The organism is Pseudoalteromonas sp. (assembly GCF_036960685.1).
Lineage (GTDB): Bacteria > Pseudomonadota > Gammaproteobacteria > Enterobacterales > Alteromonadaceae > Pseudoalteromonas.
On record NZ_JBALXK010000023.1, the window covers coordinates 1 to 57,671 of the forward strand.

Sequence of the window (57,671 nt, forward strand, 5' to 3'; positions counted from 1 at the left end):
CTGCGCATATTACGCTTTCCTATTTTTTTGTCAACACTTAATTTTAAACTTTCTAAAAAATCTAAACTTAAGTTTTATTCGACTTACTAAGTGGTTTGCTTGCAGCTTAAGCGTTGCCTGCTCTGCCGTCTCAGTGGGGTCGCATTATAGGGCGCCGCAGATTTTACGCAAGCGTTTTTTGAAGAAAACCTTAACAAAAGCGCACTTAGTACAAAAAACACACGAAAGCACATAAAACAGGTAGTTTACCGAACAAAAAAAAAACTAACTTTTCTCGAGAGGACCTTTAGTATTGCTTAGATTTAGTATTAAGCAAGGTTCTAGTATAAAAAAGCACCATTACGCTGTAGTGCTTTCAATATCTTCTACAAATTTGCTTAATATAATATGCTGTAGAGCTTTCTTCGATATTTAGCGGCTAAACTATCGCCATCAGGTAAAGACGCTATAACCTCTAGGAAAGTTGGCTTTGCTTGAGCAAAATTTAAATCCTTTTTTAAAATGTTGAAAAGCAACTCTAACGCCTCTTCTTTGCGACCCGCTTGATTTAATGCATCAGCGAGTTCAGCTTGGAGCTCTAAATCATTTGGGTATTTTTCTACTTGGCTTTGAAGCGATTTAATCTGGGGAGACTCTTGTGCTAAAAGTGCTTGTTCGCACTTCGCTTGAATATTGGTGAAATACGCATCACGTTCATTTTCTGCAACAGTTGCCAACAATGCTTGTGCATCATCAAGTTTATGGATTTGAATACAGATATCTGCCAACACCAATTTAATGCGAGCATTAGTGGTGTCTAATTCATAAGCTTGCTTTGCATAGCTAAACGCACTGTTTAGATCTTGTGCTATTAAAGCTTGTTTGGCTTGCTCTAGCAAAAGCTCATGTTGTGCTGGTAAATGTTTTGCTAATACGTCACGTATTTGCTGCTCGGTCTGTGCACCAGGCAGCATGTCAACAGGCGCTGAGTCTTTTAAAAACACCAGTGTTGGTAGTGTTTGCAAACCAATTTGCTGTGCTAGTTGCGCTGCTAATTGCTGTTCAATATCACAATCCAATGTCGCAACAAGTAAGTGTTCACCATATTGGCTGGCAATTTTTTCTAAAATGGCTGCTTGTGATTGACACTCAGGGCTCTGTGCAGAGAAGAAACTAAGTAATACAAGTTTTTGTTGAGAAGTTTCACCTAATACTTGCTGAAGGTTTTGCGGATTAACATTTACCATATTATTCATTACGATTGATTGCCATATCAGACTATTTAGGGTTTTATATGGTGGCAGATACAATAATTACAAGCCCCCGATCACAAGCCATAAATCAAAAAGGTCTTTTATGAAATTTCACAAAATTTACGCCGCCCTGCTTTTTATAAGTCCATTGGTCAATGCCACGACGTTAGATCTCAAGCTAGATAAAACCATGCCCGCGATTGAAAAGCTTTATTTAGATTTACACCAGTCCCCAGAGCTTTCCTATCACGAGCAACAAACAGGACAGAAAATAGCAAAACAACTCAAACAACTTGGTTTTGATGTCACTGATAATGTTGGCGGGTTTGGCGTAGTGGGAATTTATAAAAATGGTAATGGCCCAACAATTATGATCCGCACTGACACCGATGGCTTGCCGATTATTGAACAAACTGGCAAACCCTATGCTTCGAAAGTAACGGTTACTAATGATGAAGGTGCAACAGTTGGTGTTATGCATGGTTGCGGCCATGATATTCATATGAGTTCATTTATTGGCACAGCTCAACAGTTAGTAATGCACAAAGATACATGGCAAGGCACTTTAATGATGGTCGCACAACCAGCAGAAGAAGTAGGCGGTGGTGCAAAAGCAATGCTTAAAGAAGGGTTATTCTCTAAATACCCAACTCCTGATCATGTCATTGCCTTGCATGTCAGTGCCAGTGTGCCCGCTGGCAAAGTAAGTATGAAAAACGAATATACTATGGCAAGTGTTGACTCTGTTGATATTACTGTAAAAGGAAAAGGTGGTCATGGTGCCTACCCACATACAACGATTGACCCTGTGGTCATTGCTTCACGAATTGTATTAGCACTACAAACCATTACGAGCCGTGAGCTCTCCCCATTAGAACCTTCTGTTATTACTGTTGGTTCTATCCATGGTGGATCTAAGCATAATGTAATTTCTGATGAAGTTAAGTTACAACTTACTTTACGCAGCTATAACCCTGAAGTACGTTTGCAACAAATCGCCGCTATTAAACGGATCTCACAGGGGATTGCACTAAGCGCAGGCTTAGATAAGTCGCTCATGCCTGAAGTATATGTACATGAAGATGAATCAATCCCCTCAACTTATAATAATCCTGAGCAAACAAATATTGTCCGTAGTGCAATTAGCGCCGCAATTGGTGCTCGTAATGTACTAGAAACCGAAGCGGTGATGGCAGGTGAGGATTTTGGTTTATATGGCCGAACCGAACAGAACATTCCTATTACTTTATTTTGGCTAGGTGGTGTTGAACAAGCACAATATGCTGCAGCACAAAAATCAGGTGAAACGTTGCCATCTCTGCACTCAAGTAAATTTGCGCCTGATTATAAAGTTGCACTGCCAACAGGGATAAAAGCGATGAGTAATGCCGCTGTAGCTTTATTTAACCAATAACTCGCCTACAAATTTCAGCTAAGCCGATTTAGGTTTAGGCTTTCTTTTAAAACGTCGCTTTTGCGGCGTTTTTGGTAATTGCGCAAAGGCTTGGCTATTACACTGCCCTGCTTGCTCAATAAAAAGTGATAAATCACTTAATAGTGGTGTTAAAAACTGCTGATAACTCAGTCGCTGTTCGGCAATGTCACCTAAGGACGCTTCCCATTTTGCCGTTAAATCAGGGCTCGCTAATCCTTCTGGCAATACACTTATTAATGCTTTGCCTGTTTGTGTTGCCAAAATTGATTTACCTTGGCGTTGTAAAAAGCGCCGCCTAAACAGCAGCTCTAATATACCAGCCCTCGTAGCCTCAGTTCCCAAGCCATCTGTCTCTTTAAGAATTTTTTTGATATCTGGATTTTTAACATAACGACTTATCCCCGTCATTGCACTTAACAATGTGGCATCAGTGAAATGTGCCGGCGGTGTGGTCATTTTATCGATGATTTCGCCATGCTGACAATGAAGTTTTTGCCCTTTAATCAGTGGCGGTAATGTTTGCTGATCTTTAAGCTCTGATCTGCCCATCAGCACTTTAAAGCCTAGTTCAACATCTTGTTTAGCATTAGCCTTAAATAAACCACCCGCGATGGTAACCTCAACTTTCGTTTCATTAAAAACATAATCAGGGTAAAACTGAATGAGATAATGACGACAAATCAAACCATACACTTTCGCTTCATCAGCATTTAAACTTGCGGACTTTAACTGCTTAGCCGTAGGTATGATTGCATGGTGCGCAGCAACTTTTGCATCATTAAAACATTTGCTGCGTCTTGAAGGCTCTGCCGCATTACAATTGGCTTCACTTTGCCCGCTATTAGTCGCGATTGCTTTTATGATACTGGCAGCTTCTTGGTGATGATCTTTTGGTAAATAACGATTATCTGAACGAGGGTATGTTAACACTAATTGACTTTTACTAATATAAAATATGAGAAAACCATATGTAGTCTTGGTTTCCCCATCATTCTCTATAAAACTGAACTTTACAAATTTTGTGAGAATTTTCATTATCAAATTCTCAACTTTTTAAACATTACTCGAATTTAAAGATTATAAAATTGCATAAGCTTCACTTCATAATTTAATAATGATTACTTTAATTCCTGAACATTATTTAGCGCAGCTAATTTTCCTTTTAGTGATAATAACCGCAATTGCTTTTTTTTGAGGAGGCCTACAATTATTTCTCGATTATTCGGATACTTATCATTAAGCCAAATATATTCTTCAATCTCACTAGCTATCATGAGTGATTCTTCTTCATACAAAGTTTTCTTTTGCCCTAGCTCACTCTGAAAATAATCAACATCAGTATCCTCTTTTGATTTTGTAAATTCAAGACTTGACGACTTAACTACTTTAGTAAAAATAGAAGCTTTAAAGAGTGATGTTTTGCTATATTGAGCCTTTTTAGGGCTTGGGTTGTTGTCTCTTATTAATAACCCTTTATTAACCAAGCGTATCACCTGCCTATAAACAAAGCGCCTAACTTCATCTGGATCTTTATAAGCATCACTAATCGCTTGCAAAGTATTACGCAGTGAAGTGATAGTAAAGTGGTTAAAGTTTTTTTCTACCAAAAGATGATAAATATTTTCATTGAGCTTAATTTCTTTAGTCATATAGAGCTACCAACATAAACTTAGGATTGCTAAGTATACTAATATAAGTAAAACTTAGACAATCTAAGTTATTCAGGTGAACAAGATGAAAGCTAAGTGTCTAAACCAAATCCAATCCCAATCAGGCTTAAAGAAGCTCGTAAGCGAGCGAACATGACTCAAAAAGAATTAGGCATTCGTATTGGCATGGATCAAAGCTCAGCAAGTAGCAGGATGAATCACTACGAAAAAGACAGACACACTCCTGATATTCAAACATTACAGCGCATGGCCGATGAGTTAAGCGTACCTTTAAATTACTTATTTTGTGATTCTCAAGAGTCGGCAGAGCTAGCTTGTTTAATTGATAATTTGTCAGTTGAAGAGAAGCGAAGATTAATTAAGAAATTAACTGGATCTTAATCTTTATAAAATGAATTATTAACCTTCTACTATTAGTACTATTAATTAGAAGACTGCACTCATATGAAATTGGAAAACTAAAATTTAACGATTAAAATACTACGCAGGGTTACTAGCAAGCGAGCTACTCCTCATCTTCAGCCTTTTGTTCTGCTTGTGCAATCAAATCCCTAATATTTTCAGAAACAACCCAAACGACGTAAAAGAAAAGGAAGCCTGTAATAACACTTGTCAATAAACATAGAAGCGCAAGCCATACACAATTAAAAATAGTTAAAATCAATTGGAACATAGCGTTTATTAAAGCTATGAGTATTGTCCATCTTAACAGCAATGCTAACCTCTTTAATGCACCATAATATTCTATATTAGCGCCAGATGCTCTCCGTTGATTGATCTTCTTCTTGTAACTATCCGTGTCGTATATTTTATCTTTTACAGTTTGTATGACAAATGATTTCATTGTAAAAAGAAAACTAGCAAGAGTAATGCTTGCTGTGAATAGACCAACACTCCACTTAGATTGATAAGCTAATATTTGTATAGCTAATTCATAAGGTATCATAGGTACATTTCTATCTGTAGCGGTGGCAGTTTATCATCCTTAAAATCCTCATTTGATTTCAAGGAGTCAGTTTTAACTGATTCAAGATCTGGTTTTGGAAGTGAGTCAGATAAAGATTTATATTTATCCCATTTATTAACACTTTTAATTTCTCCAAAAGTTTCACTTCCTCTTAACACAATTGAAATTATATTTGCGAGGGCTGAGCATTCATAATATTCGTCCCAAACCTTCTCTGGAAGATCATCAACATATTGGTCATAATCAAAATGCCCATACTCCTCAATATTATTACCAATCCAATACTGTATTCTTTGCCCACTTAAACTGGCACCAATAAGCCTTAATGCATATTTTTTATCTTTCTTCCCTAAAACATCATGTATAAAATTAGATAGATGTCCTCTTAGATTATCTATAACTTTAAATTTATCTAGAAAAGTAATAGTCTGTGTTGTTTTCTTAGCTATAGAACCTATATGTCGAAATATAGGTTCATCCGGTACACCAAGCTCTGTTATGACTTCAACCTCTGAAAGAGATTTAACATTATCTAAAATTTGGTCTAAATCTTTCTCTTGATATATATATTTAAAACTAAAAGAACCACCTAACTCCCTTTGAACTCTACTCTTTATTTTACTAATATCACCGCGAGAACCACCCCTAGAGTATTCATCAACTTTTTGAGATACCAATCTATTTTTAACATTTTTATGGGCTTGTCCAAAAATAGATGCGTAAACGGAAACGGAGGCAGAACCAGAATAATGCGTAAAAACACCACATTTGGTCGTAGGGTTAAAACAAAACAAGCTCGCTTCAGTACTAGTTTGATCTTCTTTTAACTCAACTCTATTAACTTTCAACTGCCCTGAGTCATCCCTCTCTGTTGCAAGTTTTTTTTTATCATCCCTAAATGTCAAAATTAATCCAACAGCTAAACCATCTACAATCCTAGTAAAAACTCTTGTAATATATTGCCCAACATTAATATCTTGAGTTTTACTAATTGATTCAAGCTCTTGATAGAAGTCATTGACTTCAATACCTTCTGAAAACTGCATTTCAAAACCAGATACTTTTACTTTTGTTCCTGCCATTAATATATCCCTATAGCCGATAATTATTATTGTATTGAGCGTTTATAAAATTGTGTTAAATAGAAAAACTTGCGGCTCACTCATTAAATCAGATACTAACCATGAGATTAGCATTTTAGATAGGTAAATGTACAAACACATAAATACTGTTATTATATACAGCACCGTTAAAAGCTAAAACCAAATAATAGATATAAAATGAGATTATTTATTGCTGAAAAGCCTAGCCTAGCCAGAGCTCTAATAGCTGTATTACCAAAGCCTCATAAAAAAAATGATGGTTACACTGAAACTGGTAACGGTGATATCGTCACTTGGTGCATAGGCCACTTATTAGAACAAGCAGAACCTCAGTTTTACAATCCTGAATTCAAAAAATGGTCAGTTGACCATTTGCCTATTATTCCTGATGAGTGGAAACTTGTTGCTAAGACAAAAACTAAGAAGCAGCTTTCAGTTGTCAAAAAGCTAATTAAACAAGCCGATCAACTGGTCAATGTAGGTGATCCAGATAGAGAGGGCCAAATTTTAGTCGACGAAGTAATTAACTTTTGTGGTGTATCTAAAGCTAAAAATGCTAAAACATTGAGATGCTTAATAAGTGATCTTAATCCTTCGGCTGTAAAAAAGTCAGTAAATTCGCTGCAAAAAAACTCTGATTTTATTCCTCTTGCTACCTCAGCATTGGCCAGAGCCAGAGCCGATTGGCTTTACGGTATTAATATGACTAGGTTATGTACACTTCAAGGACAAAAATCCGGTTACCAGGGCGTACTTTCTATTGGTCGAGTTCAAACCCCTGTTTTAGGCTTAGTCGTTCATCGTGATATGGAAATTGAAAATTTTGTTTCTAAACCTTTCTATGAAGTATTAGCAACCCTTAAAACAAATGATGATGAATGCTATGAAGCAAAATGGAAACCCAGTAAGGCTTGCGAGCCTTATATGGATGAAGATAACCATGTAGTTTCAAAAAAATTAGTAGAGACTGTTGTTGAAAAAATTACAAACAAAGAAGGTGTTGTAGCTGATGTTAAAGAGACGATAAAGAAACAAGCTCCCCCATTACCTTATAGCTTATCTGCATTACAAATTGATGCTTCAAAGCGTTTTGGCATGAGCGCTCAAAATGTACTAGATACATGCCAAGAGCTCTATGAGCGTTTTCAACTTATTACCTACCCGAGGTCGGACAGCCGTCACTTACCTAAAGAGCACTTAAAAGAAGTTAACCTAGTTACTAATGCCATTAAATCAAATCATAATGCCTTAGGTGAAGCTGTAGATAATGCAAATCTAAACCTAAAAAGTAGAGCGTGGGATGACTCAAAAGTGACCGCTCACCACGCAATAATACCAACAAGTAAAACGTTAAATATGAGTAATCTATCTTCTTTCCAAACTAATATTTATGAGCTGATTGCAAGGCAATATTTAATTCAGTTTTATTCAGATTTTGAATATCAAGAAAAACAAATTGATACAAAAATTTCAGGTGGGCTATTCGTTACTAAACAAAAAGAAGTAATATCACAAGGATGGAAAGTACTATTCCCAGCGAAATTAGCAAACAATAAAAACTCAGATAATGATTTTTCAGCTAAAAAACTGCCAAACGTCAAAATAAATGAGCTGGTTCAATGTATTAACGCCCAGCTTATTGAAAAACAAACTTCGCCACCCAAGTACTTTAATGATGCATCGCTTCTATCTGCCATGACAGGTATTGCAAGGTATGTTCAAGACTCATCGATAAAGAAAATAATGCGTGAGACTGATGGGCTTGGAACTGAAGCAACGAGAGCTGGTATTATTGAACTGTTATTTAAACGCCAGTTTTTAAAACGCAATGGTAAAGAAATTCGCGCCACTGATGTAGGTAAAGAATTAATTACAGGACTTCCTGAAAAAATGGTTGTACCTGATATGACCGCGCACTGGGAATCACAGCTTGAATCAATCAACCAACGTGAGATGACATATAACAACTTTATGCAACCATTAACAATACAGTTGAACCAATTAGTGCAGAATGTTCAATCTATTGACTTTCAGGCTCTAAAGGGTAAAGGAAAGTCATCTTTCAAGCCAAGAACAAAACGTAAATCAACGCAATCTCGTCGCCCTATAAAAAAATAATTTTAAATAAGAATCAAAGATTTTGTTCGCCGAATAAAGAAAATAGCTGACAAAACTCAAGACTGCCCTTGTATAACAAGGGCAGTCGTATTTCATTATATATGTTGCTTGATTAACTCGTAGATACGGTCATCATCAAATTGTGTTTTGAAATCTACCTTTAACGTTTTTAGTGTCAATTATAAAGCTCAAAAAGTCACCCTTACTTATTTCAATTCTTTTCTGATGGGATTACCTTCTCTTTATATTTACGAATATCACTCAAAATCGTTCTAACAGTACGATTTCAATTAATTAAAAAAACTACTTGCTTTTCTTTTGTTTGATAGCTAATATCACCCCAACAACCTAATTCGTAGGTTGAAAACGAAAGGAGTTTAATGTGAGAACTATCGAGGTGTTATGTAATGAATTAACCACTGGTGCAACAAACGCGCTATTCGAAAAGAATGAAAGTAACTCTGAAGGTGCTATGCGCTTGTTAACAGGTAGCTCTGTTAATCTAAATGGTGAAATTATTGAGCAACAGCTTAGTGAAATAATAATAAAGGAAGGGAAGGATATTCAGCGTTTCCTATTAAAAGAAGGGGATGTGGTGCTTCTTGCTAAAGGTAACTCAATAAAGGCCGGTTACGTTACTAAAGCTATTGCCGAACTTAATGTAATTGCTTCTGCTAACTTTATTTTACTTAGACCAAATAACAATGAGTTACTTGGGGAGGTGCTTGTAGCTTACTTTAACTCACCTGTTGGTCAAAGCCAGTTAGGTACGATCAGCACAGGTGCAATAATTACAAATATAAGCTTATCAAGTATCAAAAAGTTAGTGATTGAGCTGCCAGAGTTGAATAAACAAAATGAAATTGCAGAACTATTTCATGCTAGCAACCAGGCTTATCAATCAACACTTAATTTGGCAGAGCAACAAAAGAAAGTTTCAACGGCTTATATTACCCAATTAATTAAAGGAGCTAAGTAATGGAGAATTTAACAAAACAGTTAAGGAATCTAATTGATAATAGCCGTAGCTCAATGGAAGTAACACACATATTAGAATTGGTTACTTATGTTGCTTTTATTGCAAAGGAAAACTCTGAGTCATTCGAAGTAATCGTGAATAGCGGTCATGCTAAACAGTTAGATATGCTAATAGAAGCTGGAAAAGCGTTAGAGGGGAATTATCCAACTGAGATATGCTCAGCGCCAGAGCAATATCGAATTGACGTGAAGATAATCAACCTTGTCGTCTCTTTCATCGCAGCCATTTTAAACTTTGACACGCTTGCTAAGGCTTTAAGGGAAATGAATGCACAAGTACCTGGAAGGTTTTCAGCAGATTTAGCCAACCTTAATATGGAAAGGATATTTTCTGCGCTAGTTGGTGATTGTAGTGGCAAATCCTTATATGACGGAGCATGTGGTTTAGCAAGAGTAGCATCTAGCTTAAATTCAGAAACTCTTTGCTTAGAAGAAAAGAATCGCAGTACTTATATCTCTGCTTACCGATTACTCGCGCTTGAAAATAAACATTTCAAGTTGGCAAATACAGACTCACTTTTAGAGTCAAATTTTGGATTAGACAAACAATTTGATTTAGTTGTTATGGAGCCGCCAATGGCTCAGAAATTTAGTGCAGATGAACGGCGCATGTTAGTAGGCGCTCCTTTTATCGAAGTACTTAAAGATAAGCCAATATCGGCAGCTGCTGGTGATAGCTTATGGATACAACAAGCCTTAAGTAAATTAAATGAAACGGGTAAAGGTTACATTTTAATACCCCAAGGTTTTTTATTTCGAGGCGGTTACGATGCAAAAGTAAGAGAGCATTTGCTAGAAAACGAATTACTGGAAGCTGTTATTGGCTTGCCCGCTAATGTTCTAAATGGCACAAGCATCCCCCCTGTTATTTTGGTGCTTAACAAAAACAAACCAGCAGGTTCTTCAGTGGTATTTGTGGATGCCAGTGAAATAGGTAAAAGCAACAAAAACAGAATAACTATTTCAGAAGAAGACGCAGTGTTAATCGCTGATTTAGCTGCAGGAAAGCTAGCTAACGACGAACGCTACAAAGCCGTATTTATGCCCGAAATTAGAGAGCAGAATAACGAGCTCAATATTTCACGGTACATAGTTAAAAACGTTGAAGTCGAAGAGTTAGATGTTGAGCAAGAGCTACAAATACTAAATAACTATCAAGTTGAGTTTGAACAATCTCAAAAAACGTTGAAATCACTACTGGCTAAATATCAATAAGATAGTCGTACTGTTCAGTTTGTATATAAGTAAACTCATATTTGATACATTACCCTACATAAAGGGAATTATAAGAAGGATTATAAAAATGGCAGATTTTAAAAAGATAGAAGAATTAGAAAAACGTTTATGGTCAGCAGCGGACTCATTACGCGCTAATACAGGCTTAACAGCTCAAGAATACTCTCGACCAATACTAGGTTTAATTTTTCTTAAGTATGCTGAGTATCGTTTTACTCTGGCAAAAAGCAAGATAGAAGAACAGTCTAGCTCTCGCCGTCGCGGCAGTGGCGATATAAAGTCTAAAATACAAGCAGAAGGCGCAATGTATGTGCCAGATGAAGCACTCTACTCTAACCTACTAGCACTTCCTGAAGGCTCTAATATCGGTGTTCAGGTGAATGATGCCATGAAAGCGCTAGAAGCTGAAAACGAAGCCATTAAGGATGCCCTACCTAAAACCTATTCTCGCTTTGAAAACGACATGCTCAATAGTTTACTTAAAAACTTTAATGACATCGACTTCACTCTTGGCTCAGACATATTTGGGCGTATTTACGAGTATTTCCTTAATGAGTTTGCCAAAACTGAAGGTCAAGGCGGTGGTGAATTTTTCACTCCCTCAGCATTAGTCAAGTTAATCACAGAAGTGATTGAACCTTACCACGGAAAAGTATACGACCCCGCTTGTGGTAGCGGTGGTATGTTCATCAGCTCTGCCGATTTTGTTGCAAAACATAATAAAGATGCCTCTGATGAGTTGTCAGTATTTGGGCAAGAAAAAACAGGTGATACCGTTCGTCTATCTAAGCTGAACCTCGCGGTTCATGGTTTACAAGGTGATATCCGTGAAGGTAACTCTTATTATGAAGACCCGTTCGATTTAGCTAAAGGTGAAGTAATTGACGGTAAACAGTATGGTTAGTTTGATTATGTAATGGCTAACCCACCGTTTAATGTTAACGAAATCCAAAAAGACCGTTTAGAAGGTGATAAACACCGTTTCCCTTATGGCATGCCACGTAATGACAATGGCAACTACCTGTGGATTCAAATGTTTTACTCAGCACTTAACCAGAAAGGTCGAGCAGGTTTTGTTATGGCAAATTCAGCGAGTGATGCTCGAGGTTCAGAGCAAGAGATCCGTCAAAAGCTAATCGAAGAAGATGGTGTTGATGTCATGGTGGCCGTTTCAAGTAACTTTTTTTACACCGTAACCTTGCCTTGTGCCTTATGGTTTTTAGATAAAAACAAACCAGCGCATAACAAAGACAAAGTATTGTTTATTGATGCTCGCCATATTTTCCGTCAAGTAACTCGCGCCGTGCGTGATTACACTAGCGAGCAACTAAACTTTATTGCCAATATAGTGCGTTTATACCGTGGGCAGGATATTGATAATACTTACCTTGAAACTCACCCCGATGCTGGCAATGACGGTAATTATTCGCTTGAAAGCTTCTTTAAAAAAGAGAGTGGCGAACTAACTTATCAAGATATCGCTGGCTTATGTAAAGTGGCAACGAAGGCTGAGATTATTGAGCAAGGTTATAGCTTAAATCCTGGCCGATATGTCGGTGTTGCAGAAGGTGAACAAGAGAGTGATGAAGACTTTACTGTTAAGTTGACCGCATTACAGGAAGAGTTAGAAATATTAAATGCCGAGGCACATGAATTAGAAGCTTCTATTTCTGAAAATGTAGTAAAAGTATTAGGAGCTGCATAATGGAAGAAAATACTGTTCTAGGAGACTACATTTCAACACAAAAAGGATTTGCCTTTAAAAGTAAGTGGTTCGTTGATAGCGGTCGCAAAATTGTAAAAGTAAGTGACTTTACCGAAGATTCGGTATGTCCAACTAATTTGATGAACATTTCAACTGAGCTAGGTGAACAATACTCTCGCTATAGCTTGGCTGTTGGTGATGTTGTTATACAGACTGTAGGGTCTTGGCCTTCAAATCCAGCCTCAGTTGTAGGTAAAACAGTTAGAGTGCCAAAATCTGTTGACGGTGCCCTACTTAATCAAAATGCTGTAAAAATAGTACCGAAAGAAGATATTTGTATTGGCTTTCTATATTACTTGTTACGCAGTGAGGACTTTAAAGAATATATAATAGGAACGGCTCAGGGAGCAGCTAGCCAAGCAAGTATTACACTGGAAGCCATTAAACGCTTTAAATTCAGACTCCCAGCGTTAGAAGTTCAAGAATCTATTGCTAGTAAACTAGAAAATTACGACAACTTAATCGAAAACAACAACCGCCGTATCGCTATTTTAGAAGACATGGCTCAATCACTGTATCGCGAATGGTTCGTTAACTTTCGTTATCCAAACTACGAAGAAAACCTTGATGCTGACGGCAACCCTAAACTCATCGACTCGCCACTAGGTCAAATTCCTGATGGATGGGAGGTTAAAACGCTTAAAGATGTTCTTGAACTAGCATATGGTAAAGCATTAAAGAAAGCAGATCGTAAAGGCGGTGATGTGGCTGTCTATGGCAGTGGAGGTGTAGGTGGCTATCATGATAAAGCGCTTGTAGATGGCCCATGTATCATTGTTGGAAGAAAAGGCAATGTAGGTAAAACCTTTTGGGTTGACCAAGACTGCTGGCCAATTGATACAGTTTTTTATGTTAAATCTGAATTGTCGAAGCTCTATCTTTATTACAACTTATTACATCAAAGATTCTTTAACTCAGATGCGGCTGTTCCAGGTTTAAATAGAGAAAGTGCATATAGTAATAAAATCATTATCCCTTCCGCAGATTTGGTTGCTGAATTTGATGATTTCATAAGACCTATATTTAAGCAAAAAAATGCTATAGCGAAAGCCAAAAATAACCTTAAACAGCAACGAGATATGCTGTTACCTAAGCTAATTTCAGGACAAATTGAATTATGAGTAATGAATATTTAGGTAGTCGTTGGTATAAGTTTGATTTTCATACGCATACACCAGCATCATCAGATTACAAAAAGCCTGAAGAAACAGAAACTGATTGGCTTAAAGCATTGATGGTAGAAAAAGTTGACTGTGTAGCTATCGCTGATCATGTTTCTGGTGGTTGGATAGACAGATTGAAAGCTACATATGCAGAACTTGATCAATCTGCAGAATGGTATCGACCCATTTCTTTATTTCCTGCTTGCGAAATAACGGTAAGCACAGGGCAAACTCGCGTTCACATACTTGCTGTTTTCGATCCCATTTGTGACTCTGCAAAAATTTCTGCTGTGTTAGGGCAATGTGGCATTACAGAGGGGCACGGCGATGCAGAAGTCACTTGTGCAACTGAATCGATTAATAACGTTATTGATATTGTACACTTAGCTAATGGCGTCGCAATTCCGGCACATATTGATCGTGCCAAAGGTCTACTACATGGTGTTACTAAAACGAACCAAGAAATAGAGCGCTGGATGAGTAAGATTGAAGCAGCTGAGTTTATTGAACTCAATTTTCTGGACACAGTTAATCCAGAACTTGCTAGCGCTTGTTCTCATTTAGCTAAACTTCAAGGCTCAGATGCACATGAGTGTAGTCGTTTAGGTAAAGGCTATTCATGGATAAAAATGAGTCAGCCTTCAATTAATGGACTTAAGCTTGCTTTACATGATCATGATTTTTGTGTGGAAAATGGTGTTGATGATCCTAACTCTACACCTGATATATTTTTAAAAAGTTTGAATATTTCACAGATGCAGCATTGTGGGCGTTTCCCCGGTCAGCTAGCAACCTTTAACTTACACCCTCTTTTTAATGCGGTTATCGGTGGACGTGGCTCAGGTAAGTCTACATTCATAGAGTCTGTGCGATTGGCATTAGGACGTGAGAATGAAGTATCAGATCTTCCACAGATTCATGAAGAAATTTGTTCTTTTAAGGATGGTGTAACCAAAGCTGACACTGCAATTTGTGTTGAGTTACAACGAAGAGATGAATCGTATCAATCTATATGGAAATATAATACAGCGCCATACATCAATAAGTTTCAAGAAGGTACTTGGTCTCTTGATAATGGAAAGCCAGAAGAACGCTTTCACGTTAGTTTGTATAGCCAAAAGCAAATTAATGCATTGGCTAGTAACACAAATAGTTTATTAGAAATTATTGATCGTTCAAACGAGGTTAATCATTCAGCATGGAAATATCTGTTTGATACCGAACTGAATAAGTTTTTAGGTTTTTGTCGAGAAGTACGTCAACTGCAAGAGCGTTTGGATAACAAAGGCGCTCTTGAATCACAGAAAGATGATTTAAATAGTGATATAGAAAGTTTTGAACAAGGTGGTCATAAAGACATATTTAATGCCTATCAAATTTTTACACTTGAAAAGCAGAAAGTTGAAAATTCTGCTGGTGTGGCAGGCCTAATTGATTCAATAGACAATATGTTATCAGAGGAGTTTGCGGAACTGACTTTGGTAGAAGAAGGTGCAGATAAACCTGCTTACGTTACAGAACTAGAAGGAATACAAGCAACATTTAAAGGTGATTTAACCGTTGTCCAAACTGAATTGGCAAAAATAAAAGAGTTGATTACCAAAGCTGAACAAGATCGTGAAAAGGCAATTAGTGAGTCAATTTGGTGTACTAAGGGGGCTGTAACCAAACAACAATATGAACAAGTTGTTCAAGAGTATGCTGACAAAGGGGAAGAGCTAAATCCTGAGCAATACGAAATTTGGCTCACTCAAAGAAATGAGATTAACACTCAATTAGAAGAGTTAGAAACTGTTCAAGTTGATCTAACAACTAAAAAATCTCAGCGTGATAAATCACTTAAGAAGTTATATATATTGAGAAGACGATTACAAAGAAAGCGCCAAAAATTTATTCAAAACGTTATTGGCGGTAATCGATATGTCAAAATGAAGCTATTACCATTTGCAAATAAATCTAATGTTGAAGCACAGTTTAGAAGGTGTATTGGTGTGGAGAATAGTTTTTCTACTTCTATTTACCAAGATGATCAAGCGAATAGTCTGTTGTTTAAATTGCTTTCAAGTGATTTTAATTTGAAAGGTACTGCTAGCGAAACTCACGAGCTAAAGAATGCTATATCTGCTTTGGTTTTAGAGAAAGAAGTAGCGCAATATCGTATTGATAATCGCTTGAAGAGTTCACTTGTACAAAAGTTTTCACAACAGCCTGAAATTTTTGACCGCTTAATGACTTGGTGGCCTGATGACCAACTTGTTGTAGAGTATGCAAAAGATATTGAAAAAGCTAAGTTTGAAAATATTGAAAAAGGCTCTGCGGGGCAAAAAGCTGCTGCTATTTTAGCTTTTTTACTCAGTCATGGTAATAATCCAATTATTGTCGATCAGCCTGAAGATGACTTAGATAACGCGTTAATTTATCAACTTATTGTATCGCAAATTCATGAGAACAAAAAACGTAGACAGATTATTATGGTGACGCATAATCCTAACATTGTTGTTAACGGTGATGCTGAGTTTGTAAATGTTCTTCATTTTCATGCTGGTCAAGTTCAGGTATTGAAAGCTGGGGGCTTGTGTGAGCAAGAAATCAGAGATCATGTCTGCGATATTATGGAAGGTGGCGCGACTGCTTTCGACAAAAGATACAATAGATTAAGAGTGCTATAAATAGAGGGTTTTATGACATACACGGAAGATGCTTTAGTAGAACAACCTGCGATTCAATTATTCTCAGATTTAGGCTGGGAAACCGCAATTTGTTGGGATGAAGTTTTTGGTTCATTAGATAATGAGTCTCTGACTAATAACCCTATGTTTTTTGGCAGGGAGACCCGCAATGATGTTGTGCTATTCGCAAGGTTACAAACTGCGTTACTAAAGCTAAATCCGGATATTAATAAACTTATTATTCAAGAAGCCATTGACGAAATAGCGCGCGATAGAAGCGCGATGACCGCAATAGCAGCCAATGAAGAAGTTTATGAGTTATTAACCAGTGGCTATGTGTATACAACAAATGCTGAAGATGAAGATGATTGCGTTGTTCAATATATAGATTGGTCGGATGCTACTAACAATGACTTTTTCCTTTGTAGCCAGATGAGCATAACGGGTGAAATTGAAACTCGTCGCCCAGATTTGATCGGCTTTATTAATGGCTTACCACTTGTTTTTATTGAACTAAAAGCAAGTCATAAAAACTTACTTAGCGCTTATAAAAGCAATTTAGCTGATTACAAAAATACTATTCCAAAATTATTTACCTATAACCAGGTTATTATTCTTTCTAATGGTGTGCAATCAAAGGTTGGCTCTATATCTAGCCAGTGGGAGCATTTTGCTGAATGGAAGAAAATAGAGAGTGAAAAAGAAGAGCGCCGAGTTAGTTTAGAAGTTGTTATACGTGGGGTGTGTGAGCAAAACCGACTCTTAGATATTATTGAAAACTACACTTTGTATATTAAGACAAAACAAACGATTAAAATCATTGCTAAGTATCATCAATACTTAGGTGTTAATCAGGCATTGTGTGGCCTTAATAACGTGAAAGAGCGTGATGGTCAGCTGGGTGTTTTTTGGCATACCCAAGGTAGCGGTAAAAGCTTTTCAATGGTTTTCTTTTGTAAAAAGGCATTTCGTAAATATACCGGTAATTGGACGTTTGTATTAGTCACCGATAGAACCGATTTAGACGACCAAATATATAAAACTTTTAACTCTGCAGGCATTGTTACCGAAAACTGCCAAGCAGATTCAGGCGTTCAATTAAAAGCGTTGCTTGGTGAGGATCACCGCTTTGTATTTACTTTAATCCAAAAGTTTAAAGGTGACGAAAAAGGAAACTATCCGGTTTTATCTGAACGTGACGATATTATTGTTATCACTGATGAGGCCCACAGAAGCCAATACGACTCTTTAGCAATGAATATGCGTAATGCTATGCCTAATGCCTCGTTTATGGCATTTACAGGCACTCCATTGCTTGCAGGAGAGGCTAAAACACAGGAAGTGTTTGGTGACTACATTAGTATCTATAACTTTGCTGATGCTGTTGATGATGGCGCAACACTCCCTTTATATTACGAAAATCGTGTACCTGAAGTTTCAGTGTCGAGCGATACTATTGGAGATGATATTGCTGACATACTTGATCAAGCAGACCTTACTGAAGAACAAGAAGCGCGTTTAGAGTCTGAATTCTCTAAGGCTTATCACATCATTACGAGAGAAGAACGGCTAGAGACTATTGCTGCTGATTTGGTTGAGCACTATATCAATCGTGACCCTTTCAGTAATGGGATGTTAGGCAAGGCGATGCTGGTATCTATTGATAAAGCCACTACCATTAAGATGTATGACAAAGTTCAACAAGCGTGGAAAACAAAGCTCAGTAGCTTAAAAGCAAAAGCCAAACATACTTCGGGAAGCCGCTTAAACAAACTGCAATTTCAAATTGAGCATATGGAAAGTGCTGATATGGCGGTTGTTGTGTCGGGTGGGCAAAATGATGACGAGCGACTTGCTAAAAAAGGGCTTGATTATAAACCACACAGAGAGCGCTTCTTAAAAGAAAAAATAGACGAAAAGTTTAAAGACCCTGAAGATAACTTAAGAATCGTATTTGTATGCGCGATGTGGTTAACAGGCTTTGATGCCCCGTCTGTTTCAACTCTTTACTTAGATAAGCCGCTTAAAAGCCATACTTTGATGCAAACCATTGCACGTGCTAATCGTGTGTATGAGGGAAAGGCTGCGGGACAGATTGTAGACTACATTAATATATTTAGTGCCCTACAACAGGCATTAGGGCTATATGGGGGTGGCGTTACTGAAGGCGGCGCACCTTATAAAGTTGATAGCCCTGCAAAAGACAAATCTGAACTAGTCGCTGCATTAGGTATAGCTATCAATGAGCTTATTGTCTTTTTAGGTAGTGTTGATATTGACTTAACCCAAATTGTATCGGCCTCTGCTGATGGTTTTGCCAAATTATCATTGTTAGATAACGCCAGCGAAATACTGCTTGAACCGAAAAATAAAGAAGAATTCACGTCTTTTATTAGGCAAATTAACCGTATTTTTAAGGCCATTATGCCTGATGATAGCGCTAATCAATATGTACCTTATCGTATCGCTATTAATATAATTTATTCTCAAATGCGTTTGAAATCTGGTTTATCAATTGATGATGAAGATGTATTGGATGTAGTGCGTAACCAAGTTAATGACTTATTAGATGAATCAATTTCCACTATTAAAATACAAAGCAATCTGCCAGATCCCATAAACATTGCAAATATAGACTTTGATGCTTTAGCGACAATGGCTTCATCGATTGAGAAACCGAAACAATCAGATGCTGAGAAACTTAAAAACCTAATTGAGCGGAAATTGCAGCCAATGGTGCTTAAAAACAAAACGCGCCAAGATTTACAGCAAAAGTTTTTAGATTTAATTGAAGAATATAATTTAGGTGCATATACCGCAGAAGAATTTTTTAATCGCCTGAAAGGGTTTATTAATGAGTTAGAGCATGAAGAAAAGCGTACCGTTCGTGAAGGCTTAGCTGAAGAAGAGCTAGCAGTGTACGACTTGATGATTCAAGACGCACCACTAACAGAGCAAGAACGTAATCAAGTTAAAGAAATAGCTAAAGAATTAACAGGAAAAATGCAGGAAATACTGGTTATTGATTGGCGTAAGAAGCAGCGAACTAAAGCTAGAGTTAAAAATATGATTGAGGAGGTATTAGATAACTTACCTGAATCATACGATGACAATTTATGGCCAAAAACCTGTAGCGAGGTTTATATGCATATTTTTGAAAAATACCCTGGTCAAGGCCAAAGTGTTTATTCTCATTAGAGTTGTGATCAAAGGTAAATAAATGGAATTATTGCAAGTAATATTCAGTTTAAACGAATCTAGGAAGCAAAGGCCTTCACCTGGGCATGTTGTTATATCTCCAGTCGAAACAGCTTGGAACGACTTTGGCTATAAAATTAGATGTGAGTTTAAGGTTTGTGTTATACACACGACTAAGTAAGTACAATAATGATTTAGGTACTTATGACAACAAATAAACCACGTAAAACCCATAAGGCTGAATTTAAATAAGAAGCCGTTCTGTTAGCTGCAAAAATCGGGGGATTAGCAGACTACTTAACAACAATGGTTCACTACTCCATTAAGAACCATCAAAAACGACCGTATATGCGCTTTTGATACCTAAAATTTGAGCTTGGTCGACACTTGACTCGCTTTTTAGCCACAGAGCTTAATGTAGGACGGCAATAAAGATTCTAACCTTGGGGTGATCGCTTCACCCCTTAACCTCTGTTAATGCCTGAAATCAAAGTTATATTAATGCTTTCAAAACCACAATACTGTTAATAAATCACAGAAGAATAAATTTTATTAGATGTAATAATAGTTAGCGGTATCGATGAAGGTAGGACTATAAAAATAGTAAGTTATCGTTTAATTGGTGAAACAACGTATTCATGCACTTGTCGTTCATCCTGTAAGTCAGCAACTCTTTTAACCAGCTCTGAGTAAGCTTGTTCTAGTAAGCTTCTTGCTTGAAGCGCATTATCTCGCTCTTTACGATACTTTTGTTTTAATGCTCGTTCTCTTTGTAACTCTGACTTTAACTTGTCTACTTCAGATAGTGAGGTATTAATTTCAATATCTAACCCGACTACCATCAGTCTTTCTCGGTTATCATTATATTTCTTAATTAAAGGTTTTGCGTGCTCTACAAAATCAGAAAATTTATGGATATAACTATTTCCAAGCTGAGCTTCGGTATTGATTTTATTTAGTGTCAACCGGCCATTTCTCTTAACGTGCCGCTGCTGACCATCTAAGAGTCGCTGTAAGGCTTCATATAAGCGAGCTTCTGTTATTTGTTTATCTCTACTCATGATTTGCCTTGATGGTGTATATGAAGGGCTCAAAATCAATATTGTGTGATTTTAGCGTTTGCTCAAGTTGACGAATTTTTACAGTGTAGCCAATAAGAATACGGCTATACGCATAGTCCCCCATTTCATTTAAACTTTCAAAGGCTACGATTAGCCGTTTACGTTGTGCAGCCATTTGTTTTGCACCTTTATCGGTAATTATTAAGTGTTGGCATGGCTTACTCTCTGTTACAAATGACTCAATTGAGCAAACTCTTTCACATGATGGGTTAGTGCAGTAACCACCTGTTGGCAATAATACAATCGACTTTGTACCATTACGAACTAATGACTCTAATTCATTACGAGATAGAACTATAGTTTCGCCTTTACCGAATAATTTTTCTCTTTCTTCTATAACACGATTGCTTCCCCCTCCTGACAAATATTGAGAGCCATTATAAATATCATCGAATGCTTCAATAGCAAGGGTTTGTGTCGCTTTATCAACTTCACTCATCAAGTCTTTATCTATTAATAAATCCTCAGACCGAATAAGTTCAGCATTATTTGCATACCAATTACTCATATTAATATTTTTATGTTTGAGCTGGTGTTTAATGGTTTGTACGTTCCCTAACTTATTTCTTACCATAAAAACCGCAAAAGAACGCCTTAGATCATGTAAAGACAATTTAGGTAGTGAGCCACCTATTTTTAATTCACCACGCCAATCAGGGTTTAATAAATCGAACTCTTCCACTTCTTCATTGCTTGCCTTTATTTCAAGTTGTTTTAGATTCAAAAAATCTTTGCTACCAATTGATAAACTATAATTAGACAACACTTTCTTGTACCTGTCACTCCCCATACCAACTGTAATAAATGATGAAGCTAACTCTACCAAACCACTATCATATTCATCTTTGCTAATTAAGCCTTCTGTAAAACTTCTTTCTAATGTATTTCTAAAATGTTCTCGTGCATACATAGTCGCGTCATAGGCAAGCTCTAATGCTTTCAAGGCTATAGGATGGGTAACCCATACTTCTTTTTTTGCTACTCCCTTATTACCTTTATAAGTATCACCACACAACATTGATATGCCAGCTAATACCTTATAGCTATTTGGGTTAGTAGTTCGTGATTCTCGATTTCTCATTCCAGTAAACATTACAACAACCATTAAGCAATACTTTACAATTTCAGTAATCCATTTCCCTCTAATATGAAAGCTAAAGTTTGGTATCGTTCTTCCAAGTTTATTACCATATTTAACGACCCTAAGGTTTAAATTCTTTACTCCGTTTTCATCTAGCTTTACCACACATCTCTTTCTTACCTCTTTTGGCAACTCACTTTCATAATATGCAATTGTTTTATTCATTACAGATGAAATTTTGTGTCTGTATGGGTGATACTGATCAACTACTCCCACAGCTTGCTGAAGCATTTTAGAGTATATCGTTGCAGGGAGGGCTAAATGTTGTTTGCTTTTTTTATCATTTGACAAGTCATTAAAAGCGCTACGGTCTATGTATCGATTTAATGCTCCTGCATTACTCAATTGCCCCAAAGTAGTACATATATCTTTAAGTGTGAGTATAGGCATACGCCCTTTCATACCTTCCTTAAGCTTAGACCACTCTATGTCATTTGAGAGAAGTGAAAAGTCTGATTTACCCCATACTTTAGCTATTGCCCATAAGTTTTTTTTTGTTCTTAGGAGTTTTGATACTGAAACATGATTGTCTATAGCTTGCTCCATTTCTGAAAAGAACAATTTAGCAGTAAAGCTTTGTATATTTTTCTTATGTTCGAGGGGAAGTTTGTGAAAAAAAACATAACGAGTTGACTCTCGGCGTGAAACAAAATCCCATTTATCATCAAATATACGAGACTTACCATTTCCATCAGAATCAAATGATATAAAAGGGTTACATCTGAATTCATCATCTAATTGTTCTAAAGTGTTAAACATTAAAAACCTGCAAAGTATCGTTAAACCCTTGTAACCCTTTGAATAAAGGATGATCAGAATATTCCATTTTCAATTCAGCACTAGCATACTCTTTCGGTGCCTTTTGCCTAAATCTATCTAATGTTCTGTTCAGCATTAGCTCTAATTGATATAGCTTTTCTTTGGGAATGGAGTTTTGAGAAGGTATACTCTTTAGTTCAACCACTTGCTCTAAAAATGATAGCATTAGCCAAATATCAGATTCTGATGCGATTAAAACATGGTTTTCGCAGTCAAAGCACGATAAAAAATCCGCGCACTTTTTATCAATTTCCTTCGTTTCTATAGCCAAATTCTTATATTTACGCTCGATAGACCCTTTCTTATCTTTATCTCCAGAACATCGGATGCCATGCGGAGAAATCGTGGCTATTTTTATTTCGTTTCGTTTTAAACGTTGCTTATAATCATAATCAGATAATATATCACTATGGAGCACCTTGGCATTATTCACTGAGTCTTTGATGGTATTACCTTTGCTAATTAAGGCTAAGGATTCAAATGTGGCAGATAAATGTCTTTCATGGTCAGCTTTTACACCTGATGAATAGGAACTAGCAACAACATTTACTGTATTGTTCAACCCCTGTGAAACAAGGTACATATCTTCAGTTACGCGTATTAAAATATCTGATTTAGTTTTGCGAAATCGTGAGGAGTTAATCCTAAAAGGTAATAATTTCCCGATAAGTTTATTGATCCTATCCGAACCTGCACCATGATCAAAAAAGTTCTTAATTTTTAAATTTGAATCAACAAACGGAATAAATGGTTGATCTTCAATATCATTAATACCAGCCAATATAAAATGAGCTTTTGATACTTCAAGCCAATCTGCTATCAAGTTTTTCGCGTATTTAGAAAAACCTAACGAATGATCAATGTTCTTGTAATTAGCTCTTCCTTTAACACCTTCAAAAATATATACATCAGAACCAACACTTTTAAAGGAAATGTCACTGCGCTTCATTTTCTTTAAAACAGAGTCATTCATACCTGTCCACATAAAAAATAAATATAAAGCACAGCGGGAGGCTTGATTAAATAATGCCTGACGTTGCAAAACCCTATCACTAAAATCTTTTTGGCTTTTTATAGCGTTATTTATCAACATGGCGTGTTTGAACGCATTTTTTTTTATATTTACATTCTTCCACCCAAATTTTTCTACCATGTTATTGAATAAATCCTCATCAAAAAAAGGATGTACTTCTGGATGCGTATCATTTTTTATATGTTGAATAAGTTCGAGGTAACCTTTTATAAGGAGGCGCGAAACGGGCTTTAGTTCAGTTTCAATGTCATACGCACATTGTTTGCCGCTAGCTTGATAATTAGATACTAAAGCTAATTTTTCAGCATCATGAGTACGATTGAATCCTTTTAAAATAATAGACAAAGCAGCGCGAACTCGGCTTGCTCTTGAAGTAGTCACACCTTGCAAGGCCAGCTGATTAAAATGTTTGATACATTTATTCATTTCATCTAAGGAAAAAGGCGTAGACTGCGGGCTATATTCGTCAATATACCTTAAGTATGAGACTAAACCGACCTTTATATGGCTATGGAATGTACAAGAAGGACTATCAGGCATGAGCTTATAGACCGCACGGATAAAATCATCACGATTAGCTAAAATCAGCTCAGTAGCTTTAAACTCTCCTTTTCTTTTGCCTGTTGCAATCGTTGTGGGAACACCTCGATAACGTAACCGTTTAAATTCAAATTTTCCTCCTGTTTTGTTAAGACAAGCCATATCATCGATGTTTAAAATATCAATAGATGCTTTTTTAAGCGTTATAGTTGTTTCGAGGTTTACACGTTTACGCGCCATTAATACTCCCATCTAATTGAATATTAATTTGTTCAGTGAAACCATTCAAAACCCCTAAATAAGTCAATACATCTTCATAAATCTCATCTCCAGTAGGTGCATTCTGTGCAATTTTCAAATACTCCATAGTGGTTTGACGGTTTTCATGGCCAAGAAGTGAAGCTACATAATCTAATGAAATATCAGGCTTAACATGGTTGCGCAACAAACGTCTAAATATATCAACAGCAAACGTAGAGCGAAGGTTATGTATTGAGGCTAGTGTTTTATGCTCTAAATCAAGCGTGTTGTTGATGGTATTTCTGACTTCGATCCAACGCCCTGTAAAATCACTTGGTCTAGTAAATAAAGGAACGCCTGTTTGCGTTATAAAAAGATACTCTTTAGTTTTATCAATAGCATCATCACCTTCAAAAATAGATGTATTACCTTTTTCAACTTGAACTCTGCAAAAGTCATTAAATTTATTCAAGCGTTTTAAATATCGTTCTGATTGGGTGTAATTATAAATTTCTTCCATTAACCGTGCTGGAATAATAGTTTTCCTCGGTTTGTTACCTTTGCCTTTAGTTTTAGTCAAAGAGCCATATCCATCGCCCACACTCAGTCTTAAAATATCATTTTCATAAACCTCTTCGCCTTCTTTGATAACTTTTTTAGGCTTGATAATTTGACCTAAATGGAGGCTAGCCATTTCTTCTCTTCGAAGACCTGTATAACGACAAATCATAAAACCTAGTGAAAACTCAATAGGCAACGAAGCCGTTTTATTTTCGTCTTGACCAAAACGAATTACACGTTGTGATTTTGTCAAAATATTTTGAGCTACCATCCATTGCTTATCACTCATTGGCCTTAAGTCACGACGACAGTTTTCAAGAGCCATACCGCTACTAACCTGAGGTTTACTAAAGCTCAGACGGAGATCCGTTGTATGAATTACTTTTTGATGGAATGAGTTCATACTCGTTGAAGAGGATTGCAGATTTAACGTAATAATTTCATGCGAGAAAGGAGGGTTATTAAATTTTAGCCCCTTACGTAGATAATATTTGTAGAACCTGACTACTGAAGAAATATAAGCTTTAGCTGTTGTTCTTGCTAAACTGTTCTCTTTATTCGTAGGGTCGATAACAAGCTTTTTAAGTGTATCCCTATACTTATAAGTAAGCCGTTCGACCTTACGTTTAGGGAAATAGTCCCAACTTGGTCTAGGCTCGTCATATATTGGATCATAGACGTCAGCATCATAATCATCATCCCACTTTTTTTGATGATCAATAATAAACTGAAAGTAATGTGCCATACCTTGAGCCAATTGAGATGACTCTAGCTTGCCATCATCTAAGTGGTGCGAAAGTATAAATTCATTCACAATATCTATTGGCTTAAATGAAACTAATTTATTATTTTTGTCGTAACCAACTTCGTTTAACAAAACTAATTTTTTTATAAGAACACCACGGTCATACTGGCTATGCTTTACTGTTAATTTTCCATATTCATCTGCTTCGACTATAGGGGTTCTATAAGTATAATTTTTAAAGCTTGTTGTCTCTGCCCTGAAGGTTGTCATTAAATAACTCACTCTAATAAAAGTAACTAATTCTCAACTTTAAAAGTCAACAATTACATATTAGTAAGTAAATAGCTTTAGTGGGTAATAAGTTTATGGCGTTCATATAAAACTTGGCAAATATCCAACACCTTTTGCGCTGGCATGGTAAACGCTTTGGCAGCATCTATTTGCAGGGCTGACAAATTATACGGTAAAGGCGCTTGCTGTTTTTTCTGCTTTTGCTCAAGTGCTGTCACTTCACCGGGTTGCTCAGTGATACGTGTTGCAACATTTTTTGCAAGACCTCGATGTAACACCCGCCCCTCTTCATCTTGATAAGGTTCACACGCTTTACTTGGTTGCCATTTAGCAGTAAAACTCTGTTGTTCTTGGGTATTCAAATGGGCAAGTACTTCGTAAAATGGTTTAGCGACAAAATTAGCTATGTCGTTATCGCGATTTACCACCAAACCTAAAATTGGTGTTTGTACTCGGCCAACAGAAAGTACATTACCAAACCCTGCTTTTTGCCCCGCAAGAGTATAAGCACGCGTTAAATTCATGCCAAACAACCAATCAGCACGAGAGCGCGCCAGTGCAGAAACACTTAGAGGAATAAAATCACGATTGCTACGCATATTCGCTAATGCTTTTTTAACCGCACTCACGTTTAGATCACTGATCAATAACCGTTGGATACTGCACTTTTTGGCTTGTGATAACTTGACTTGCTCAATCACTTCATCAACAAGTAATTGGCCTTCACGGTCGGGATCGCCAGCATGAACAAGCAGTTCAGCTTGCTTGATTAACTTCTTAAGGACAGTGAGTTGCTTTCGGGTTTTTGATTTCGCCTTTAATTGCCATTGCTCAGGCACTATAGGTAAATCATCAAAACGCCACTTTTTGTACTGTTCGTTGTAGTCATCTGGTTCTGCTTGTTCGAGCAAATGACCTATACACCATGAAACGCAATCACCGTTGGCTACTTCAATATAGCCATCATGCTTTTTATGTGGTTTTGGTAGGGCATCAGCAATCGCACGACCTAAAGATGGTTTTTCAGCAATGTATAATTTCATAACAAGCCACTACAACTGTTTATATGAACAGTAGTTTAGCATAGCGTTAATCGTAACGAAATATTAAAGTGGCTGTATGGCTGATTTACGTTTACGTATAAATAGATATATCAACGGTAAATAACACACCACAACTGTCGCAGTATTAATGATAGGTAGCAGTGTTTTATACATCATCGTGCTGTAGGAGAGATCCCACAAGTGACGATCAACCAAACGAAATAATTGTAATAAGGGTGCAGCTATAACTACAAGTTGGCCAATGACACTTTGCCAAAGGTAAACCTTATCTTTAATCCCTAAATAAGCAATCAAGGCCATCCAGGCTAAATCGTTAAATGCCCATACAACATAACGCCATATATAAGGCTCATCTAACTCTCTTAGGCTCTCGTGTATCAAAGTTCCATATAAAAAAAATAGTGCTGTCACTAAGGTAAACCGCAAAGCAAGCCAATCTTTGCGAAGATAAAAAACAAAAATAGCTGGGCTTAAAAAAAACACCCAGCTTTTATTAAGTAAAGATATAGTACTTATAAACCAATCAGGCATTAGTTAGTCTGGCTTTTTATCATCATCACCAGAACCATTGCCCGGCATATAACTATATTTATCAATCTTTTTCATACGTCACTCCGTTACACTTGTTAAAAAGTTACTTTAAGCTAAATTAGGTACTTTGCCAAGCATCATTGACGAACATCTATTGGATCAGATTCTTTTGCCTTACCCTGCATGATTGATATTTCTACGCGGCGATTACGACGTCTATCTGCGTCAGTCTCATTAGGAACTAGTGGCCGTGTTTCTGCATGGCCGACGACAACCATACGGGTTTTATCAAAGCCTTGCGCTTTTTGCATTTCGGTTGCTACTGCTACCGCTCGTTTCGATGATAAATCCCAGTTATTGGTATATAACTCGTTGGATACTTGAAAATCATCAGTATGCCCAGAAACAGTAATTTCCCCAGGTACATCTTTTAAAAGCGTGGCTATATCACGAATAATTGGTTTGAATTTAGGTTGTAAAAAAGCACTGCCCGAGGGAAATGAGCCGTTTTCACGAATGCGGATAATAATTTGCTGACCTAACGATTCCAGCTCAATCGCCCCGTCCATGATTTGCTGCTCTAACTGCTGCGCTATTTTTTTCACGAGCTCATTTACTTGCTCTTGGTCGGCTGCTGCGGTTGACTGCTCAGAAGCTTGTTGCTGCGCTGTACTTTGTGATTCACCACCGCGCTTGTTACCACGTTGTTCTTGGCGGCCACCGGCAGAACTTTCATCACCAGCCTGAAACTCCAACATTTGCTGAGTCATTTCCACGGTTTGCTGTTGAATTGTTTCTATTGGTGTCGGCTCTGGTTTACCCGGGGTGAATTCCATCGCAATAACCGATGTGCCCTTAGGAATATCTTTAACTTCAATTTTATTTTGCACACCAAAAGCAAATTTCATCGAGCCCGCGATTTGTTTAAATTTCAGCACATCCATTTCTGAGAACGCGAGCAAAAGTACAAAGAAGCACATCAATAGCGACATCAAATCCGCAAACGTTCCCATCCAAGCAGGAAGCCCTGGTGGTGGGCACTTGCACTCTTGATCAGACATGCTTACTCCTCAGTATCAACTTTTCGTTTTGATTCAGCGAGGTAGTTTTTCAAGATACCTTCGATAACTTTTGGATTCTGACCATCCTGAATACCTAATACAGCATCTAAAATCAAACGCTGGTTCATGGCTTCTTCGTCTTTACGCAGCTCTAACTTAACTTGAATTGGTATTGCAACCACGTTGGCCAAAAATGCTCCGTATAACGTTGTTAAAAGCGCCACCGCCATTGCTGGTCCAATTGCTTTCGGGTCATCCATATTTGATAGCATAGCCACAAGGCCGATGAGTGTACCAATCATCCCCATCGCCGGTGCAATATCGGCAAGCGCTTTAAATAAGCCAGCTCCCGATTCATGACGAGTAGAAGTAAGGGCAATATCTTTTTGCAGCGTCGCTCTAACCACATCCGCGTCATGGCCATCGACAAGCATGTCGACTCCTTTACGCATAAATGCATTTGGTATTTCGGCTTCTTCGAGTGCTAAAAACCCCCCCTTACGTGCTGAATCAGCAAGTTCAACTGCTTTTTCGATAAGTTCTTCTGGGGATTCAATTTTAAACATAAACGCTTTGGCAGCCACTTTACCAATGCCAAAGAACTGGCCCATTGTATAGTTTGATAACACGATAAAAATCGAACCACCAAATACAATCACCACAGACGGAGTATTGTAGAACATCGCTACTTCGCCGCTGCTACTCAAAAACATGGACATGACAATCAAGCCAATAGCGCCGAGAATACCTATAATGGTTGCTAAATCCACTTACCCCTCCAAAGGAACTCATGCTTTACTGCCCGTGGCAGTAAATTTTTATTATTAACTGCTTATCGGCAATGTATTGAATTACTTAAACCATTTACTGAAAAAAATGAAATGAACATATCCAGCTCTAGTGGCATTTTAATCTACCATGCTTAACCTGCAAGGTTTAAGTAAAGGTTCAAACCATTAATAGTGGTGCGAAACTGCTTTATTATCCAAAGTTCAGGTTTATTATTCAAAAAAAATGCATCAGCCTTTGACCTAGTTTAGCATTCCCCCTAAAATTGGCCTCACATTTCTATCATCTAAGTTGGATCCACTATGGCGACTAAAAAACCAGAGAACCTAAGCTTCGAGCAAGCGCTCGAAGAATTATCCTTAATCGTCACAGAAATGGAGCAAGGCGAGCTTTCGCTTGAACAATCGTTAAAACAATTTGAACGCGGCATCGCTTTAGCTGGCGCATCATCTAGTAAGTTGCAACAAGCTGAACAAAAAGTCGCTATTTTGATGGGTAATGACTCTCAGGCAGCGCTTACTAACTTTGATAATGATTTGGAATAACGAGTGTTAATAACAGAGCAAATTAAATGTGCTCAACGTGATGTTGAAGCCACTCTCAATCGGTATTTTGAGCAACCACTGGATACCGAGCAAAGTATCAAACTGGCTACTCATTATAGTGTTTTAAACGGCGGTAAACGACTGCGACCTTTTTTGGTGTACGCTACTGGTAGAATGCTAGGTGCAAAACATCAAGATTTAGATATTTTAGCCGCCGCCATTGAATGTATTCATAGTTATTCGTTAGTCCATGATGACTTACCTGCAATGGACGATGATGATTTACGCCGCGGTAGGCCTACTTGCCATATTGTCTATGGTGAAGCTCATGCAATTTTAGCGGGCGATGCGTTGCAAACACTGGCATTTGATTTAATTGCCAATCATGCATTTAATGTCCCTGCTCAGCAGCAGCTCAAAATGATCGCAACACTTGCCAAAGCATCTGGTATTGAAGGTATGGTGGGTGGCCAAGCATTAGATATAGCCGCAACAAACACCGAGGTGACGCTTGTTGAGCTGGAGCGTATTCATCAGCTAAAAACCGGTGCTTTGCTAAACTGCGCAATTACCTTAGGGGCGTTGTGTGCAACGGATATCGATCAACATACATTATTACAATTAAAGCAGTTTGGTGATGCAATTGGACTGGCTTTTCAGGTACAAGACGATATCCTAGATGTCGAAGGCGATACTCAAGTGCTAGGAAAACCACAAGGTTCCGATGTTGCTGCAAATAAAGCAACCTACCCGGCGTTACTTGGACTCCCTGGTGCAAAACAAAAAGCACAACACTTACTTGAACAAGCATTGCATGCTTTAACTGCAATAAGTGCCGACACCACAGAGCTCGAAAATTTAGCAAAATATATTGTGGAACGCGATTATTAACTGCAGCTTCAGATTGAGCTGATAATGATGTACAAAATAACTAAAAAACCAGAGTAACATTGCGTTATAATAACGTCTGGTTAGCGAAGGATGTATTAAAAATCATGACACTTGATAGTAGCAAGTATCCATTATTAGGTTTGGTTGACGAACCAGCCCAACTGCGTGATTTAGCGCAACAAAAATTACCTGCATTTAGCAATGAGCTGCGTGATTATTTACTTAACTCAGTGTCGCAAAGCAGTGGTCACCTTGCATCAGGCTTAGGCACTGTAGAGCTGACTGTGGCACTGCATTATGTTTACAATACTCCTGAAGACCGTTTAGTGTGGGATGTGGGCCATCAAGCTTACCCGCATAAAATTTTAACGGGTCGTCGCGACCAAATGCATACTATTCGCCAAAAAGATGGTCTGCACCCTTTCCCATTTCGTGAAGAAAGCCAATACGACACTTTTAGTGTAGGCCACTCAAGCACTTCGATTTCTGCGGCTTTAGGCATGTCTATTGCGGCGCAAAAAGAAGGCAAAGGTCGTAAAACAGTTGCGGTTATTGGCGATGGTGCGATCACAGCGGGTATGGCATTTGAAGCAATGAATCACTTAGGTGATGTTAAATCTGACATGTTGATCATATTAAATGATAACGAAATGTCGATTTCAGAAAACGTGGGGGCACTCACTAATCACTTTGCGCGTATCTTATCTGGCAGTTTTTACACTAACATTCGCGAAGGCAGTAAAAAGCTACTTTCAGGTGTTCCTCCTGTAAAAGAATTAGCCAGCCGCATGGAAGAACACTTAAAAGGCATGGTGATCCCTGGTACATTTTTTGAGGAGCTTGGCTTAAATTATATCGGCCCAATCGACGGTCACGATGTAAATATGTTGGTAGATACCTTACGTAATATGCGTAATTTAAAAGGCCCACAGCTACTGCATATCAAAACGCAAAAAGGTAAAGGCTACAAACCAGCTGAAGCCGATCCGATTGGTTATCATGGCGTGCCAAAATTTGATCCGGCGATTTCAAGTTTACCAAAATCAACCCCCGGTGCTGCGACCTTCTCTAAAGTATTTGGTGATTGGCTGTGTGATATGGCAAGCCAAGATGACAAATTGATGGCCATCACCCCAGCCATGCGTGAAGGCTCAGGCATGGTTCGCTTTTCAAAAGAGCACCCTGAGCAATATTTTGATGTTGCTATTGCTGAACAACATGCCGTTACTCTAGCGGCAGGTTTCGCTTGTGAGGGATTAAAACCTGTTGTTGCTATTTATTCTAGCTTTTTACAACGCGCGTATGATCAACTGATACACGATGTTGCACTGCAAAACTTACCGGTATTATTTGCCATTGACCGGGCAGGTATTGTGGGTGCGGATGGTGAAACCCATCAAGGTGCTTACGATTTAAGTTTTATGCGCTGTATTCCAAATATGATCATTATGGCGCCTAGTGATACTAATGAATGCCGCCAAATGCTTTACACAGGTTACCAATGTAATCAACCTGTCGCGGTACGCTATCCTCGTGGTAGCGCAGGTACAACTGAAATAAGCGAGCAAATGACCGAGCTTGAAATTGGCAAAGGCCGAGTAATTAAGCAAGGTGCTAAAATCGCTATTTGCTCTTTTGGTACCTTACTTGAGAATGCTCAACTGGCTGCGAAAGAGCTCAACGCCAGTCTCGTCGATATGCGTTTTGTTAAGCCACTAGATAGCGACTTAATCGACAGTTTATTAGCTGATCATGATGTTATTATCACACTTGAAGATAATGCTATTGTTGGTGGCGCAGGCTCTGCCGTTAATGAGTATTTAGCAGCTATAAAAGCAAATGTAAGCATCCTAAATTTAGGTATTCCGGATGAATTCATCAAACACGGTACACAAGAGCAAATGCACGATGAGATGGGCTTAGGCTCGCAAGGCATACTCGATAGTATTAAAAACTTTATAGCAGACTAAGCTACGCTGTTGCGAGTAAACACTTGAGCAATGTCAGCTGAAATAATAAAAAAGGAGCATACGCTCCTTTTTTATTATTACTTTAAAATCAAATAACTATAAAAAACTTTAATTGTTTTTCATTTTCTTGCATCCAATTATTCCCCTGTCACGTTTATTCACTGAGGTTAACTCGTGAGCAAAGCGTTCACGCTTTTATATAAGCTGTTTTAAGCAAAACTCTTTGTATGTTCACATTTGATGGAATATTTAAGAAGGTACAAATTATGAAAACGTTCAAATCAGGCGCAACAACACAATCTATTCACGCTCAATCAATGACAAGTAAACTTTGCTTATCAGCACTTACTTTAGCAATTTTGTTTAGTTTAACCGGTTGTGGTGGTGACGATGGAAGCGATGGTGCTGCGGGTACACAAGGCGCGGCAGGTGTTGCTGGGACTAACGGAACAAATGGTACTGACGGTGCAAATGGCAGTGATGGAGCTGATGGAGCTGATGGTAGCGCAGGGTTTGCAGCAGCAACCTTTATCTTAGCTAATAACGGCGCCGACAACGCAGGTACGGTAGACCTTATTGACCAAAATGCTGCGAAGTTAAAAACATTTAATAGTGGTGGCAATGAAGGTGTTGCCTTTGATGGCTTGGGTAATTTGATACAAGCCGGCGATTCAGGTAATGGTGCTATTAGCACAGTTTGCCAAGTTTTGAGCCGTGCAGACGGCACAATGTTTGACAGCAACCGTGACCGCACTATTACGGGTAGTACTACCACCTTAGTCAACCCTAAAGGTATTCATGTATCTACTAAACGTGGACTTATTTTTGTCGCTGACTTTAATGCCATGCAGATCACTGTTTTTGGCGCTACAGCAGCGGGTGATGCAGCACCTTTAGCAAGCACAGTAACAGACGCAAAACCGTGGGATGTTACTTATGATGATGTAAACGATCGTTTATATGTGGCGCTAACCAATGGTGATGTTGGTGTATACGATAATTATGTTGATGGCGGTTTTGTCGCCATGCCGACACGTACTATCACTCCCAGCAATGCAGCCGGTGAGAAAATATCTGTAAACATTCATGGTATTGCTTATGATGCTAACAGCAATAAATTAGTGCTTTCTGATGTCGGTAGTGCCAGTGATGCAACCGATGGCGCCTTGTTTGTGATCAATAACGCATCCCTTGCAGATGGTAATACCAGCGTTGCACGAAGCATTGCAGGCCCAGCAAGTATGCTGGGTAACCCTGTTGATATCAGCTTAACAGGCAGCGATTTACGCGTCGCTGAGAAATCAAATGACGCGGTACTGGTTTTTAGTAATATATTTTCCGGTGCCAGTGGTGATATCAGCCCTGATAGCGTGACCGCGACGAGTAAGCCAGAATCAATCACTGAAACAGTCATACACAATGACATGGCGGATGTATCAGATAGTTATCTAGCTAATATGCCATTAATGGGAGTTGCCGTCAGTAGTAACCCTGGTACTGCCGGTCCAACAACCGGACAAATATCACGTCTCAATGCACCGCTTACCAGCGAGTTGGGAAGTTACAATGCCAGCCAAACAATCGAAAGCGTGACCTTTGATAAAGCCGGTAATAGCTATACGACATTTGATGACAGCACAACTTCTACTGGCGGGATTGTCATTTCTAATAAAGTGGCAATACATCGCGATGGTGAGGCATTTTCTCTAAGCCAAGATTCAATCATTAGTGGTGCGAATACAGGTCTCATTTCACCTAAAGGCCTTGATGTAGCATCTGATAGAGGCTTAATTTTTGTTGCTGAAAATAATGCCACCACACCGGGAATTTTAGTTTTCTCGACCTGTACGACAGGTGATGCAAGTCCGCTTATCACACTCACGCCAAGTAACAGCGCACGTCCTTGGGATGTCGATTACGATGTTGCTACAGACCGAGCATTTGTTGCATTAACTAATGGTACGATTGCCGTGTTTGATGAAGTTAGCAGTAAGCTAATGGCTGGTATGAGCACAATTACAGGCGAAGATCGCTTGATCACGCCAGCGACAGCAGGTGCAGCCTTCCCTGCTCCTACCAACATCCATGGTATCGATTATGATCCACTCAGTGATTCGTTAATCGTCTCTGATGTTGGCAGTGCAGCAGACGCCACTGATGGTAAGTTGTTTGTCTTAAATAATGCTGGTATGAGCTCAGGCTTGAGTAATGTCAGTGTCAATATCGCAGGACCTGCGACTATGCTTGGTAACCCAGTCGATATTATGTTTACCGGTAACCACCTTTATGTGGCCGAAAAATCAAATGGCGTAGTAATGCGTTTTGATAATATTTTAAACAGCCCCAGTGGTGATATTGCAGCCAACTTAAGCTACTCGTTCACAGCCCCTGAATCAGTGGCTATCTTACCAACTTGGCTAAACCGTTAACCATCAAGGACAGTTAATTTAACTGCCCTTAGTTGGCCTCCCAATGCCTTAACGCCATGCGTTAGGGCATTTCTTATAGCCGTGTTTTAATTAGCGCATCCAGACTTTTATATCAGCCAAACCATTGGCTTGTAATACACTCAGCTGTTGCTCAACATTATTGGTTTGTTCAAATTCAAAAGCATCTAGTTGTTCATCAAAGGTGATATTGGCGACACCATCACCACCGCGTTTTTTAACTTGATGCAACGCGATATCCGCTAAGTTTACCGATGTCTCCCAACCGATAACTTGACCACCAAGTAAAGGTAATGGATAAAATGAAAAACCAATTGATGCGGTTAAATTAATATTATCGCCACTCGGTAATCTAAAACTATGCTGTGAAATAACTTTGCAAAGCTCAGCAACATAGCTATCGATAGCACTGCGTTTAAAATCACGTAATAGCAGTAAAAACTCATCACCACTCCAACGCGCCACATAATCAGATCCCTGAGTACGTGAGTTGAGTAATGCAGCCATTTGCTGCAAGCAACTATCCCCACCAATCGGGCCATGGGCGTCATTAATACGGCTAAAATTATCAAAATTAATGATCAACAATATTAAGGATTTCCCCTGCGCTTGTAATGATTGCGAGTTACGCTGGAAATGCTCGATATCTTTTGGTAATTGATCAAATAAGAAACGCCGACTGCGAAGCCCTGTGAGCTCATCGGAGTGACTCATTAATTTCAGCTGCGAGTTAACTTGGTTAAGCTTATCATTCGCTTGACGTAGCTCACCGGTCCGTTCGGTGATCAGGCTTTCGAGTACAGTTTGCTTTCGGCGCTCTTGCTTTCTAAATGCCCAGAACACCAAATAAAATAACAAAATAAAGCTACCAGTGATAAGCAATCGAAAGTAGATAGTCTCATCAAAGCGCCTTGGCACCACAAATGAATATTCTGTACGTTGCGCCTTTTGCCAACCTTCACCTTGGCGTTTCGCTTCAAGCTGGAATAAAAACGCACCCGGCGGTAAATTAGTATAAATAGCTTCGCGACGTGTATTAGCATAACGCCAATCACTGTCAAGGCCACTTAAGCGATAACGAAACTCAATACTGGTTGGTGCATAATAGTCGATTGCGGTGTATTTTAGAGTAATATCACGTTCATCAATTTCTAACTCGGGGTTATGCCCTAGCGCCGCTGTGGCAAGCTTTCTCAGGCCTGTATTTAAACTTTCAACTTTAGGTTGTAATGGTTTAATACCAAATAGCTCGATATCTTTAGGGATTTCAACCACACCTTGCAAACTCGGATACCACATTGAATTCCCTGACTCAGCCACAGCATCATGACCAAGCCCTGTACAACACTGACTCGCTTTACCATCAAGCTGACGGTCATATGATGAAATAACTTGCTCTACTTTTAAACTTTCAATATCACCACTAAATTGTTCAACCGGCATACGATACACACCTTTCATGGTGCTCACCCAAATACGCTTTAGTTTCTCATCGTATCGTAAACTAAAAATAGAACCATAAGGCAAGCCATTGGTTGCATCTAACTGGCGCCAATATCCTTGGCCACTGCGATAAAACAAACCATCATTTAATGAGCCGATCAAGATACCGACACCTTCAATATTTAGAATGCTGGTAACATACGCACTTTCAAGGCTGGTTTGATCACCAATTTTTTCAATGCCACGATCGGTAAAATAATAAGCCCCTTTACTGGTACCAATCAGGCCAAAATTTGTTTCATCAACAACGTAGGTAATAAACTTACTACCTAAAAAGGCATTATAAGCAAACGGCGTTAAGCCACCGTAACTCAGCCGGTACATTCCTCGCCCAGTGCCAAGCCAAAATCCACCTTTGCTCGAGCGGCTAATTGCAAACACCGGATTATCTTTTAAGGCACGCCCTGGAACTGCGAACAAGGTATTGTTTTCATAAAAATACACTCCGCGTCCGGTGGCAATGTATAAGCGCGAGCCATCAAACTGTAAATCATGTACAGCAGCACGGCCATATTGATTGCTTGGAATTTGATTAATAAAGTTTTTATCGAGGTCAAAATAGCCTACGCCGCTGCGGTTTGCCACCCACAATCGTCCATCGGGGGCTTGGCTAATAGCCATTACCGCCTCAGTCATTTGTGAGATAGCTGAGTGGCGCTCAATCCGCCCTTCATGGGCAAGCCATAAACCCTCACTAAAGCTGGCGAGCCATATATTATTATCATTATCGCGAAATAAATCGGCAAACCAGATGCTTTGATCAAGCTGGCTGGGTTCAACCCATTGCCAATCACCTGAGTTATCACGAAATAATAAGCGCCCATAGGTCGAAATCCACAATGCTCCGTTGGAGTCACTCATAAATTTATAGACCGCAGAGTTATTGGCATTCGGCAGCGGGAAAGGTCTGAGCTCGTCATCTAAATCTAAAAAGTAAGCACCGAGCTCTGAAGCTAAATATAAATTACCTTCAAGCCAAGCTAAATCATGGATTATGGTTTGTGCTAAACGTTCTGGGAGCGAGACTTTTGCGGTTAGTTCCAAGCGCAATTTAGCAAAATCAGAGGAAGAATTTGTTAATCGTAGCAAGTAGCGTTCGTTTACCAGCCAAATGCCTTCTGGCGATAATGCCAACTGGCTCACAGTACCAACAATTTGCTTTACTGAACTGGCAGTCACAACGGGTGTATATACGCCATTATTTGTACTGAGGTTAATTTGATTTCGTGATACAAAATAGAGGCCATTAGCAGCAACCCAAAGACTACCTTTAGCGTCTTCTATAATATCCCGTACCTGGCCTTTAACAGCGAACTCTTGCGCTGCCATTGTGGTTGGATCTATCACTACGAGACCATCTTTGGTCCCAATCCATAAATAGCCTTCGCTATCGACCAGTAGTTTATTAATGCCATTACTGGGCAAAAAGTTACTATTTAAGGTGTTGTAGTTGGTGAATGTATTACCATCAAAACGGCTGAGGCCAAACTGAGTTCCCAGCCACATATAACCTTGCTCATCCTGCACAACACTTTTCAATGATTGTGATGGTAAGCCATTTTGCATATTCCATTGCTGTACAACATAGTCGGTAATTGACGCCTTACTTGGCATACTGCATAACAGCACAATAATAACCAATAAAAACCGCATCATAACGTCAATACCTCGTTGCAAAACTAAGGTTAAAAGGGCAAGTAACCCATTTTAAACAATGCCTGAACACAAATTAATGAAAAAATACCCGCTAAAACATCATCAGCCATAATACCTAAACCACCGTGTAGGCGTTTATCAAGTATTCTAATTGGCCCAGGCTTAACGATATCAAAAAAGCGAAACAGTACAAAACCAATCAATAAAGATTGCCAACTGATCGCCGCACCAATCATAGTGATGTAAAATCCAGCGACTTCATCCCACACAATAGCAGGATGGTCATGTACGCCAAGATCATCGGCGGTTTTACCACATGCCCAAAGACCAAAAATACTGATCACCACAGCAAATACAATCTGCAGCCAAAGCGGATAATGCATGGTAATAAAAATAAAAGGCAGTGCTGCAAATGTGCCAAATGTACCTGGTGCTTTCGGCGCTAAGCCTAAACCAAAACCCAAACCAAAAAATTGATGAGGGCGTTTTAAATTAAATAATACGGGTTTATTCAAACCGACTCCTTGGCGAAGTGCTCAAAGCCAGTATGTTCATACGCTAGCTTTTCGCCATCAAGCATTAACTCGATTTGCCCTTCACCACTTTTTATTTGACCAATACAGGCAGCATCAACCCCATATTGCTGTAATTTCACTTCCAACATACTTTTATTACTATCAGGCACAGTAAATAGTAGCTCATAGTCATCCCCATAATTGAGAATAAAAGGCAGTTGCTGATTAGTGTCTAAAGTAGCACGCATTGCATCTGAGGTTGGTATTTTATTCACATCAATACACACACTCACTTGAGACATTGCTAGTACATGGCCAAGGTCTGCTATGAGTCCATCGGAGATATCAATAGCCGCCGAGGCTAAGCCACGCAACACTTGCCCTGCAGCAACGCGCGGAGTCGGATAATCAAACCGCTGATTAACATAACTTAAATACTCTGGAGCGACTTTAATCCCTTGTTTACGCGCCTCTATAGCAAGGCCTGCATCACCTAGCGGCCCAGTAACATAAACCCAATCACCTACTTTAGCGCCACTACGACGCAGCGCTTTACCGTGCGGCACAGTGCCTTTGGCACAAATAGTAATCGTTAGTGGCCCTTGTGTGGTATCACCACCAATAATTTGCACGTTAAAGTATTCAGCAATTTCATGCATACCTTCGGTAAACTCTTCAAGCCACTCAACGTCAATATTGGGTAAGGTTAACGCCACAGAAATCCATGTGGGTTCAGCCCCCATTGCAGCCAAGTCACTTAAGTTTACCGCCAATGCACGATGACCTAAGGCGCGCGGTGCAATATCATCAAAAAAGTGCACGCCTGCAACAAGTGTGTCTGTAGTGACAGCTAATTGGCAATTCTCTGGTACAGTAACCAGAGCACAATCATCACCAATCCCTAAATTAACATCACGACGACTAATGCCACGACCTTTAAAGTAGCGATTGATTAATTCAAATTCCTTCATACACAAAAAAGCCGGCCTATGCCGGCTCTCCTTCTTACGGTTACATTACTTACGTAAATGTTTTACCGCTTTATCAAGTACACCATTGACAAATTTATGGCTATCTTCAGCGCCAAAAATTTTAGCAAGCTCAATACCTTCATTGATAGCCACTTTATATGGTACATCTTCACGGAATTTCAGCTCATAGCTGCTTAAACGTAAAATAGCGCGCTCAACTTGGTCTAACTCATCAAATGGACGGGTTAAATGTGGCGATACGGCTTCGTCTAGTTGCTTATGATTTATAGCAACACCACGTGAAAGATCTTTAAAGTATTCAACATCAATTTTAGTCACATCGTTTTCGATCAACATTTGTTGTTCAATATCGGCAATTGCATTGCCGCTTAATTGCCAAGAATAAACGGCCTGAAGTGCTAAGATACGTGCTTTACGTCTTGCTGCTGGTTTCACAAAAATTCCTTAAACTTAAATTTTATCTAACACATTAACCATTTCAAGCGCACCTAAAGCAGCTTCGCCGCCTTTGTTGCCCATTTTAGTGCCCGCGCGTTCAATCGCTTGCTCAATGCTTTCTGTGGTTAATACGCCAAATGCAACTGGGATATCGTACTCAAGCGACACTTGCGCTAAGCCTTTATTAGATTCGCCTGCGACAAGATCAAAGTGTGGTGTTCCACCTCTGATCACAACGCCTAAAGCGATAATTGCATCATACTCTTTTTTTGCTGCAACGCGTTTCGCTGCTAAAGGTAATTCAACCGCACCTGGTACATAAACAACAGTAATATCATCATCTGATACACCACCAGTACGTTTCAATTCATCAACAGCACCTGCTAAAAGGCTGCTACCAATAAAGTCATTAAAGCGAGAAATAACGATAGCGAATTTCTTACCCGGAGCGTATTTATTACCTTCAATAATTTTCATTCGATAACCCTAAAAAATAAGTTCAAGCGGTTGCGATTGCGCAAAAATTGCTGCGCATCATACCATATAAATAAAATAATAGCCTAGTTTAAGCGTCGTGCTTATTGTGGTTCAACGTAGTCAACCACTTCTAGGTGAAAGCCTGATAATGCATGGTACTTTTTAGGAAGACTCATTAAGCGCATTTTTTCGATGCCCAAGTCAGCCAAAATTTGCGAGCCCACACCAACCGTACGCGATGTACCTTGGAACTTACGAAGCGCTACAGTCTCACCAGCATCTTCGGCGGCAAAGGCTTTAACTGTAGCTTCTAGTTCATCGGTGCACTCTTGTTTACCAAGGATCACTAACACCCCTTGGTGTTTTGCGATATAAGCCATCGCATCTGATAAACCCCAGCTTCTATCGGCACTGCGATCAGATAATAAAATATCGTTAAAAGTACTTTGTAAGTGAACGCGCACTAAGGTTGGTTCATTCGCTTTCACTTCGCCATTTAACAATGCGTAATGCAGCTGACCATCGATGGTGTCTTTATAAGTTACTAAATCAAACTCACCGTGCACGGTTGGCAATTTACACTTTGCCACTTGCTCAATAGTCGTTTCATTCATATTGCGGTATTCGATAAGGTCGGCAATCGTACCAATTTTGATATTATGTTGCTCAGCAAACACTTCTAAATCAGGACGACGTGCCATGGTGCCATCGGCATTAAGAATTTCCACAATCACTGATGATGGCTCAAGCCCTGCTAAACGCGCTAAGTCACAACCCGCTTCAGTGTGTCCAGCTCGAGTTAACACGCCGCCTGGCTGCGCCATAATTGGAAAAATATGCCCAGGTTGTACGATATCGCTGGGTACTGCACCTTTGGCAATAGCCGCTTGCACTGTACGAGCACGATCGGCAGCAGAAATACCGGTAGTAACCCCTTTTGAAGCTTCAATTGACATAGTGAAGTTAGTTGAAAAAGCTGCGCCGTTATTTTTCACCATCAGTGGTAAATCTAGTTGCTCACAACGCTCTTGGGTCATTGTTAAGCAGATCAGACCACGGCCGTGAGTTGCCATAAAATTGATTGCTTCAGCACTAATATGTTCCGCGGCAATAATTAAATCGCCTTCATTCTCTCTGTCTTCATCGTCCATCAAAATAACCATTTTACCGGCTTTAATGTCATCAATAATTTCTTGTGCGCTGTGTAAATTCATAATCTGCTCGTGTAAGTTGTGGAGTATTTTTACTTTATAAAGCCAGCTTGAGCTAATAAGCTCATTGAAATATCTGAACTTGCTGGTTGCTCTGCGCCTTTGATCAAGCGCTCTAAATAGCGGGCTATTTGATCGACTTCTAAGTTCACTTGTGTGCCAACTTTAAAATCGGCTATAGTCGTTTGCTCACTGGTGTGCGGCACAATGGTCAGTTTAAAGGTATTAGCGTCTACCGCGTTTACCGTTAAGCTAATGCCATCAATACACACTGAACCTTTATAAGGAATGTATTTCATCAATTGTGCATCGGTGCTGAGCCAATATTCAACGGCGCGGGCATTAGGTGTGATTGCGGTGATTGTTGCAATACCATCAACATGACCAGACACTAAATGTCCACCGAGGCGAGACACCGGTTGCATGGCTTTTTCAAGGTTTACTTTTTGCCCTTGTTTATAATGTGAAAAGCCTGTCAAACCAATCGTTTCATTAGATAAATCAGCGCTAAAGCCATCGCTGTGCTTTGCTACTACGGTTAAACACACACCGTTGGTTGCAATGCTGTCACCTAAATTGACATCCGCCATATCAAGGTCATTACTTTGAATGCGAATAGCTAAGTCGCCTTGTTTTTGCTGTAATTCGCTGATCGTGCCAGTCGCTTCAATGATCCCAGTAAACATAGTCGTTACTCTTTAAATAATTTGGTTAAGGCAATGCAACTAAACGCGGTATTGCAGTAATACGAATATCATCACCAATTAGTACACATTCGTTTATAGTTAAATCAACCGCCTCTTGCATAGAGGTCAGTTCCGCAAAGTTTAGTAAGCTTTTACCATCATTTCCTAACAATTTCGGCGCAAGGTAGACAATATACTCATCGATTAAATTATATTCAGCCATTTTACCCGCCAAGGTTGCCCCTGCTTCTAGCCAAATATGATTAAACTGTTGCTGTTGTGCCAATTGCCGTAATACGTCCTTTAAATCAACTTTATTATCTTTTGCAGGCACTACAATATGAGTTACGTAATGCGGCCATTGCACTGATTTATCAAGTTCAGTGGTGACAATTATTATCTCGCTTGCAATGCTAAATAAGGCTAAATCTGGCGTTAAACGATTTTGTGAATCGATAATGATACGCACAGGCTGGCGAACGGGTAATTGAGTCGGCAATGGTTGTGGCAGTTCATCAACACGCACATTGAGTTTTGCGTTATCAATTAATACGGTGTCTGCACCGGTTAAAATAGCGCAGCTTTGGGCGCGCTGTAATTGTACATCTTGACGGGCGGCAGTACCCGTAATCCATTTACTTTGGCCGTTTTTAAGCGCAGTTTTGCCATCGAGACTTGCCGCCATTTTACAGGTAACAAACGGCATTCCGTGTTCCATACGCTTTAAAAAGCCACGATTTAGCAATCGTGCTTGGGATTCTAATAAACCTGATGCAACCTCAATACCTGCATCGGCTAAAATGGCTAAACCTTTACCTGCTACTTGTGGATTAGGATCTACCATGGCCGCAATCACTTTGATCACCCCAGCAGCTTTTAAACCTTCAGCACAAGGTGGAGTACGGCCAAAATGGCTACATGGCTCTAAGGTTACATAGGCGGTGGCACCTTTTGCTTGTGTACCAGCCATTAATAATGCGTTAACTTCTGCGTGGCCTTGGCCTGCAACTTGATGAAAACCTTCACCAACAATTATATTGTTTTTTACCAACACGCAGCCCACATTGGGGTTAGGTGTCGTGGTAAACCGCCCTTGCTTGGCAAGCTCTATCGCGCGTGCCATATAAATTTGATCGTGTTCAGTAAATTTTGGTGGATGCATATTATTCCCCCAAACGGGCGATTTCCTCACCAAATTCGCGGATATCTTCAAATGAGCGATACACTGAAGCAAAACGGACATACGCTACTTTATCGAGTTTTTTCAGCGCTTCCATAATGCATTCACCAATTAAGTGACTTGATATTTCTCGTTCACCAGTGGCACGTAGTTGCGATTTGATAATGTTAACTACTTCATCAACTTGCTCAGTACTGACGGGGCGTTTTTCTAATGCGCGGTGAAGACCATTGAGTAGTTTGTCTTCATTAAATGGTTCACGGCTGCCATCTTGTTTGATCACTCTTGGCATTACAAGCTCTGCCCCTTCAAAGGTAGTAAAGCGTTCATGACATTCATTACATTCACGACGACGTCTTACTTGGTGACCACCGCCAACAAGGCGCGAGTCAATCACTTTGGTATCTTTTGCGGTGCAAAATGGACAATGCATAGGTATTAGCTTCCGTTAAAAAACAAAAAAGGCCGCTTTTAAGCGGCCTTTATAATAGCAAAAAACAACGCTATTGTGATCTAAATTACTGTCAGCTTAACAATTAAGCGTAAACAGGTAATTTTTTACAGATTGCTTTAACTTTCTCTTTTACTTGTGCTTGTACAGACTCATCATTGATGTTGTCTAGTACATCACAGATCCAGCCAGCAAGCTCTTTTGATTCATCTTCTTTAAAACCACGACGAGTGATTGCAGGAGAACCAATACGTAAGCCTGAGGTAACAAACGGTGAACGCGGATCATTTGGTACCGAGTTTTTGTTTACTGTAATGTTAGCATTACCTAGTGCTGCGTCAGCATCTTTACCAGTGATGTCTTTATCGATTAGATCAAGTAAGAACAAGTGGTTTTCTGTTTTGTCAGAAACAATTTTGTAGCCGCGCTCTTGCATTACTGCAACCATAGCTTGGGCATTTTTAACAACTTGTGTTTGGTAAACTTTAAACTCAGGTTGTAATGCTTCTTTAAACGCCACTGCTTTTGCTGCAATGATGTGACATAAAGGACCACCTTGGCCACCAGGGAATACAGCGCTGTTTAGCTTTTTGTAAATCGCTTCGTCGCCACATGCAGAGATGATTAGACCGCCACGAGGACCCGCCAATGTTTTATGAGTCGTTGTAGTAACAACGTGTGCATGAGGTACTGGGCTTGGGTATACGCCAGCAGCAATAAGACCCGCAACGTGAGCCATATCAACAAACAGGTAAGCACCTACTTTATCAGCGATTTCACGGAATTTAGCCCAATCAACAATACCTGAGTATGCTGAGAAACCACCGATGATCATTTTTGGCTTGTGCTCAAGAGCAAGTGCTTCAACTTGTGCGTAATCAATTTCGCCTGTTGCTTCATCAAGTCCATATTGGATTGCGTTGTAAAGCTTGCCAGAGAAGCTTACATGTGAACCGTGCGTTAAGTGACCACCATGCGCTAAGCTCATGCCAAGTACAGTGTCGCCCGCATCTAAGAGCGCTAAGAAAACAGCTGCATTCGCTTGAGAACCCGCATGCGGTTGTACGTTCGCGTAATCTGAACCAAATAACTCATTGGCACGGTCAATCGCTAATTGTTCAACAACGTCAACGTGCTCACAACCACCGTAGTAACGCTTGCCTGGGTAGCCTTCAGCATATTTATTAGTTAACTGTGATCCCTGCGCTTCAAGTACGCGTGGGCTACAGTAGTTTTCAGATGCAATTAGCTCAATGTGTTCTTCTTGACGAGCAGTCTCTTTGTTGATTGCGTCAAATAACTCTGGATCAAAATCCGAAATATTCATGCTACGTTCTAACATGGGGGCTCCTAGGGCAACGTGTATGGTATTTTTTAAAGGCTGAATTATACGCTGAAAACGTCAATTTGCCTACGGTGTAAAGATGAACATATTTAAACAGGGATTGAATTTAATTCACAGTGTTTTTGTAATGATATTTTTTTATTGAAACATAACTAAAATTAATAAACAGAACCAGTCGCCATTTATATTTTTAATGTTATCAGTCATTGCATTTACAGGCATTTAAACTAGGATTGTATGAAATGTAATCATGGATGATGAACTAATATATTATGCTCGCTAAACCTATCTACGAATCAATTCCTTATTTTTATATCGCTTTTGGTAGCTTCTGTATTGTCGCTTCCAGCGCCTTATTGCCAACGACATTAGGTGTATTATTATTTTTTAATGGTGCCAACATTTGGCGACTTCGCTCTAATGCGCGGCGAAAGGATCATCAAGTAAATCGTATTCGCGCTAATAAAAACTTTTACTATTATGAGTTTAAACCATTACTTTTGCTCATAACTGGAATTTTATTGATCCGCTGGATACCCTATAAATTTATTTACCCCGCAGGCGTGATGCTCTGTTGTTGTGGACTATTAATTTTATTTTTACGTATCTTGAACCGTCGCTCACGCGCATTGATATAAGTAAAATATTTTCATCTAACAACGCTAAAAACATAAAAAAAGCGGTATGACATCTCATCACACCGCTTATTTTATAAACTAACCATAGCGAGTAATCATTAACCTAATTTGGCTAATAAAATATCGCGCAACACGGTGTAGTCATTATTAATATCTTCAGCCAAACATGGTTTAGCTAATGCATCTGCTAATGGTTTTGGCATTTCAAGTTCAATATCAAGTATCTCTTCAACACTCTCTTTAAACTTCGCAGGGTGTGCTGTGGCTAAGAAAATACCAGCAGAATCAGCAGCTAAGTTAGCTTTAAGGCCCTGATAAGCAATCGCTGTATGAGGTTCAGCCACATAGCCTGTTTGTTGAATTTTTTTCATCACTGCTTGCGTGTCATTTTCATTGACGCTAGTTGAATAAAAGTCATCATAACTAAACCAATTGTTATCGAGCATGGTTTGTACGCGAGGCCAATTATTAGGTTTACTCACATCCATAGCATTTGATAGAGACTCAATTGTTGCGTTTGGTGCCCAGTTTTTATCAAGCATAAAGCGTGGCACCGTATCATTTTGATTCGTTGTTGCGCTTAATTTACCCACAGGTAAACCAATTACCGCACCAATCATCGCCGCGCACACATTACCAAAGTTACCACTTGGGACTGAGATATGCGCATTAGCACGTTGCGCTTTTGGCAGTTGTGCGATGGCTTCAAAGTAATAACACACCTGTGCAACTAAGCGACTGATATTAATTGAATTTGCTGAATTTAACCCTAAGCGCGATTTAACTTCATCGTCTAAAAAGGCATTTTTAACCATCGCTTGGCAATCATCAAAGCTGCCTTCAACCGCATAACAGTGAATGTTATTACCCAATGTTGTGAACAGTTTCTGCTGCGCTAATGAGATTTTTCCCTTTGGATACAGGATAACCACATCAATATTGGGCTTATTATAAAAGGCATGCGCAACCGCTGCGCCAGTGTCCCCTGAGGTTGCAGTGAGTATTGTGGTTTTTTCACCTTGGCTAAATTGTGCTAAGCACTCAGCCATAAAGCGCCCACCAAAGTCTTTAAACGCAAGCGTTGGACCATGAAACAACTCTAAACAGTAAATGTTCTTTTCAACTTCAACCAATTTTACGGGAAAGTTAAAGGCATTTTGTACCATCTGTGCAACGGTATCAGCTGGCAGTTCATCACCAATTAAGTGTGATAATATCTTGCTGCTACGAGTAACAAAATCCATATCTAGCAACGCATCGATATCAGCGATAGCGCCAAGTGACTCAGGAAAGAAGACCCCTTGGTTGCGCCCCAGCCCCGTTTTAACCGCTTCAACGAACGACACTTTTTGTGAATCATCTTTTAAATTATGTAATTGCATTATTAATTCCTTAAATTCTTATAACTGACGCGTGCCGGCGTTATCGAGCTTACATATATGGCAAAAGCCTTGCTCATTGATATAATTTTGTTCCAGCCACTGTGCGCATTGCTGCGCCGCTGCAAGTGTTTTACACACGGTAAATAAAGTAGGCCCAGCACCCGATATGCTAACAATTTCTGCGCCAAGCTCTGGTAATGCCGCTTTCGCTTCACGAAAGCCGTTGATCAGTGGTGCACGATGCGGCTCTGCTATTTCATCACTCATAATTGTGAGCGCCTCATCAAAGCGACTGGTTAGCAACAAGGTGCTAAAGGCTGATAAGCGCTGCGCAAATTCAACACTGGCATGCATGCTGAGTTGTTTTGGTAACACAGAACGTGCTTTAGCTGTGTTCAGTGAGAAACCAGGGAAAGCCGCCACATAGTACCAACTTTCATCAACCGGTAAGGCAATTGATTTGTTTGGAATTAAATCACCAGTTAGCTGCAAACCACCTAAGTAACAAGGCGTAATGTTATCGTAATGACGCCCGCCACTGACGATTGCTTCAAAGTCTGCCATTAACTCAATCAGTTGTACTTGGCTAAGTTTAGTGTCAGCAAATTTATCCAATGCAGCAAATGTGGCGACTACAGAGCAGGCACTTGAGCCTAACCCTGAACCAATAGGTAAATTCTTTTTCAGTTCCAATTTAACGCTTGGCATGGTTGGCGCAACATGTTCACGAAAATGCACTAAACATTGATACGCCAAATTTTCACTGGCGTCACTTGGGAGCTTGTGAGCGTATTCGCCTGAGCAAACAAACTCATCAGTCGTCGCGGCAGTTACCGCCACAACGTCACCTAATAATGTGCCGTCAATTGGCGCAAGTGCTGCGCCAAGAGCATCAAAACCTACTGCAAAGTTACCAATAGAAGCCGGAGCATATACTTCAATCATTGCTCTCTCCTAGCGCGAAAGTGTTTTTAAGATATCAGCAAATACACCCGCAGCCGTTACCGCAGAGCCGGCACCATACCCACGAATAACAAAGGGACGTGGTTGGTAGTATTCACTCAATATTGCTAATGCATTTTCACCATCACGAATAACTGACAACGCGTGTGAAGCATCCACAGCTTCGATGCCAACTTTGCAGTGACCAGCTTTAATCGTACCCACATAACGCAACACTTTCCCTTCGCTAGCCGCGCTTTGAATACGATCGTTAAACTGTGCATCTAAGCTTGGTAGTTTCGCCATAAATTCAGCAACGCTATCACCTTCGGCAAAGCCTGCAGGCACTACTGATTCAACTTCAATATCGCTCAGTTCTAATTTCATACCCGCTTCACGGGCAATAATTAATAGCTTACGAGCAACGTCAGTACCGGATAAGTCATCACGCGGATCTGGCTCTGTAAAACCACTTTCTTTAGCTTTGATTGTGGCCTCAGATAATGACAAGCCATCTTGCAGTGCGCCAAACATATATGACAGTGAACCCGATAAGATCCCGCTAAATTCAAGCAATTCATCGCCGGCACCAAATAGTGACTGTAGGTTATCGATAACAGGCAGGCCTGCACCTACGTTCGTTTCATATAAAAACTTACGATTGTTCTTTTGCGTTGCGGCAATTAGTTCTTGGTAATATGCGTATGAGCTCGTGTTGGCTTTTTTATTTGCAGCAACGACATGGAAGCCTGCATTTAAAAAGTCTACGTACTGCGCAGCTAAAGCATCCGCCGAGGTACAGTCAACTAGTACCGGGTTGATCAAATGGTTTTGCTTAACAAATTGCTCAACTAGTTTTAGGTCAAAAGCTTGCTCTGAGGCTGCTAACTTTTGCTGCCAATCATCAAAAGCAATCCCTTCGCTATCTAAGTGTAATTGACGAGAATTAGCCACACCGTACAAGTTTAGTTTGATGTTGCGTTTTTCAAGCCACGCCTGTTGACGCTCTAATTGTTGAATTAGCTCTTGGCCAACTAAACCGCAACCTAATAAAAACACATCAATTGACGGAATATGCGTGAAGAAGTTTTCGTGACACACTTTTACCGCATCGTTGCACAACTCGCCATCAATCACCGCTGAAATTGCACTCTCAGTCGAATCTTGTGCGATTGCCACAATGTTAACTTGTGCTTGCGCAAGAGATGCAAAAAACTTAGCCGCTAAGCCTTTATGAGCGCGCATATTATCACCGACTAGGGTAACGATTGCTAAGTTACGCTGCACATGCACAGGCTCAATTAAACCGGCTTGTGACTCAAGTTCAAAGGCACTTTGCAATGCTTCCAGAGCAAGCGGTAAATCTGATTCATGAACACAGAAGCTAATACTAAATTCACACGACGATTGAGTGATCAATACAATTGATACGTTATCATGGGCAAGGGCATTAAATACCTTCGATGCCATTCCTACTTTACCCTTCATGCCTGGACCTGACACAGTTAGCATGGCAAGGTTTTGTAGGCTAGATAACGCTTTTACCGGCTCTGATGACACATTGTCATTGCTGATCAATGATCCTTGCGCTTCTGGGTTATGGGTATTTTTAATTTCACACGGTACGCCCGCTTTAGCGCACGGTAGGATAGTTTTCGGGTGCAGTACTTTAGCGCCAAAGTAAGATAGCTCCATCGCTTCTTTATACGATAAGAAATCAACCTTTGTCGCTTTTTTAATATAACGCGGGTCGGCACTGTAAACACCGTCAACATCAGTCCAAATTTGGCACACTTGCGCTTCTAAACACGCCGCTGCGATTGCCGCAGAATAATCAGAGCCATTACGACCTAAAGTGGTTAGTTGCCCTTGTTCATTGCTGGCCGTGAAACCAGGCATGATGTAAATAGTGGCAGGGTTTGCTTTTAGTGCGGCTTGAAAACGAATTTTACTTGCTGCTAAATCAGCTTCAGCATCAATATGCCCTCCCGTTGATGCGATGCAATCTGTGGCTTCAAGGTAACGGGCGTTGTGTGAACTTAATAAGCATTGCATCAGAGATACGCTAACACGCTCACCAAAGCTAATCACATACGCGCGCACTTGATCAGGACAACACTGGATTAATTTAACGCCCGCTAATTTATTTTGCAGTTCATTTAGATCAGGCCAGTTCTGCACTTCTCCAAAGTCAGCTGCAACAGCGCTTTTTAAACCTTCACATCGTGTAACGAGTGCATCCCATTGCTCGCTATAATCCAGTCCCTGCTCTGCAGCACTTGCTAATGCAACCAGTGAATCGGTCATGCCACCAGGTGCAGACAACACCAATAACATTTCATCTTTTAGTTGTGCTTTTACTAACTGAGCTACCTGTTGCAAACATGCAAAGTCGGCAAGCGACGACCCGCCAAATTTTAATACGCGCATTTTTTATGTTTCCTCATCCCATAAAACGAAAAAAGGCCTGTGTTCTTAGTGAACACAGGCCTTTAAATTTGTTGCACCGACCTATGCCACTATCCAGTTAGAATGGTGGTTGTAATAATAATGGTCAATACGTGATTAATTGTTTTCATAGCCTTTAGACTGCCCTATATATGGCTATTCTGTCAACCCTAAATAAAAAGATAAATTATGCTTTTTGGTTATAAACAAATCTAATGAATGCCAAATTTATGCAGAATTGCATTTAATCTGGTTTTATCTATGGGCTTATCAATAAAATCAATAGCGCCTAATTTTGCAACTCGTTGTTTCATTGCATGTTGAATATCAGCAGAAATAACCAACACAAAACATTCTATTTTCTGCGCTTTAATTGCCTCAAGCACCTGCACGCCATCAATTTCTGGCATTGTTAAATCAAGACACAGTAAGTCAAAATTATGCGTTTTCATTAATTCTAAGGCTTCGCGGCCATTTTTTGCTTGCATAATATCTGCTGTAATACATTCATTTAAACAGCGCACAACCTGTTTGCGTGCTACTGTAGAATCATCACACACCAATACGGAAAAATTCATAATATTGACAACTAAAATATCGATAATAGATCACTGAGTGAGGCAAATCGTCACTCAAAAATCATAATGTTACAAAGTGATTGTGATTTTATAACACAAAAATTTAACAGCGATAAGCTTAAGTTTTTGCTAAAAAAAGAAAAATAGGCAATATACGGCTAAATAAGATTATTTTATTTATTTTTAAACATTTATTAGCTAACTTTAGTATTGAATGTACTCGTTGCTAGGGTATGAATTAAGCTTTGTGTAAAAAATAAAGGAGCTATGGGACACCCATGCTACAAAAAAGCCTGTCGAAGAAGCTACTTACCAGCGTGTTATCCGTCTACTTTTTATTAACTTTTGTAGTGACGTGCGGGCAAGTTATAGCAGAGTATGTGAACACGAAAGATTATATCCGTGATGAATTAACGACTTTGCAAAAAACATTCAGCCGCAGTTTAACGCGTGCTATTTGGGAGCTAAATACCAAACAAACCATCACTACCGCAGAAGGTTTATTAGCTATTCCCATGATCGAAGGCATTATTGTGCGTGACGACAGCGGTGAGATCATTTCGCAACTCGGCCGCTCTTTAGATATTCGCGAGCTCTACAGCCAACAATTAGTGCAAGAAGAAGCCATCATCGAAGATACCCCATCAGGTTTATTTGGTTATACCTTTCCATTGATCTTTGAATTTTCAGGGCGTGCCACCCAAGTAGGTGATGTAACACTGTTTTCAAGCCGAGAAGTGGTCTTTAGTCGTATTATGATCTCAATTTACTTTTTAATTGGTAATGCGATGATCAAAACCACTTTCTTGATCATTTTGTTTTTAATGGCATTTAGAAAATTGCTCACCGAACCCCTCGCGCAATTGACAGAGCAAATAGAAGACCTTGAGTTAAACGACCTCGAAGGACAACATATCGAGATTGAAACGAGTGAACACAACGAATTAAAAGTGATGGAAGAGTCGTTTAATAAATTAATCGATAAAGTTGTGCAATACCGCAAAGAACTTGAACATACACAAAAAAAATTAATGATCAGTAACGAAAAACTTGATCAACAAAATCTGCAACTAGAGCAGGAAGTGGCGCGTAAAACATCAAACTTGAGTCAAGCAATGATGGATTTACAGCAGCAAAAATACGAATTAGAAAAACAAAAACTAACGCTCACTGAAGAAATTGATTTACGCCGTCATACCGAGCAAGAACTACTCACTAAACAAACCGAAATGCAGCGTTATGTGGATGAGCTTAATATGGCACAAGAGCGCCTAGTTGGCTCAGAAAAAATGGCCGCATTAGGTGGCCTTGTTGCCGGTATTACTCATGATATTAATACCCCGGTAGGCATTGGTGTTACTGCCACTTCATTTTTACAAGAGCGCTTATTACAAATAGAAGCGGCTTACAAAGATAAAACGCTCTCCCCTAAAGCATTGGAAGAGTTTATTAATGATGCCAAACAAAGTACCAGTTTGCTTACTACCAATTTAGATCGCGCTTCTGAATTGGTTGCCAGCTTTAAGCAAATTGCTGTCGACCAAGCCAGTGAGGCGGTTCGTACTATTAATTTTAAAGAGTATTTAGGTGAAGTCATTCGCTCCTTACACCCTAAAATTAAACACACGACTCATCACATTAATTTAGATTGCCCAGACGATTTAACCTTAAATCTTCCTGCGGGGGCGATCAGTCAAATATTTACCAACCTGATCATGAATTCATTGATCCACGGTTTTGATGGTGTCAGTAACGGGATTATTGATATTGCGATTAAAGATGAAGACGACCAAGTAATTATCGACTTTAAAGATAATGGTAATGGGGTCACTGAGCAACAACTAGAGAAACTATTCGACCCGTTCTTTACCACTAAACGCGATCAAGGTGGCAGCGGACTTGGCACCCACATCACCTTTAACTTAGTCAAACAAACTCTCAGCGGTGAAATTGAGGTAACCAGCTCACCAGGAAAAGGCTTGCACTACCATATTAGTTTCCCCAAAGACATGCCAAAACCTTTGTCTATATTTAATAACTAGGTCGCGATACTGATTGTCTAAGACATTGCTTAATTGCTAAACGTTTGGCCAATCAGTCATTTGCGCATCAGCTTTTTATTGCTATGATTGGGCAAATTTACCGAATGGATCAATTTCCCTATGTGGTTTAGTAACCTTATTTGTTACCGCTTTAAACAAGACGTTTCATACACTCAAGAAGACTTTGATAAAGCCTTAGAACAAGATTTATTTCGCCCTTGTGGCAGCCAAGATTTAAGTACCTTTGGCTGGACAAAAGCCTTTGGTAAGCACGGTGATACGCTTTCTCACTTTTCACAAAAAAGCATTTTAGTATGCGCTAAACGTGAAGAAAAAGTACTGCCAGCATCTGTTATCAACGATATGGTTGCCGAAAAAATAGAGCTTATCGAAGCAGAAGAAAATCGCCCTGTTAAGAAAAAAGAAAAAGATGAACTAAAAGAAAACATTCTCCATAGCTTACTACCACAAGCATTTAAAAAATCGAGCTTACAGTTTGCTTTTATCGACCAAGAAAACGGCTGGGTAGTGGTCAATAGCGGCAGTTTCAACAAAGCAGAAGAGTTATTAGCTTTGCTTCGTAAATCACTAGGCACGTTACCGGTAGTACCTGCCTTTGCTAACTATGATTTAGACGTATTCTTAACTGACTGGTTAACTAACTTTAGCACGCCTGAAGGTTTTGCGATTGGCTCAGATGCAGAACTTGAAGAAGCCGATGACAGTGGCGCACAAGTTAAACTTAAAGGCCATGACCTTGCCTGTGATGAAGTAAAATCACACCTTGAAAGTGGTAAACGCGTTACTAAACTTGCCCTTGATTGGCAAGAGCGGCTTAAGTTTATGCTGCAAAACGACGGTTCAATTAAACGCCTTAGTTACTCAGAAACATTAAAAGAAGAGAATGCAGATATCCCTAAAGAAGACATGCTAGTTAAACTTGATGCTGACTTTATTCTTGCTTCAGAAGAAATAAAACAGCTACTTGAAGAATTAACTGCTGGCTTAGGTGACGTTGAAGACTTAGCCTAATTTAGGTTCAGGCTGTATTAAACACAAAAAGCGCCAATTGGCGCTTTTTTATTTGAAAATATAATAATTAATTAAATACCGACTTCACATCATCAAGCATGTCATTGTATTCATCACTTGAGAAAATATCTAACGATGGGATCACCCCTTTATCGATATAAGTTTGCAGTGCTGCCGACTTATCAGATACTTGTAAAATACCTTCCATAATTGCACCAATACGAATGAAGTCAACATAGCTAATATGCTCTGGACGATAGTTTGGATTTGCCCAACTTTCTGCTACTTCAACAAACTCATCAGTAAAATCCCACGCCCGCATAATAGCTCCACCAACTTTACCGCTGAGCTTTTGAATCGCATGCGCTAAAAAACTCGGATTGGCAAACACTTCTGGATGGCGTTCGGCTTCAGTTAAAATAGGTAATACGCCAATATTATACACAAGCGATGCTAAGGTTATGGTGTCGCGATTGAGTGATGTTTTTTTGTTTTCTGTTAAGAAAAACTCCATCAGTGTAATTGAATGGCAAGCTACTTTTAGCGTTTTTTGCCATGCTTTATCCATATAGCCTTTGATCAATTCATTATTTGAAACAAACAACTGCTCCATTGCCATCGCCGTCGCAATATTTTTAATTTGCCTTAAACCAATGCGAGTAACCGCCTGATTAAGGTTTGAAACTTTAACCGAGCGCCCCATAAACGCACTATTCGCAACTTTTATCATCCGAGCTGCTAAAGCTGGATCATGGGAAATAACATCAGCCATTTGCGCTAAATTTACATCTGGATTATCGGCTGCTTGGCGTACACGCACCGCAACCTCAGGTAAAGTTGGTAAAACTAACGTGTCATTATTAATACGATCAACCAAAATGGTCAGTAGTGCGTTTTCTGTTGACATAGATGTGCCATCCTTTTGTATTGATTTGTTTAAATACCAAATCATGGATTCTTATAGCTACAGTATTGTCTAAGTTACCGCTAAAGTTAAGGAAATTATAGAAATTAGTTTAGTTTATTTTTCTGCTAAAATTTATATCCCAAGGCCTTAGCACAACGCAACTTAGTAAACTTGCTATTTACGCATAAGATTTGCTTTAATGCTGACACAACATGGAAGCAGTAGTCCTTTGTACCTAGGGCATATATTCAATCCACTTTTTAACAGGCAACATAATGACTCTTAATAAAATAAGCCAATCACTGATCCTCAGCGGTGCCATTTTTCTCAGCGCATGTTCAGAGCAAGCCAGCACTTCGAAAACCTCTGCTGACGTTGCAACACCCACAAAGCAAACACAAACTAGCGGCCCACAATTAATCAACGCTGACGCTAATCGTCTCGATATCTATACCGACTTTAGCTTAACGACTGATTTATCACATTTAAGTGATAATCAAAAAGCCTTAATAGCAAAACTTATCGACGCCTCAAAAATCATGGACGACCTATTTTGGCGTCAAGCGTTCGGTGAAGATAAGGCAGCTTTTCTTGCTAAGATTAACGACCCTAAAGTACAAAAGTTCGCGGATATCAACTACGGCCCATGGGACAGATTAAATGGCGATCAAGCGTTTTTATCTGGCTATAAAGAAAAAACTGCCGGGGCACAATTTTACCCAGCCGATATCAGTAAAGAAGAACTAAACAACGCTGATGTAACAGATAAAAACGGTCTTTATTCTGTTATTAAACGTGATGAAAATGGCAAACTTTATAGCGTAGCCTACTCAATTGAATACGCGCAAGCTCTTGAGAAAGCAGCAAAACTATTACGTGAAGCAAGTAAACTAGCTGATGATAAAGAATTTGCTAACTACTTAAACTTACGAGCCGATGCGCTTCTAAGTGATGACTATCAAGCCTCTGATTTTGCTTGGATGGACATGAAGAATAACCCTATAGACGTGGTTATTGGTCCAATCGAAACGTATGAAGATCAACTATTTGGTTATCGTGCTGCTTTTGAATCGTATGTATTAGTAAAAGATCTAGCCTGGAGTGAACGCCTTGCTAAATTTGCGGCATTTTTACCTGAGTTACAAAAAGGTTTACCTGTAGATGATAAGTATAAACAGGAAGTTCCCGGCTCTGATGCTGACTTGAACGCATACGATGTTGTTTACTACGCAGGCCATTCAAATGCAGGAAGTAAAACCATCGCTATCAATTTACCTAATGATGAACAAGTACAGCTTGAAAAAGGCACTCGCCGCTTACAACTTAAAAATGCGATGCGCGCTAAGTTTGATAAAATTTTAGTGCCAATCTCTGAGCAGTTAATCGTTCCTGAGCAACGCAAACATATTACTTTTGATGCTTTTTTTGCTAATACCATGTTCCATGAAGTGGCTCACGGTTTAGGCATTAAAAACACCATCACTGATAAAGGCACAGTGCGCCAATCACTACAAGAGCACGCCAGTGCACTTGAAGAAGGCAAAGCCGATATTTTAGGTTTATACATGGTTGAGCAGTTACTTAACAAAGGTGAGATCACCGAAGGTACATTAGAAGATTACTACATTACTTTTATGGCGGGCATCTTCCGCTCAGTGCGCTTTGGTGCATCGAGTGCTCATGGTAAAGCAAATATGATCCGTTTTAACTTTTTCGCACAAGAAGGCGCGTTTTCTAAAAACGAGCAAGGCCTTTACAGCGTAAATATGGAAAAAATGGGTCTAGCAATGGCAAAATTATCTCGCTTGATCTTAACCTTACAAGGTGACGGTGATTATGAAAAAGTTGATCAACTGATTGCTACT

Annotated in this window: 41 protein-coding genes and 3 pseudogenes (1 of these 44 running past the window's edge); 16 read left to right on the forward strand and 28 right to left on the reverse strand. The window is 39.4% G+C overall.

Annotated elements, in window-relative coordinates; translation table 11 throughout:
* Positions 1–377 precede the first annotated feature (377 nt).
* Positions 378–1,235, reverse strand: coding sequence for a tetratricopeptide repeat protein (locus V7783_RS16710; RefSeq protein WP_335679688.1), 858 nt, complete (start codon positions 1,233–1,235; stop codon positions 378–380).
* Between the two features lie 100 nt (positions 1,236–1,335).
* Between V7783_RS16710 and V7783_RS16715 the strand changes: the two genes are divergently transcribed.
* On the forward strand, positions 1,336–2,646 hold the full coding sequence (locus V7783_RS16715; RefSeq protein WP_335679689.1) for a M20 metallopeptidase family protein: 1,311 nt from the start codon (positions 1,336–1,338) through the stop codon (positions 2,644–2,646).
* Between the two features lie 18 nt (positions 2,647–2,664).
* On the opposite strand, the pseudogene V7783_RS16720 reads toward V7783_RS16715, so the two are convergent.
* Together V7783_RS16720 and V7783_RS16725 are read right to left on the reverse strand one after the other, a co-directional pair.
* Positions 2,665–3,597: pseudogene (locus tag V7783_RS16720) on the reverse strand (DNA topoisomerase); the annotation flags it as partial.
* A gap of 188 nt (positions 3,598–3,785) precedes the next feature.
* The gene (locus V7783_RS16725; protein ID WP_024599842.1) at positions 3,786–4,316 is read right to left on the reverse strand and encodes a hypothetical protein; all 531 of its coding nucleotides are present in this window, start codon (positions 4,314–4,316) and stop codon (positions 3,786–3,788) included.
* Positions 4,317–4,469: 153 nt separating this feature from the next.
* Here V7783_RS16725 and V7783_RS16730 point away from each other — a divergent pair, with 153 nt between their 5' ends.
* Positions 4,470–4,718 (forward strand): helix-turn-helix domain-containing protein, encoded by a 249-nt coding sequence (locus tag V7783_RS16730; RefSeq protein ID WP_442961390.1) that lies wholly within the window; start codon positions 4,470–4,472, stop codon positions 4,716–4,718.
* 124 nt (positions 4,719–4,842) lie between these two features.
* Here the strand turns inward: V7783_RS16730 and V7783_RS16735 are convergent, their stop codons facing one another.
* Complete coding sequence (locus tag V7783_RS16735) at positions 4,843–5,283, reverse strand: hypothetical protein (protein WP_024599844.1); 441 nt, start codon at positions 5,281–5,283, stop codon at positions 4,843–4,845.
* Positions 5,280–6,386 (reverse strand): hypothetical protein, encoded by a 1,107-nt coding sequence (locus tag V7783_RS16740; RefSeq protein WP_335679690.1) that lies wholly within the window; start codon positions 6,384–6,386, stop codon positions 5,280–5,282. Before V7783_RS16740 ends, V7783_RS16735 begins: the two co-directional genes overlap by 4 nt.
* 198 nt (positions 6,387–6,584) lie before the next feature.
* On the opposite strand from V7783_RS16740, the gene V7783_RS16745 reads away from it, so the two are divergent.
* The 7 genes and pseudogenes from V7783_RS16745 (at position 6,585) to V7783_RS16775 (ending at position 19,594) form a co-directional block, all read left to right on the forward strand.
* Complete coding sequence (locus V7783_RS16745; protein ID WP_335679691.1) at positions 6,585–8,525, forward strand: DNA topoisomerase III; 1,941 nt, start codon at positions 6,585–6,587, stop codon at positions 8,523–8,525.
* 382 nt (positions 8,526–8,907) lie between these two features.
* Positions 8,908–9,504 (forward strand): restriction endonuclease subunit S, encoded by a 597-nt coding sequence (locus V7783_RS16750; RefSeq protein ID WP_335679692.1) that lies wholly within the window; start codon positions 8,908–8,910, stop codon positions 9,502–9,504.
* Positions 9,504–10,778 carry an N-6 DNA methylase gene (locus tag V7783_RS16755; protein WP_335679693.1) on the forward strand — a complete coding sequence of 425 codons (1,275 nt, stop codon included), beginning with the start codon at positions 9,504–9,506 and terminating at the stop codon, positions 10,776–10,778. The genes V7783_RS16750 and V7783_RS16755 overlap by 1 nt, the downstream gene beginning before the upstream one ends.
* A gap of 88 nt (positions 10,779–10,866) precedes the next feature.
* A pseudogene (locus V7783_RS16760) lies at positions 10,867–12,504 on the forward strand (type I restriction-modification system subunit M).
* The gene (locus tag V7783_RS16765) at positions 12,504–13,685 is read left to right on the forward strand and encodes a restriction endonuclease subunit S (RefSeq protein WP_335679694.1); all 1,182 of its coding nucleotides are present in this window, start codon (positions 12,504–12,506) and stop codon (positions 13,683–13,685) included. The pseudogene V7783_RS16760 and the gene V7783_RS16765 overlap by 1 nt, the downstream one beginning before the upstream one ends.
* On the forward strand, positions 13,682–16,396 hold the full coding sequence (locus V7783_RS16770) for a TrlF family AAA-like ATPase (RefSeq protein WP_335679695.1): 2,715 nt from the start codon (positions 13,682–13,684) through the stop codon (positions 16,394–16,396). The genes V7783_RS16765 and V7783_RS16770 overlap by 4 nt, the downstream gene beginning before the upstream one ends.
* Before the next feature lie 12 nt (positions 16,397–16,408).
* Entirely contained in the window at positions 16,409–19,594 is a 3,186-nt protein-coding gene (locus tag V7783_RS16775; RefSeq protein WP_335679696.1) for a type I restriction endonuclease subunit R, read from the forward strand.
* 608 nt (positions 19,595–20,202) lie between these two features.
* On the opposite strand, the gene V7783_RS16780 is transcribed toward V7783_RS16775, so the two are convergent.
* The 8 genes and pseudogenes from V7783_RS16780 to pomA all read right to left on the reverse strand — a co-directional run bounded on the left by V7783_RS16780 (position 20,203) and on the right by pomA (position 29,511).
* Positions 20,203–20,655, reverse strand: a complete 453-nt coding sequence (locus tag V7783_RS16780) for a hypothetical protein (protein ID WP_335679697.1) — start codon at positions 20,653–20,655, stop codon at positions 20,203–20,205.
* On the reverse strand, positions 20,648–22,615 hold the full coding sequence (locus V7783_RS16785) for a hypothetical protein (protein WP_335679698.1): 1,968 nt from the start codon (positions 22,613–22,615) through the stop codon (positions 20,648–20,650). Before V7783_RS16785 ends, V7783_RS16780 begins: the two co-directional genes overlap by 8 nt.
* Complete coding sequence (locus V7783_RS16790; RefSeq protein WP_335679699.1) at positions 22,608–24,488, reverse strand: hypothetical protein; 1,881 nt, start codon at positions 24,486–24,488, stop codon at positions 22,608–22,610. The genes V7783_RS16785 and V7783_RS16790 overlap by 8 nt, the downstream gene beginning before the upstream one ends.
* A complete protein-coding gene (locus tag V7783_RS16795) occupies positions 24,478–26,064 on the reverse strand; it encodes a site-specific integrase (protein ID WP_290169583.1) in 1,587 nt (528 codons plus the stop codon). Before V7783_RS16795 ends, V7783_RS16790 begins: the two co-directional genes overlap by 11 nt.
* Before the next feature lie 80 nt (positions 26,065–26,144).
* Positions 26,145–27,128: pseudogene (locus V7783_RS16800) on the reverse strand (DNA topoisomerase); the annotation flags it as partial.
* 63 nt (positions 27,129–27,191) lie between these two features.
* Entirely contained in the window at positions 27,192–27,680 is a 489-nt protein-coding gene (locus V7783_RS16805) for a hypothetical protein (protein WP_335679700.1), read from the reverse strand.
* A gap of 137 nt (positions 27,681–27,817) precedes the next feature.
* On the reverse strand, positions 27,818–28,741 hold the full coding sequence (locus V7783_RS16810; RefSeq protein WP_335679701.1) for a flagellar motor protein MotB: 924 nt from the start codon (positions 28,739–28,741) through the stop codon (positions 27,818–27,820).
* 2 nt (positions 28,742–28,743) lie between these two features.
* Positions 28,744–29,511, reverse strand: coding sequence for a flagellar motor protein PomA (gene pomA, locus V7783_RS16815; RefSeq protein WP_064667296.1), 768 nt, complete (start codon positions 29,509–29,511; stop codon positions 28,744–28,746).
* A 321-nt stretch (positions 29,512–29,832) separates the two neighbouring features.
* Here pomA and V7783_RS16820 point away from each other — a divergent pair, with 321 nt between their 5' ends.
* The 4 genes from V7783_RS16820 (at position 29,833) to V7783_RS16835 (ending at position 35,365) form a co-directional block, all read left to right on the forward strand.
* On the forward strand, positions 29,833–30,075 hold the full coding sequence (locus V7783_RS16820; protein ID WP_335679702.1) for an exodeoxyribonuclease VII small subunit: 243 nt from the start codon (positions 29,833–29,835) through the stop codon (positions 30,073–30,075).
* A gap of 3 nt (positions 30,076–30,078) precedes the next feature.
* Complete coding sequence (gene ispA, locus V7783_RS16825; protein WP_335679703.1) at positions 30,079–30,966, forward strand: (2E,6E)-farnesyl diphosphate synthase; 888 nt, start codon at positions 30,079–30,081, stop codon at positions 30,964–30,966.
* Positions 30,967–31,070: 104 nt separating this feature from the next.
* On the forward strand, positions 31,071–32,936 hold the full coding sequence (gene dxs, locus V7783_RS16830) for a 1-deoxy-D-xylulose-5-phosphate synthase (RefSeq protein WP_335679704.1): 1,866 nt from the start codon (positions 31,071–31,073) through the stop codon (positions 32,934–32,936).
* Between the two features lie 266 nt (positions 32,937–33,202).
* Entirely contained in the window at positions 33,203–35,365 is a 2,163-nt protein-coding gene (locus V7783_RS16835) for a YncE family protein (RefSeq protein WP_442961389.1), read from the forward strand.
* A 90-nt stretch (positions 35,366–35,455) separates the two neighbouring features.
* Here V7783_RS16835 and V7783_RS16840 read toward each other — a convergent pair whose 3' ends face one another.
* From V7783_RS16840 to V7783_RS16905, 14 genes are all read right to left on the reverse strand, one after another.
* The gene (locus V7783_RS16840) at positions 35,456–38,542 is read right to left on the reverse strand and encodes a ligand-binding sensor domain-containing diguanylate cyclase (RefSeq protein WP_335679705.1); all 3,087 of its coding nucleotides are present in this window, start codon (positions 38,540–38,542) and stop codon (positions 35,456–35,458) included.
* Positions 38,543–38,571: 29 nt separating this feature from the next.
* Positions 38,572–39,057 (reverse strand): phosphatidylglycerophosphatase A family protein, encoded by a 486-nt coding sequence (locus V7783_RS16845; protein WP_335679706.1) that lies wholly within the window; start codon positions 39,055–39,057, stop codon positions 38,572–38,574.
* A complete protein-coding gene (thiL, locus tag V7783_RS16850) occupies positions 39,054–40,028 on the reverse strand; it encodes a thiamine-phosphate kinase (RefSeq protein ID WP_335679707.1) in 975 nt (324 codons plus the stop codon). The genes V7783_RS16845 and thiL overlap by 4 nt, the downstream gene beginning before the upstream one ends.
* A gap of 45 nt (positions 40,029–40,073) precedes the next feature.
* Positions 40,074–40,484: a transcription antitermination factor NusB gene (gene nusB, locus V7783_RS16855; RefSeq protein ID WP_054206152.1), complete on the reverse strand. Its 411-nt coding sequence runs from the start codon at positions 40,482–40,484 to the stop codon at positions 40,074–40,076.
* 15 nt (positions 40,485–40,499) lie between these two features.
* The gene (gene ribH, locus V7783_RS16860) at positions 40,500–40,964 is read right to left on the reverse strand and encodes a 6,7-dimethyl-8-ribityllumazine synthase (RefSeq protein ID WP_016708079.1); all 465 of its coding nucleotides are present in this window, start codon (positions 40,962–40,964) and stop codon (positions 40,500–40,502) included.
* A 101-nt stretch (positions 40,965–41,065) separates the two neighbouring features.
* Positions 41,066–42,178: a bifunctional 3,4-dihydroxy-2-butanone-4-phosphate synthase/GTP cyclohydrolase II gene (gene ribBA, locus V7783_RS16865; RefSeq protein ID WP_335679708.1), complete on the reverse strand. Its 1,113-nt coding sequence runs from the start codon at positions 42,176–42,178 to the stop codon at positions 41,066–41,068.
* Positions 42,179–42,207: 29 nt separating this feature from the next.
* Positions 42,208–42,861, reverse strand: coding sequence for a riboflavin synthase (locus V7783_RS16870; protein ID WP_335679709.1), 654 nt, complete (start codon positions 42,859–42,861; stop codon positions 42,208–42,210).
* A gap of 25 nt (positions 42,862–42,886) precedes the next feature.
* A complete protein-coding gene (ribD, locus tag V7783_RS16875) occupies positions 42,887–44,023 on the reverse strand; it encodes a bifunctional diaminohydroxyphosphoribosylaminopyrimidine deaminase/5-amino-6-(5-phosphoribosylamino)uracil reductase RibD (RefSeq protein ID WP_335679710.1) in 1,137 nt (378 codons plus the stop codon).
* 1 nt (position 44,024) lies between these two features.
* Complete coding sequence (gene nrdR, locus V7783_RS16880) at positions 44,025–44,474, reverse strand: transcriptional regulator NrdR (RefSeq protein WP_016708083.1); 450 nt, start codon at positions 44,472–44,474, stop codon at positions 44,025–44,027.
* A 103-nt stretch (positions 44,475–44,577) separates the two neighbouring features.
* On the reverse strand, positions 44,578–45,834 hold the full coding sequence (gene glyA / locus V7783_RS16885) for a serine hydroxymethyltransferase (RefSeq protein ID WP_335679711.1): 1,257 nt from the start codon (positions 45,832–45,834) through the stop codon (positions 44,578–44,580).
* 739 nt (positions 45,835–46,573) lie between these two features.
* The gene (gene thrC, locus V7783_RS16890) at positions 46,574–47,857 is read right to left on the reverse strand and encodes a threonine synthase (RefSeq protein ID WP_335679712.1); all 1,284 of its coding nucleotides are present in this window, start codon (positions 47,855–47,857) and stop codon (positions 46,574–46,576) included.
* Positions 47,858–47,875: 18 nt separating this feature from the next.
* Positions 47,876–48,802 carry a homoserine kinase gene (thrB, locus tag V7783_RS16895; protein ID WP_335679713.1) on the reverse strand — a complete coding sequence of 309 codons (927 nt, stop codon included), beginning with the start codon at positions 48,800–48,802 and terminating at the stop codon, positions 47,876–47,878.
* Between the two features lie 9 nt (positions 48,803–48,811).
* Positions 48,812–51,229: a bifunctional aspartate kinase/homoserine dehydrogenase I gene (gene thrA / locus V7783_RS16900; protein WP_335679714.1), complete on the reverse strand. Its 2,418-nt coding sequence runs from the start codon at positions 51,227–51,229 to the stop codon at positions 48,812–48,814.
* Between the two features lie 230 nt (positions 51,230–51,459).
* Positions 51,460–51,825, reverse strand: a complete 366-nt coding sequence (locus V7783_RS16905; protein WP_335679715.1) for a response regulator — start codon at positions 51,823–51,825, stop codon at positions 51,460–51,462.
* A gap of 278 nt (positions 51,826–52,103) precedes the next feature.
* On the opposite strand from V7783_RS16905, the gene V7783_RS16910 reads away from it, so the two are divergent.
* On the forward strand, positions 52,104–53,867 hold the full coding sequence (locus tag V7783_RS16910; protein ID WP_335679716.1) for a sensor histidine kinase: 1,764 nt from the start codon (positions 52,104–52,106) through the stop codon (positions 53,865–53,867).
* A gap of 120 nt (positions 53,868–53,987) precedes the next feature.
* Positions 53,988–54,899 carry a recombination-associated protein RdgC gene (rdgC, locus tag V7783_RS16915; protein ID WP_335679717.1) on the forward strand — a complete coding sequence of 304 codons (912 nt, stop codon included), beginning with the start codon at positions 53,988–53,990 and terminating at the stop codon, positions 54,897–54,899.
* 67 nt (positions 54,900–54,966) lie between these two features.
* Here rdgC and V7783_RS16920 read toward each other — a convergent pair whose 3' ends face one another.
* Positions 54,967–55,806: an HDOD domain-containing protein gene (locus tag V7783_RS16920; protein WP_335679718.1), complete on the reverse strand. Its 840-nt coding sequence runs from the start codon at positions 55,804–55,806 to the stop codon at positions 54,967–54,969.
* Positions 55,807–56,081: 275 nt separating this feature from the next.
* Here V7783_RS16920 and V7783_RS16925 point away from each other — a divergent pair, with 275 nt between their 5' ends.
* A protein-coding gene (locus V7783_RS16925) for a dipeptidyl-peptidase 3 family protein (RefSeq protein WP_335679719.1) crosses the window boundary here: on the forward strand, positions 56,082–57,671 show its 5' portion. The gene runs 111 nt beyond the window's last position; 1,590 of the gene's 1,701 nt are visible here — the first part of the coding sequence; it begins with the start codon at positions 56,082–56,084; its stop codon lies beyond the right edge, outside the window.

Coding starts and splice junctions, on each gene's coding strand:
- dxs (WP_335679704.1), top strand. CDS start 31,071: ATGACACTTGATAGTAGCAAGTATCCATTATTAGGTTTGGTTGACGAA.
- ribBA (WP_335679708.1), bottom strand. CDS start 42,178: ATGAATTTACACAGCGCACAAGAAATTATTGATGACATTAAAGCCGGT.
- V7783_RS16870 (WP_335679709.1), bottom strand. CDS start 42,861: ATGTTTACTGGGATCATTGAAGCGACTGGCACGATCAGCGAATTACAG.
- V7783_RS16790 (WP_335679699.1), bottom strand. CDS start 24,488: ATGGCGCGTAAACGTGTAAACCTCGAAACAACTATAACGCTTAAAAAA.
- V7783_RS16905 (WP_335679715.1), bottom strand. CDS start 51,825: ATGAATTTTTCCGTATTGGTGTGTGATGATTCTACAGTAGCACGCAAA.
- V7783_RS16770 (WP_335679695.1), top strand. CDS start 13,682: ATGAGTAATGAATATTTAGGTAGTCGTTGGTATAAGTTTGATTTTCAT.
- V7783_RS16920 (WP_335679718.1), bottom strand. CDS start 55,806: ATGTCAACAGAAAACGCACTACTGACCATTTTGGTTGATCGTATTAAT.
- V7783_RS16765 (WP_335679694.1), top strand. CDS start 12,504: ATGGAAGAAAATACTGTTCTAGGAGACTACATTTCAACACAAAAAGGA.
- nrdR (WP_016708083.1), bottom strand. CDS start 44,474: ATGCATTGTCCATTTTGCACCGCAAAAGATACCAAAGTGATTGACTCG.
- V7783_RS16810 (WP_335679701.1), bottom strand. CDS start 28,741: ATGTCTGATCAAGAGTGCAAGTGCCCACCACCAGGGCTTCCTGCTTGG.
- V7783_RS16795 (WP_290169583.1), bottom strand. CDS start 26,064: ATGACAACCTTCAGGGCAGAGACAACAAGCTTTAAAAATTATACTTAT.
- glyA (WP_335679711.1), bottom strand. CDS start 45,834: ATGTTAGAACGTAGCATGAATATTTCGGATTTTGATCCAGAGTTATTT.
- V7783_RS16805 (WP_335679700.1), bottom strand. CDS start 27,680: ATGCCTGATTGGTTTATAAGTACTATATCTTTACTTAATAAAAGCTGG.
- ribH (WP_016708079.1), bottom strand. CDS start 40,964: ATGAAAATTATTGAAGGTAATAAATACGCTCCGGGTAAGAAATTCGCT.
- V7783_RS16835 (WP_442961389.1), top strand. CDS start 33,203: ATGAAAACGTTCAAATCAGGCGCAACAACACAATCTATTCACGCTCAA.
- V7783_RS16710 (WP_335679688.1), bottom strand. CDS start 1,235: ATGAATAATATGGTAAATGTTAATCCGCAAAACCTTCAGCAAGTATTA.
- V7783_RS16715 (WP_335679689.1), top strand. CDS start 1,336: ATGAAATTTCACAAAATTTACGCCGCCCTGCTTTTTATAAGTCCATTG.
- V7783_RS16785 (WP_335679698.1), bottom strand. CDS start 22,615: ATGTTTAACACTTTAGAACAATTAGATGATGAATTCAGATGTAACCCT.
- thrC (WP_335679712.1), bottom strand. CDS start 47,857: ATGCAATTACATAATTTAAAAGATGATTCACAAAAAGTGTCGTTCGTT.
- V7783_RS16745 (WP_335679691.1), top strand. CDS start 6,585: ATGAGATTATTTATTGCTGAAAAGCCTAGCCTAGCCAGAGCTCTAATA.
- rdgC (WP_335679717.1), top strand. CDS start 53,988: ATGTGGTTTAGTAACCTTATTTGTTACCGCTTTAAACAAGACGTTTCA.
- thrB (WP_335679713.1), bottom strand. CDS start 48,802: ATGATTGAAGTATATGCTCCGGCTTCTATTGGTAACTTTGCAGTAGGT.
- V7783_RS16820 (WP_335679702.1), top strand. CDS start 29,833: ATGGCGACTAAAAAACCAGAGAACCTAAGCTTCGAGCAAGCGCTCGAA.
- V7783_RS16725 (WP_024599842.1), bottom strand. CDS start 4,316: ATGACTAAAGAAATTAAGCTCAATGAAAATATTTATCATCTTTTGGTA.
- V7783_RS16730 (WP_442961390.1), top strand. CDS start 4,470: ATGACTCAAAAAGAATTAGGCATTCGTATTGGCATGGATCAAAGCTCA.
- V7783_RS16775 (WP_335679696.1), top strand. CDS start 16,409: ATGACATACACGGAAGATGCTTTAGTAGAACAACCTGCGATTCAATTA.
- ribD (WP_335679710.1), bottom strand. CDS start 44,023: ATGCATCCACCAAAATTTACTGAACACGATCAAATTTATATGGCACGC.
- V7783_RS16780 (WP_335679697.1), bottom strand. CDS start 20,655: ATGAGTAGAGATAAACAAATAACAGAAGCTCGCTTATATGAAGCCTTA.
- thiL (WP_335679707.1), bottom strand. CDS start 40,028: ATGAAGGAATTTGAATTAATCAATCGCTACTTTAAAGGTCGTGGCATT.
- V7783_RS16735 (WP_024599844.1), bottom strand. CDS start 5,283: ATGATACCTTATGAATTAGCTATACAAATATTAGCTTATCAATCTAAG.
- V7783_RS16840 (WP_335679705.1), bottom strand. CDS start 38,542: ATGATGCGGTTTTTATTGGTTATTATTGTGCTGTTATGCAGTATGCCA.
- V7783_RS16910 (WP_335679716.1), top strand. CDS start 52,104: ATGCTACAAAAAAGCCTGTCGAAGAAGCTACTTACCAGCGTGTTATCC.
- V7783_RS16755 (WP_335679693.1), top strand. CDS start 9,504: ATGGAGAATTTAACAAAACAGTTAAGGAATCTAATTGATAATAGCCGT.
- thrA (WP_335679714.1), bottom strand. CDS start 51,229: ATGCGCGTATTAAAATTTGGCGGGTCGTCGCTTGCCGACTTTGCATGT.
- V7783_RS16740 (WP_335679690.1), bottom strand. CDS start 6,386: ATGGCAGGAACAAAAGTAAAAGTATCTGGTTTTGAAATGCAGTTTTCA.